General features: G+C 70.3%; 57 protein-coding genes and 1 pseudogene. 33 read left to right on the top strand and 25 right to left on the bottom strand.

The features are described 5' to 3' along the window. Positions 1-137: 137 nt before the first annotated feature. The 4 genes from ACZ4RZ_RS44220 to ACZ4RZ_RS44235 all read right to left on the bottom strand — a co-directional run bounded on the left by ACZ4RZ_RS44220 (position 138) and on the right by ACZ4RZ_RS44235 (position 4,078). A complete protein-coding gene (locus ACZ4RZ_RS44220; RefSeq protein WP_467753224.1) occupies positions 138-1,226 on the bottom strand; it encodes an acyl-CoA dehydrogenase family protein in 1,089 nt (362 codons plus the stop codon). Next, entirely contained in the window at positions 1,223-2,404 is a 1,182-nt protein-coding gene (locus ACZ4RZ_RS44225) for an acyl-CoA dehydrogenase family protein (protein ID WP_467753225.1), read from the bottom strand. The genes ACZ4RZ_RS44220 and ACZ4RZ_RS44225 overlap by 4 nt, the downstream gene beginning before the upstream one ends. Next, positions 2,401-3,378 (bottom strand): NADPH:quinone oxidoreductase family protein, encoded by a 978-nt coding sequence (locus ACZ4RZ_RS44230; protein ID WP_467753226.1) that lies wholly within the window; start codon positions 3,376-3,378, stop codon positions 2,401-2,403. The genes ACZ4RZ_RS44225 and ACZ4RZ_RS44230 overlap by 4 nt, the downstream gene beginning before the upstream one ends. Positions 3,379-3,484: 106 nt before the next feature. Beyond that, positions 3,485-4,078 carry a helix-turn-helix domain-containing protein gene (locus tag ACZ4RZ_RS44235; RefSeq protein WP_467753227.1) on the bottom strand — a complete coding sequence of 198 codons (594 nt, stop codon included), beginning with the start codon at positions 4,076-4,078 and terminating at the stop codon, positions 3,485-3,487. 77 nt (positions 4,079-4,155) lie between these two features. Here ACZ4RZ_RS44235 and ACZ4RZ_RS44240 point away from each other — a divergent pair, with 77 nt between their 5' ends. The 5 genes from ACZ4RZ_RS44240 (at position 4,156) to ACZ4RZ_RS44260 (ending at position 9,138) form a co-directional block, all read left to right on the top strand. Continuing rightward, positions 4,156-5,100 carry an NAD(P)/FAD-dependent oxidoreductase gene (locus ACZ4RZ_RS44240; RefSeq protein WP_467753228.1) on the top strand — a complete coding sequence of 315 codons (945 nt, stop codon included), beginning with the start codon at positions 4,156-4,158 and terminating at the stop codon, positions 5,098-5,100. Positions 5,101-5,352: 252 nt separating this feature from the next. Then, positions 5,353-6,891: an ATP-dependent DNA ligase gene (locus ACZ4RZ_RS44245; protein ID WP_467753229.1), complete on the top strand. Its 1,539-nt coding sequence runs from the start codon at positions 5,353-5,355 to the stop codon at positions 6,889-6,891. Continuing rightward, entirely contained in the window at positions 6,888-7,352 is a 465-nt protein-coding gene (locus tag ACZ4RZ_RS44250) for an NUDIX hydrolase (RefSeq protein ID WP_467753230.1), read from the top strand. Before ACZ4RZ_RS44245 ends, ACZ4RZ_RS44250 begins: the two co-directional genes overlap by 4 nt. A 126-nt stretch (positions 7,353-7,478) precedes the next feature. After that, entirely contained in the window at positions 7,479-8,873 is a 1,395-nt protein-coding gene (locus ACZ4RZ_RS44255) for an NADP-dependent succinic semialdehyde dehydrogenase (protein ID WP_467753231.1), read from the top strand. Positions 8,874-8,898: 25 nt separating this feature from the next. Next, positions 8,899-9,138, top strand: a complete 240-nt coding sequence (locus ACZ4RZ_RS44260) for a DUF6213 family protein (RefSeq protein WP_362014975.1) — start codon at positions 8,899-8,901, stop codon at positions 9,136-9,138. 7 nt (positions 9,139-9,145) lie between these two features. Here the strand turns inward: ACZ4RZ_RS44260 and ACZ4RZ_RS44265 are convergent, their stop codons facing one another. Then, positions 9,146-9,841: a transcriptional regulator gene (locus ACZ4RZ_RS44265; protein WP_467753232.1), complete on the bottom strand. Its 696-nt coding sequence runs from the start codon at positions 9,839-9,841 to the stop codon at positions 9,146-9,148. A gap of 172 nt (positions 9,842-10,013) precedes the next feature. Between ACZ4RZ_RS44265 and ACZ4RZ_RS44270 the strand changes: the two genes are divergently transcribed. From ACZ4RZ_RS44270 to ACZ4RZ_RS44280, 3 genes are read left to right on the top strand one after another with little or no spacing between them, the layout of a single operon-like run. After that, a complete protein-coding gene (locus ACZ4RZ_RS44270; RefSeq protein WP_467753233.1) occupies positions 10,014-11,078 on the top strand; it encodes a type III polyketide synthase in 1,065 nt (354 codons plus the stop codon). 5 nt (positions 11,079-11,083) lie between these two features. Next, positions 11,084-12,298 (top strand): cytochrome P450, encoded by a 1,215-nt coding sequence (locus tag ACZ4RZ_RS44275; protein ID WP_467753234.1) that lies wholly within the window; start codon positions 11,084-11,086, stop codon positions 12,296-12,298. A gap of 7 nt (positions 12,299-12,305) precedes the next feature. Continuing rightward, positions 12,306-12,827: a cupin domain-containing protein gene (locus tag ACZ4RZ_RS44280; protein ID WP_467753235.1), complete on the top strand. Its 522-nt coding sequence runs from the start codon at positions 12,306-12,308 to the stop codon at positions 12,825-12,827. A gap of 99 nt (positions 12,828-12,926) precedes the next feature. Here the strand turns inward: ACZ4RZ_RS44280 and ACZ4RZ_RS44285 are convergent, their stop codons facing one another. Further along, entirely contained in the window at positions 12,927-14,153 is a 1,227-nt protein-coding gene (locus tag ACZ4RZ_RS44285) for an acyl-CoA dehydrogenase family protein (RefSeq protein WP_467753236.1), read from the bottom strand. 169 nt (positions 14,154-14,322) lie between these two features. On the opposite strand from ACZ4RZ_RS44285, the gene ACZ4RZ_RS44290 reads away from it, so the two are divergent. Further along, positions 14,323-14,967: a TetR/AcrR family transcriptional regulator gene (locus ACZ4RZ_RS44290; protein ID WP_369244910.1), complete on the top strand. Its 645-nt coding sequence runs from the start codon at positions 14,323-14,325 to the stop codon at positions 14,965-14,967. A gap of 91 nt (positions 14,968-15,058) precedes the next feature. Here ACZ4RZ_RS44290 and def read toward each other — a convergent pair whose 3' ends face one another. Further along, a complete protein-coding gene (gene def, locus ACZ4RZ_RS44295; RefSeq protein WP_467753237.1) occupies positions 15,059-15,598 on the bottom strand; it encodes a peptide deformylase in 540 nt (179 codons plus the stop codon). Positions 15,599-15,752: 154 nt separating this feature from the next. On the opposite strand from def, the gene ACZ4RZ_RS44300 reads away from it, so the two are divergent. The 7 genes from ACZ4RZ_RS44300 to ACZ4RZ_RS44330 all read left to right on the top strand — a co-directional run bounded on the left by ACZ4RZ_RS44300 (position 15,753) and on the right by ACZ4RZ_RS44330 (position 24,232). Beyond that, on the top strand, positions 15,753-16,991 hold the full coding sequence (locus ACZ4RZ_RS44300) for a MurT ligase domain-containing protein (protein WP_399085654.1): 1,239 nt from the start codon (positions 15,753-15,755) through the stop codon (positions 16,989-16,991). 19 nt (positions 16,992-17,010) lie between these two features. Next, positions 17,011-17,739 (top strand): type 1 glutamine amidotransferase, encoded by a 729-nt coding sequence (locus ACZ4RZ_RS44305; RefSeq protein ID WP_467753238.1) that lies wholly within the window; start codon positions 17,011-17,013, stop codon positions 17,737-17,739. A 235-nt stretch (positions 17,740-17,974) separates the two neighbouring features. Beyond that, positions 17,975-19,000, top strand: a complete 1,026-nt coding sequence (locus tag ACZ4RZ_RS44310) for a 6-phosphofructokinase (RefSeq protein WP_399085660.1) — start codon at positions 17,975-17,977, stop codon at positions 18,998-19,000. A 215-nt stretch (positions 19,001-19,215) separates the two neighbouring features. Continuing rightward, positions 19,216-20,169 (top strand): cytochrome c oxidase assembly protein, encoded by a 954-nt coding sequence (locus ACZ4RZ_RS44315; RefSeq protein WP_467753239.1) that lies wholly within the window; start codon positions 19,216-19,218, stop codon positions 20,167-20,169. A 238-nt stretch (positions 20,170-20,407) separates the two neighbouring features. Continuing rightward, entirely contained in the window at positions 20,408-21,919 is a 1,512-nt protein-coding gene (locus ACZ4RZ_RS44320) for a DUF6777 domain-containing protein (protein ID WP_467753300.1), read from the top strand. A gap of 39 nt (positions 21,920-21,958) precedes the next feature. Next, the gene (locus tag ACZ4RZ_RS44325; RefSeq protein WP_467753240.1) at positions 21,959-23,980 is read left to right on the top strand and encodes a serine/threonine-protein kinase; all 2,022 of its coding nucleotides are present in this window, start codon (positions 21,959-21,961) and stop codon (positions 23,978-23,980) included. 93 nt (positions 23,981-24,073) lie between these two features. Beyond that, positions 24,074-24,232: a hypothetical protein gene (locus ACZ4RZ_RS44330; RefSeq protein ID WP_467753241.1), complete on the top strand. Its 159-nt coding sequence runs from the start codon at positions 24,074-24,076 to the stop codon at positions 24,230-24,232. Between the two features lie 3 nt (positions 24,233-24,235). On the opposite strand, the gene ACZ4RZ_RS44335 is transcribed toward ACZ4RZ_RS44330, so the two are convergent. From ACZ4RZ_RS44335 to ACZ4RZ_RS44350, 4 genes are read right to left on the bottom strand one after another with little or no spacing between them, the layout of a single operon-like run. Continuing rightward, the gene (locus ACZ4RZ_RS44335; protein WP_467753242.1) at positions 24,236-25,441 is read right to left on the bottom strand and encodes a sensor histidine kinase; all 1,206 of its coding nucleotides are present in this window, start codon (positions 25,439-25,441) and stop codon (positions 24,236-24,238) included. Positions 25,442-25,466: 25 nt separating this feature from the next. Beyond that, positions 25,467-27,209: a sodium/solute symporter gene (locus ACZ4RZ_RS44340; protein ID WP_467753243.1), complete on the bottom strand. Its 1,743-nt coding sequence runs from the start codon at positions 27,207-27,209 to the stop codon at positions 25,467-25,469. 3 nt (positions 27,210-27,212) lie between these two features. After that, a complete protein-coding gene (locus ACZ4RZ_RS44345) occupies positions 27,213-27,572 on the bottom strand; it encodes a hypothetical protein (protein WP_369244920.1) in 360 nt (119 codons plus the stop codon). 10 nt (positions 27,573-27,582) lie between these two features. Continuing rightward, positions 27,583-28,338: a LytR/AlgR family response regulator transcription factor gene (locus tag ACZ4RZ_RS44350; RefSeq protein ID WP_467753244.1), complete on the bottom strand. Its 756-nt coding sequence runs from the start codon at positions 28,336-28,338 to the stop codon at positions 27,583-27,585. 123 nt (positions 28,339-28,461) lie between these two features. Between ACZ4RZ_RS44350 and ACZ4RZ_RS44355 the strand changes: the two genes are divergently transcribed. The 3 genes from ACZ4RZ_RS44355 (at position 28,462) to rocD (ending at position 31,136) form a co-directional block, all read left to right on the top strand. Further along, positions 28,462-28,965 (top strand): Lrp/AsnC family transcriptional regulator, encoded by a 504-nt coding sequence (locus tag ACZ4RZ_RS44355; RefSeq protein WP_467753245.1) that lies wholly within the window; start codon positions 28,462-28,464, stop codon positions 28,963-28,965. Between the two features lie 123 nt (positions 28,966-29,088). Then, on the top strand, positions 29,089-29,901 hold the full coding sequence (ddaH, locus tag ACZ4RZ_RS44360) for a dimethylargininase (protein ID WP_467753246.1): 813 nt from the start codon (positions 29,089-29,091) through the stop codon (positions 29,899-29,901). Next, entirely contained in the window at positions 29,898-31,136 is a 1,239-nt protein-coding gene (gene rocD / locus ACZ4RZ_RS44365) for an ornithine--oxo-acid transaminase (protein WP_467753247.1), read from the top strand. The genes ddaH and rocD overlap by 4 nt, the downstream gene beginning before the upstream one ends. 25 nt (positions 31,137-31,161) lie before the next feature. Here rocD and ACZ4RZ_RS44370 read toward each other — a convergent pair whose 3' ends face one another. From ACZ4RZ_RS44370 to ACZ4RZ_RS44380, 3 genes and pseudogenes are all read right to left on the bottom strand, one after another. Then, the gene (locus ACZ4RZ_RS44370) at positions 31,162-31,647 is read right to left on the bottom strand and encodes a terpene synthase family protein (protein ID WP_467753248.1); all 486 of its coding nucleotides are present in this window, start codon (positions 31,645-31,647) and stop codon (positions 31,162-31,164) included. A 43-nt stretch (positions 31,648-31,690) separates the two neighbouring features. Further along, positions 31,691-32,082, bottom strand: a pseudogene (locus ACZ4RZ_RS44375) (SpoIIE family protein phosphatase); the annotation flags it as partial. A 15-nt stretch (positions 32,083-32,097) separates the two neighbouring features. Next, positions 32,098-32,340: a hypothetical protein gene (locus ACZ4RZ_RS44380; protein ID WP_467753305.1), complete on the bottom strand. Its 243-nt coding sequence runs from the start codon at positions 32,338-32,340 to the stop codon at positions 32,098-32,100. Between the two features lie 469 nt (positions 32,341-32,809). Here ACZ4RZ_RS44380 and ACZ4RZ_RS44385 point away from each other — a divergent pair, with 469 nt between their 5' ends. Beyond that, positions 32,810-33,268: a hypothetical protein gene (locus ACZ4RZ_RS44385; RefSeq protein WP_467753249.1), complete on the top strand. Its 459-nt coding sequence runs from the start codon at positions 32,810-32,812 to the stop codon at positions 33,266-33,268. Between the two features lie 562 nt (positions 33,269-33,830). Here the strand turns inward: ACZ4RZ_RS44385 and ACZ4RZ_RS44390 are convergent. After that, positions 33,831-34,406 (bottom strand): TetR/AcrR family transcriptional regulator, encoded by a 576-nt coding sequence (locus tag ACZ4RZ_RS44390; RefSeq protein ID WP_467753250.1) that lies wholly within the window; start codon positions 34,404-34,406, stop codon positions 33,831-33,833. A 137-nt stretch (positions 34,407-34,543) separates the two neighbouring features. Between ACZ4RZ_RS44390 and ACZ4RZ_RS44395 the strand changes: the two genes are divergently transcribed. From ACZ4RZ_RS44395 to ACZ4RZ_RS44420, 6 genes are all read left to right on the top strand, one after another. Beyond that, positions 34,544-35,161, top strand: coding sequence for a class I SAM-dependent methyltransferase (locus tag ACZ4RZ_RS44395; protein ID WP_467753251.1), 618 nt, complete (start codon positions 34,544-34,546; stop codon positions 35,159-35,161). Positions 35,162-35,191: 30 nt separating this feature from the next. Further along, a complete protein-coding gene (locus ACZ4RZ_RS44400; protein ID WP_467753252.1) occupies positions 35,192-35,836 on the top strand; it encodes a DUF2218 domain-containing protein in 645 nt (214 codons plus the stop codon). Positions 35,837-35,919: 83 nt separating this feature from the next. Further along, positions 35,920-36,180, top strand: coding sequence for a permease (locus ACZ4RZ_RS44405; RefSeq protein ID WP_467753253.1), 261 nt, complete (start codon positions 35,920-35,922; stop codon positions 36,178-36,180). Then, positions 36,180-36,455, top strand: coding sequence for a hypothetical protein (locus ACZ4RZ_RS44410; RefSeq protein ID WP_467753254.1), 276 nt, complete (start codon positions 36,180-36,182; stop codon positions 36,453-36,455). The genes ACZ4RZ_RS44405 and ACZ4RZ_RS44410 overlap by 1 nt, the downstream gene beginning before the upstream one ends. A gap of 5 nt (positions 36,456-36,460) precedes the next feature. After that, positions 36,461-36,859: a DUF6153 family protein gene (locus ACZ4RZ_RS44415; protein WP_467753255.1), complete on the top strand. Its 399-nt coding sequence runs from the start codon at positions 36,461-36,463 to the stop codon at positions 36,857-36,859. Between the two features lie 80 nt (positions 36,860-36,939). Beyond that, positions 36,940-37,569, top strand: a complete 630-nt coding sequence (locus ACZ4RZ_RS44420; RefSeq protein WP_467753256.1) for a DUF305 domain-containing protein — start codon at positions 36,940-36,942, stop codon at positions 37,567-37,569. A 244-nt stretch (positions 37,570-37,813) separates the two neighbouring features. On the opposite strand, the gene ACZ4RZ_RS44425 is transcribed toward ACZ4RZ_RS44420, so the two are convergent. Beyond that, positions 37,814-38,758 (bottom strand): hypothetical protein, encoded by a 945-nt coding sequence (locus ACZ4RZ_RS44425; RefSeq protein ID WP_467753257.1) that lies wholly within the window; start codon positions 38,756-38,758, stop codon positions 37,814-37,816. A 198-nt stretch (positions 38,759-38,956) separates the two neighbouring features. Between ACZ4RZ_RS44425 and ACZ4RZ_RS44430 the strand changes: the two genes are divergently transcribed. From ACZ4RZ_RS44430 to ACZ4RZ_RS44445, 4 genes are all read left to right on the top strand, one after another. Then, the gene (locus ACZ4RZ_RS44430; RefSeq protein WP_467753258.1) at positions 38,957-39,241 is read left to right on the top strand and encodes a heavy-metal-associated domain-containing protein; all 285 of its coding nucleotides are present in this window, start codon (positions 38,957-38,959) and stop codon (positions 39,239-39,241) included. 74 nt (positions 39,242-39,315) lie between these two features. Further along, entirely contained in the window at positions 39,316-41,574 is a 2,259-nt protein-coding gene (locus ACZ4RZ_RS44435) for a heavy metal translocating P-type ATPase (protein ID WP_467753259.1), read from the top strand. Between the two features lie 472 nt (positions 41,575-42,046). Beyond that, on the top strand, positions 42,047-42,772 hold the full coding sequence (locus ACZ4RZ_RS44440) for a lysophospholipid acyltransferase family protein (protein ID WP_467753260.1): 726 nt from the start codon (positions 42,047-42,049) through the stop codon (positions 42,770-42,772). A gap of 86 nt (positions 42,773-42,858) precedes the next feature. Further along, entirely contained in the window at positions 42,859-43,872 is a 1,014-nt protein-coding gene (locus tag ACZ4RZ_RS44445; protein WP_467753301.1) for an NAD-dependent epimerase/dehydratase family protein, read from the top strand. 49 nt (positions 43,873-43,921) lie between these two features. Here the strand turns inward: ACZ4RZ_RS44445 and ACZ4RZ_RS44450 are convergent, their stop codons facing one another. The 8 genes from ACZ4RZ_RS44450 to ACZ4RZ_RS44485 form a co-directional block, all read right to left on the bottom strand. Then, positions 43,922-45,508, bottom strand: coding sequence for an alpha/beta hydrolase (locus ACZ4RZ_RS44450; RefSeq protein ID WP_467753261.1), 1,587 nt, complete (start codon positions 45,506-45,508; stop codon positions 43,922-43,924). A 147-nt stretch (positions 45,509-45,655) separates the two neighbouring features. Continuing rightward, positions 45,656-46,414, bottom strand: coding sequence for an urease accessory protein UreD (locus tag ACZ4RZ_RS44455; RefSeq protein WP_467753302.1), 759 nt, complete (start codon positions 46,412-46,414; stop codon positions 45,656-45,658). Next, positions 46,411-47,094 (bottom strand): urease accessory protein UreG, encoded by a 684-nt coding sequence (gene ureG, locus ACZ4RZ_RS44460; RefSeq protein WP_467753303.1) that lies wholly within the window; start codon positions 47,092-47,094, stop codon positions 46,411-46,413. Before ureG ends, ACZ4RZ_RS44455 begins: the two co-directional genes overlap by 4 nt. Before the next feature lie 168 nt (positions 47,095-47,262). Beyond that, entirely contained in the window at positions 47,263-47,937 is a 675-nt protein-coding gene (locus ACZ4RZ_RS44465; protein WP_467753262.1) for an urease accessory protein UreF, read from the bottom strand. Beyond that, positions 47,937-49,658 (bottom strand): urease subunit alpha, encoded by a 1,722-nt coding sequence (locus ACZ4RZ_RS44470; protein WP_467753263.1) that lies wholly within the window; start codon positions 49,656-49,658, stop codon positions 47,937-47,939. The genes ACZ4RZ_RS44465 and ACZ4RZ_RS44470 overlap by 1 nt, the downstream gene beginning before the upstream one ends. After that, positions 49,651-49,962, bottom strand: coding sequence for an urease subunit beta (locus tag ACZ4RZ_RS44475; RefSeq protein ID WP_467753264.1), 312 nt, complete (start codon positions 49,960-49,962; stop codon positions 49,651-49,653). The genes ACZ4RZ_RS44470 and ACZ4RZ_RS44475 overlap by 8 nt, the downstream gene beginning before the upstream one ends. A gap of 16 nt (positions 49,963-49,978) precedes the next feature. Then, entirely contained in the window at positions 49,979-50,281 is a 303-nt protein-coding gene (locus tag ACZ4RZ_RS44480; RefSeq protein WP_326789136.1) for an urease subunit gamma, read from the bottom strand. A gap of 132 nt (positions 50,282-50,413) precedes the next feature. Continuing rightward, positions 50,414-51,043 (bottom strand): TetR/AcrR family transcriptional regulator, encoded by a 630-nt coding sequence (locus ACZ4RZ_RS44485; RefSeq protein ID WP_467753265.1) that lies wholly within the window; start codon positions 51,041-51,043, stop codon positions 50,414-50,416. A 137-nt stretch (positions 51,044-51,180) separates the two neighbouring features. Here ACZ4RZ_RS44485 and ACZ4RZ_RS44490 point away from each other — a divergent pair, with 137 nt between their 5' ends. Next, positions 51,181-52,209, top strand: a complete 1,029-nt coding sequence (locus ACZ4RZ_RS44490) for an ABC transporter permease (RefSeq protein WP_467753266.1) — start codon at positions 51,181-51,183, stop codon at positions 52,207-52,209. A 138-nt stretch (positions 52,210-52,347) separates the two neighbouring features. Here the strand turns inward: ACZ4RZ_RS44490 and ACZ4RZ_RS44495 are convergent, their stop codons facing one another. After that, positions 52,348-52,626, bottom strand: a complete 279-nt coding sequence (locus ACZ4RZ_RS44495) for a type II toxin-antitoxin system Phd/YefM family antitoxin (RefSeq protein ID WP_467753267.1) — start codon at positions 52,624-52,626, stop codon at positions 52,348-52,350. Between the two features lie 167 nt (positions 52,627-52,793). On the opposite strand from ACZ4RZ_RS44495, the gene ACZ4RZ_RS44500 reads away from it, so the two are divergent. Together ACZ4RZ_RS44500 and ACZ4RZ_RS44505 are read left to right on the top strand one after the other, a co-directional pair. Then, positions 52,794-53,429, top strand: coding sequence for an ATP-dependent Clp protease proteolytic subunit (locus tag ACZ4RZ_RS44500; RefSeq protein ID WP_467753268.1), 636 nt, complete (start codon positions 52,794-52,796; stop codon positions 53,427-53,429). Positions 53,430-53,436: 7 nt separating this feature from the next. After that, entirely contained in the window at positions 53,437-53,742 is a 306-nt protein-coding gene (locus tag ACZ4RZ_RS44505; RefSeq protein WP_467753269.1) for a hypothetical protein, read from the top strand. Positions 53,743-53,767 lie beyond the last annotated feature (25 nt).

Raw genomic sequence — 53,767 nt, forward strand, 5'->3', positions numbered from 1 at the left:
CGGCAGACCACTCGCCAAGACCCGCGTTTCGCCCTTCGCAGCACTCCGCCCCACTGGATGAGATCCAGCGGGGCGGAATTAACCAACAGCGTCCGGTTGGGACGGGCTTCTCACGGGTGTGCGTCAGCGGGTGTGCGTCAAGGTGCCTGGAGGTCGACCAGTGCGGCCAGCGCCTCGCGGTGGGCGCCCGCCGTGCCGTAGGCGATCGAGTCCGCCTTCGCCCGCTTGAGGTACAGATGTACGGGGTGCTCCCAGGTCATACCGATCCCGGCGTGCAACTGGAGCGCCTCCTCGGCGGCATGGACGGCGACCGGTGCCGCGAATGCCTGGGCGACGGCGACCGCCACGTCGGCGTCCTCGCTGCCGGTGGCGAGCGCGTCGGCGGCGTTGCGGGCCGCGGCGCGCGTGTTGACGACCTCCAGCCACAGCTGGGCCAGCCGGTGCTTGAGCGCCTGGAAGCCGCCGACGGGCCGGTTGAACTGCTTGCGCTCCTTCAGATAGCGGACCGTCTCCGTCAACGACCAGTCGGCCAGGCCGAGTTGCTCGGAGGCCAGGAGGCCGGCACCGGCGCGCAGGGCACGTCGTACGGCCGCCGAGGCGTCGGAGGTCACCAGCCGTGCGGGCGCTCCGTCGAAGGTGATCTTCGCGACCGGCCGGGTCAGGTCCAGGGACACCTGCGGAGAGACCGTCACCGCGTCCGCGTCCACCGCGTACAGTACGCCGTCCTCCACCGGAACCAGCAGCACATCGGCTGCCGCCGCATCCGCGATGCCGGTCAACTCGCCGTGCAGGGCGCCGCCTTCATGGCGTACGGCCTTGAACGACGCACCGGGAGCAGTCGCGAAGGAGACGGCGAGCACCCCGACCGTGCGGCCGGAGGCAAGGGCCGTCAGCAGCCGGGCGGCCTCCTCGCCCTCGCAGGCAAGCAGCGCCTCCGTCGCGACGACGGCGCTCGTCAGATACGGCACGGGTGCGACGGCCCGCCCCAACTCCTCCAGGACCACGGCGACTTCGCTGTGTGTGGCGCCCTGGCCGCCCAGCTCCTCGGGCACGAGCAGACCCGCCAGGCCCATCCCGTCCGAGAGCGCCTTCCACAGCTCGGGGTCGTGCGGTGTGCCGGACTCCGTGCGGGCGATGACGCCCGGCGCGTCGCAGTGGTCGGTGAGAAGGTCGCGGACGGCGGCGCGCAGCGCCTCTTCCTCCTCCGAGTAGAGCAGATCGGTCATCGAGCCAGGTCCTTCCAGGCGACGTCCTTGTCGGTGCGCGGCTCGGACGGCAGTCCCAGGACGCGTTCGGCGACGATGTTGAGCAGCACCTCGCTGGTCCCGCCCTCGATGCTGTTGCCCTTGGAGCGGAGGTAGCGGTAACCGGCGTCGCGGCCGGTGAAGTCGACAAGTTCCGGACGGCGCATCGTCCAGTCCTCGTACAACAGGCCCTCTTCCCCGAGGAGTTCGACCTCCAGGCCGCTGATCTCCTGGTTGAGACGGGCGAATGCGAGCTTCATGCCGGCGCCCTCGGGGCCGGGCTGGCCGACGGTGAGCTGCTGGCGCAGGCGTTCGCCGGTGAGCCGGGCGACCTCGGCCTCGACCCACAGCTTGAGCAGGCGCTGGTGCAGGTCGTGGGTGCGCAGCTCCGGGCGCTCGCGCCAGGTCTTCGAGACCGGGCCGATCATGCCGCCCTCGCGGGGCAGCCGCATGCCGCCGATGGCGACGCGTTCGTTGTTCAGCGTGGTCTGCGCGACCCGCCAGCCGTCGCCGACCTCGCCGAGGCGGCGGGAGTCGGGGATGCGGACGTCGGTGAGGAAGACCTCGTTGAACTCGGCCTCGCCGGTGATCTGCCGCAGCGGGCGGACCTCGACGCCGGGGTCGGTCATGTCGCAGATGAAGTACGTGATGCCGGCGTGCTTGGGCACGTCCGGGTCGGTGCGGGCGATGAGGATGGCCCAGCGGGCGACGTGGGCGCTGGACGTCCACACCTTCTGCCCGTTGACCACCCATTCGTCGCCCTCCCGCACGGCACGGGTGCCGAGCGCGGCCAGGTCGGAGCCGGCGCCCGGTTCGCTGAACAGCTGGCACCAGACCTCCTCGCCCGTCCACAGGGGCCTGAGGTACCGCTGCTTCTGCTCCTCGGTGCCGTAGCGCAGCACCGTCGGCGCGGCCATGCCGAGGCCGATGCCGATGCGCCGCGGATCATTGTCGGGCGCTCCAGCGGCCTCCAGCTCGGTGTCCACGACGGCCTGGAGGGTGCGCGGCGCACCGAGTCCGCCGAGGCCTTCGGGGTAGTGCACCCAGGCGAGTCCCGCGTCGAAGCGGGCCTTCAGGAAGTCCACCCGCTCGGTCGTCGCCGGCGGATGTGCCGCAAGCAACTCCTGTGTGCGGCGGCGCAGTTCAGCGGCGTCGGTCATGCTGCTGCTCCGTTCTCGAGAGCGGGCACCACGGCGACACGCCCCGTGGTGACTCCGTCGGCGACCCGCTGTACGGCCGCCGCGGCACCGCCCAGCGGCACCCGCTCGCTCACCAGCGGCTTGATCGCACCCCGCGCGGCCAGTTCGGTGAGCTGCTCGTGGCAGTGCTGGACCAGCTTCGGGTTCTTGGTGTTGTAGAGGCCCCAGTGCAGGCCGAGGATCGAGTAGTTCTTCACGAGGGCGTGGTTCAGCGCCGGGCTGGGGATCGTTCCGCTCGCGAAGCCCACGACGACGATCCGGCCCTCGAAGGCGACGACCTTGGCGGACTGGGTGTATGCCGCGCCGCCGACCGGATCGTAGATCACATCGGCGCCCCGGCCGCCGGTCGCCTCCTTCACGGCGGCGACGACGTCCTGCGTACGCCGGTCGATGACGACGTCGCAGCCCAGCTCCCGTGCCACAGCGGCCTTGTCCGCCCCGCCGACCACGCCGATGACGGTCGCGCCGGCCGCCTTCCCGAGCTGCACGGCCGCGCTGCCCACCCCTCCCGCGGCAGCGTGGACGAGCAGCGTCTCGCCGGCTTCCAGCCCGGCACGCCGGTGCAGACCGAACCACCCCGTCTGGTAGCCGATGTGCAGGGCGGCCGCCTCGGCATCGTCGAGGGCGTCGGGCGCGGGCAGCAGCGCGGCGGCGTCCGCGACGGCGTACTCGGCGAATCCGCCGTACGGCAGCGCGGGATTGGCGAGCACACGGCGCCCGTCCTCGGTCTCCCCGCAGATCTCCACGCCGGGTGTGAACGGCAGCGGGGGCCTGACCTGGTAGTGCCCCCGGCACATCAGCGCGTCCGGGAAGTTGACGTTCGCCGCGCGTACCCTGAGCAGGACCTGGCCCTCGCCGGGCTGCGGACGCTCCACTTCCTCGAGCTGCATCACCTCACTCGGCTCGCCGAGCTCGTGCACTTGCCATGCCTGCATGCGGGGCCTCCACGGGACTGCTCTGTCTGACCGGGCTCGACCGCATACTAAGCGGTCGCTTGCCCATCAGGGAACAGTCTCGTCCGTCACGCGTCGACCGGGCCGTCTATGACCGGGCGGGGCGGGCCCGCACGTGCATCCGCTCCCCCTGCGGCCCGAACAGGCTCAGGAACTCCACGGGCCCCTCCCCCGTCGACCCGAACCAGTGCGGTACACGGGTGTCGAACTCGGCAGCCTCCCCGGGACCGAGTACCACGTCGTGGTCGCCGAGCACGAGCCGCAGCCTCCCCGAGAGCACGTACAGCCATTCGTACCCCTCGTGCGTGCGCGGTTCCGGTGCCATCGACCGCTGCGGTTCGAGCACCTTGAACGCCTGGAGTCCGCCGGGCTGCCGGGTGAGGGGCCAGTGCGTACGGCCGTGCCGCACGATCGGCTTGGACCGCACCCGCGGGTCACCCACCTCAGGCGCCCCGACCAGCTCGTCGAGGGGTACCTGGTGGGCACGGGCGATCGGCAGCAGCAGCTCCAGGCTGGGCTTGCGCAACCCGGACTCCAGGCGCGACAGCGTGCTCACCGAGATGCCGGTCGCCTCGGACAAACCCGCCAGCGTGGCACCCCGCTCCTTCCGGATCCGCCGCAGCCGCGGCCCGACCTCGGCCAGCACCTCATCCATCTGATCGGTCTCCGCGTCGTCACTCATGCCCATATTGCAGAATCGGCAAAGCCATTTGTCAATTCGGCCACCGTCGGGCGACCTTGTCCGTGGAGGTGGTCACCATGACCGAGACATACGAAGCGGTAGTCATCGGCGGCGGCGCGGCGGGGCTGTCGGCCGCGCTCGTCCTGGGGCGTGCCCGGCGCCGCACGCTCGTCGTCGACGCGGGCGAACCGCGCAACGCGCCCGCCGCGCACATGCAGGGTTATCTGACCCGGGACGGCATGCCGCCCGCCGAGTTCCTCGCCAAGGCGCGGCGGGAGGTCGAGGGGTACGGGGTCGGGCTCGTCCGGGACCGTGCGGTGGACGCGGCCCGGGACGGCGCCGGGGAGTTCGACGTCACCTTGGCGACCGGGCCCACGGTGCACGCGCGCCGGCTGATCGTCACCACCGGCCTGGCCGACGAGCTGCCGCCGGTGCCGGGGGTCGCCGAGCGCTTCGGGCGGGACGTGCTGCACTGCCCGTACTGCCACGGCTGGGAGGTCCGCGACGAGGCCTTCGGCGTGCTGGCCACCACGCCGATGAGCGTGCACCAGGCGCTGATGGTCAGCCAGTGGTCGAAGAACGTGACGTTGTTCCTGCACACCGTCGACAAGGACAAGTTGCCGGACGAGGATCTGCGCAGGCTCGCCGCGGCCGGGGTCACCGTGGTGCCCGGCGAGGTCGCGGGACTGGTGATCGACGGCGACCGGCTGACCGGCGTGCGCCTCGCGGACGGCACGGCACACGACCGCTCGGTGCTGTTCGTCGCGCCGCGCGCCGTCCCGCGCACCAGTCTGGTCGAACGGCTGGGCGCCGAGCTGCGGGAGACGCCGTTCGGCAGGTATCCGGTGGTCGACGAGACGGGGCTGACGACGGTGCCCGGCGTCTGGGCGGCGGGGAACGCGATCGGCTTCGCGGAGCAGGTCGTGAACGCGGCGAGCGGCGGATACCGGGCGGCGGCCACGCTCAACGGGGAGCTGCTCTTCGCGGACCTCGACGCGGCCGTCGCGCGGGAGCGGGGCTAGGGCTGGGCCAGGGCCTGCCTTTCGGATCACGGCGACTTCGGCAGACGGCACCTCATGAGCGCCGGTGAGCGGGGTCTGGTGCGTGCAGCTGCAAGGCGGAGGAGGGAGTCGACGCGGAGCGTCGGCGACTGACGACAACGCGGCAGATGTGCGTGCCAGACCCCGCGGCCCCGGCGTGATCCGAAAGACAGGCCCCAGCCGCCTCCGTCCCATACGGGTGTGGACCCGGCGTCCGCGTTGCACCATGGCTGCATGCTGCTGAGCCGGCTCGCTCATGTGTCCCAGGAGGTCGCCGCCGCCTCGGCGCGGTCCCGGAAGATCGCGCTGCTCGCCGAGCTGTTCCGGGACGCGGAGGCGGACGACGTACCGATCGTCATCCCGTATCTGGCGGGCCGCCTGCCACAAGGGCGGCTCGGCATCGGCTGGAAGATCCTCAGCCGGCCGGTCCCCGCGGCGTCGGAGCCCTCCCTCACGGTGCGGGAGGTGGATGCCCGGCTGACGGAGCTCGGCGCGGTCACCGGCACCGGCTCCCAGGCCGAGCGTGCACGCCTGGTGGGCGAGTTGATGGCGGCGGCCACCGAGGACGAGCAGCGCTTCCTGTTCGGACTGATCAGCGGCGAGGTACGGCAGGGGGCGCTGGACGCGGTCGCCGTCGAGGGGCTCGCCGAGGCGACCGGTGCGCCCGGCGCGGATGTACGACGGGCGGTGATGCTCGCAGGTTCGCTGCAGACGGTGGCGGAGGCGCTGCTGTCCCACGGCCCCGAGGCCCTCGACGGCTTCCGGCTCACCGTGGGCCGGCCGGTGCTGCCGATGCTGGCGCACACGGCGGGGTCCGTCTCCGACGCGGTCGAAAAGCTGGGCGCGTGCGCCGTCGAGGAGAAGCTCGACGGCATCCGCGTACAGCTCCACCGCGACGGCGACGACGTACGGGTCTACACCCGCACGCTCGACGACATCACCGACCGGCTGCCCGAACTCACCTCCGCGGCATTGGAGTTGAAGGGCGAGCGGTTCATCCTGGACGGCGAGGTGATCGCGCTGGACGAGGACGGCCGGCCGCGCTCCTTCCAGGAGACGGCCGGGCGCGTGGGCTCGCGCGTGGACGTGGCGACGGCCGCGAAGACCGTGCCCGTCTCCCCCGTCTTCTTCGACGCGCTGTCCGTCGACGGCCAGGATCTGCTCGATCTGCCGTTCACCGAGCGGCACGCGGAGCTGGCGCGGCTGGTCCCCGGGCCGATGCGGGTGCGGCGCACGCTCGTGGACGGCCCCGCGGACCTCCCCGCGGCGGAGCGGTTCCTCGCCGACACACTGAAGCGTGGCCACGAAGGCGTCGTGGTGAAGGCCCTCGACGCTCCCTACAGCGCGGGCCGGCGCGGTGCCTCCTGGCTGAAGGTCAAGCCCGTGCACACCCTCGACCTGGTGGTCCTGGCGGCCGAGTGGGGCCACGGGAGGCGCACCGGCAAGCTGTCCAACCTGCACCTCGGCGCGCGCAGCGCGGACGGATCCTTCGCCATGCTCGGCAAGACGTTCAAGGGCATGACCGACGCGATGCTCACCTGGCAGACCGAGCGCCTCCAGGAGCTGGCCGTCGAGGACAACGGCTACGTGGTGACCGTACGACCGGAGCTCGTCGTCGAGATCGCGTACGACGGTCTGCAGAAGTCCAGCCGCTACCCGGCGGGTGTCACCCTCCGCTTCGCCCGTGTCGTGCGCTACCGCGAGGACAAGACCCCGGCCGAGGCCGATACCGTCGGGACACTGCTCGCCGCACACCCGGAGGTCACCCCGTGAGCGGGAAGTGGAGCGCCGGACTGTTGTTGTTCCGACACACCGACCGCGGTCTGGAGGTATTGCTCGGCCATATGGGCGGACCGTTCTTCGCGCGGCGCGACGCCGGGGCCTGGACCGTGCCCAAGGGCGAGTACGAGCCCGACGAGACCGCCTGGGACGCGGCGCGCCGCGAGTTCCAGGAGGAGCTGGGGCTGCCGCCGCCCGAGGGCGAGGCCATCCCGCTGGGCGAGATCACGCAGACCAACGGCAAGATCGTCACGGCCTGGGCGGTCGAGGCCGACCTCGACCCGGCGGCCGTGGTCCCCGGCACCTTCGAGATGGAGTGGCCGCCGAAGTCGGGACGGCGGCAGGAGTTCCCCGAGCTGGACCGGGTGGAGTGGTGCGACCTGGACCGGGCCCGTTCGGTGATCGTGAAGGCGCAGGCGGAGTTTCTCGACCGGCTCGCGGAGCACTCGGGCTGAGAGACCGGGTCACGCGTCCGGGTCACCCGCCCGAGCGTCCCGCCCCGCGAGGGACCGTCCTCCGCGTTGCGCCGCACCGCGCCGCGCGGGAGGGTCGAAGCACAGCCCGTATTCAGGAGGTCGGCCATGCCCATCGCAACGGTGAACCCGGCGAACGGCGAGACACTCAAGACGTACGACGCCCTGGGCGCCGAGGAGATCGAGCGCAGGCTCGCGGCCGCCGAAGCCGCGTTCCGTACCCATCGCACCACGTCCTTCGCCGAGCGGGCTCGGCTGCTGCACCGGGCCGCCGACCTGCTCGACAAGGAGCAGCAGGACATCGGCCGGGTGATGACCACGGAGATGGGCAAGCCGGTCAAGCAGGCGCGTGCGGAGGCCGCCAAGTGCGCGAAGTCGATGCGCTGGTACGCCGACCACGCCCAGGGGCTGCTCGCCGACGAGGAGCCGGCCGACTCCGACGTCAAGGACTCCGGCGCCTCCCGCGTCCTCGTTCGCTACCGGCCGCTGGGCCCGGTTCTGGCCGTCATGCCGTGGAACTTCCCGCTCTGGCAGGTGATCCGGTTCGCCGCGCCCGCGCTGATGGCGGGCAACGTGGGCCTGCTCAAGCACGCCTCGAACGTGCCGCAGACCGCCCTCTACCTGGAGGACCTGTTCCGCCGGGCCGGATTCCCCGAGGGCTGCTTCCAGACGCTGTTGATCGGCTCGGGCGCCGTCGAGGGCATCCTGCGCGACCCGCGCGTGAAGGCGGCCACGCTCACTGGGAGTGAGCCGGCGGGCCGGGCGGTCGCCGCGGTCGCCGGGGACGAGGTCAAGAAGACGGTCCTGGAGCTGGGCGGCAGCGACCCATACGTCGTCATGCCGTCCGCCGACCTCGACCGGGCCGCGAAGATCGCAGTGACGGCGCGTGTACAGAACAACGGGCAGTCGTGCATCGCCGCCAAGCGGTTCATCGTGCACACCGATGTGTTCGACGCCTTCGCCGAGCGGTTCACGGCGGGCATGCGGGCCCTGAAGGTGGGCGACCCGCTGGACGAGGACACGGACGTCGGTCCGCTCTCCACCGAGCAGGGCCGCAGCGACCTGGAGGAGCTGGTCGACGACGCGGTGGAGAACGGCGCGACCGTCCTGTGCGGCGGCGAACGCCCCGAAGGCTTCCGGGACCACGGCTGGTTCTACGCGCCGACCGTCCTCGCCGACATCACCCCCGAGATGCGCATCCACCAGGAGGAGGCCTTCGGGCCCGTCGCCACGCTCTACCGCGCGGCCGACCTGGACGCGGCGGTGGCCCTCGCCAACGACACTCCGTTCGGGCTGAGTTCGAACGTCTGGACGCGCGACGGCTCCGAGGTGGACCGGTTCGTCCGTGATCTGGAGGCGGGCAGCGTGTACGTCAACGGGATGACGGCCTCCCACCCGGCATTCCCGTTCGGCGGGGTGAAGCGATCCGGCTACGGGCGTGAGCTGTCCGAGCACGGAATCCGCGAGTTCTGCAACATCACCACCGTATGGCACGGAGCGTGAGCGTTCCGCAGTTACGATCCCCTGTGTGAACCGCGAAGTGACCCTGCCTCTGATCGTCGACGACCGCGGCACGTTGCAGGTGGCGGCCGCCGACGTCAGCAAGCTGCTGCGCACGGTGGGCGGCCGGTGGCTGCATCTGGTGGAGGCCGGCCAGGACGGGCTCGACGAGGACACGGTGGCGGCGCTCACGATCGAACTCGCCAAGCTCGCCGACCGCATCGACGTGGCCTGCATCGCGCACAGCAGTGGGACGACGGCCGACTGACCGTGCGTCAGGCCACCCGCTGGTCCCACTCCCACAGGGCGTGCCAGAACTTCGCCTCATAGGCCTGGAGCAGCCGCCCGTAGTGGTGCACCGCGTCTTCCGAGACCTGTCCGGTGTCGAGTCCCGCCTGCACCGCCGCCAGCGCCTTCCGCTCCAGGTCCGGAGCGGGCTCGGCGAAGAAGTCGAAGAAGCCGCAGGCCTCGTCGGCGAAGCCGTAATGGCGGCGCAGGCCCTGGGCGATCGTCGCGCAATAGCCGCCCCAAGCGGCGAAGTTGGCGCTCAGCGCGAGCACGACGTCGGCCGGTGAACCGTTCAGGGCGAGCCAGGCAACATACGCGGGATAGCTCTGACAGTCCGTGAGCGGCTCGTACGCGGCCTCCTGCGCCTCGTCGGCCCCGACCGCGGCAGCGTACGCACCGAGCCGATCCTGGGCCAGGGCTTCACCCTCCGCGAGCATTTCGAAGAAGGCGGCGCTCTCCGGCGCGGCGGCCGACGTCTCGGTGCCGGCCGCCGACCGTTCGGCCAGATGCAGGAAGGCCCGGCGGTCCGCGGCGATCACATGCCTCTGTTCGAGGGCGAGCGCGGCGAGGGTCGAGCGTCGTGCCGCACCCCGGGCGATCAGGGGCAGAAGCCGGTTGGCGTGCGGGTCCGGGGCGAGTTTCCGGGTCGTGCTCTCCTGCAGTTCCCTGGCCGTCCGTGTCATCGCTGCTCCTTCGGCTCGACGCTCCCGGGGCCTTTTCCACCAGGGTCCCACACCATCCCAAAATTACCCGGAATGGAGTAATCCGACGCGATATCCGCGCGCAGCCGGGTGATCGTGGGTGGACCACCGAGGGACGAAGAGTTCCCCGGAAGGCGGAAAGAAGGCGTGCTCCATGGCGACTTTGTGCAGACCCGCGGTCTCGGTTCCGGAACATGTCATCACGATGGAGGAGACGCTGGAGCTGTGCCGCTCCCGTCACGCCGACCACCCACAACTGCCGCTGGCACTGCGTCTGATCGAGAACACAGGCGTCGTCACCCGGCACATCGTGCAGCCCATCGAGGAGACGTTGAAGCACCCGGGCTTCGAGGACCGGAACAAGGTCTACGAGAGCGAGGCCAAGGCCCGCGTCCCCGCGGTGGTGCAGCGGGCGCTGGACGACGCCGAGCTGCTCACCACCGACATCGACGTGATCATCTACGTGTCGTGCACCGGGTTCATGATGCCCTCGCTCACGGCCTGGCTGATCAACTCGATGGACTTCGGCAGTGACACCCGGCAGATACCCATAGCCCAGCTGGGCTGTGCGGCCGGTGGTGCCGCGATCAACCGGGCGCACGACTTCTGCACGGCGTACCCGGACGCCAACGCGCTCATCGTGGCCTGCGAGTTCTGCTCGCTCTGCTACCAGCCGACCGACCTCGGCGTCGGCTCGCTGCTCTCCAACGGACTCTTCGGCGACGGCATAGCCGCCGCGGTCGTCCGCGGCAAGGGCGGCACCGGCATCAAGCTGGAGCGCAACGGCTCGTACCTGATACCCAAGACCGAAGAGTGGATCATGTACGACGTACGGGCCACGGGCTTCCACTTCCTGCTGGACAAGCGGGTGCCCGGGACGATGGAACCCCTCGCCCCCGCGCTCCACGCCCTCGCGCGCCAGCACGGCTGGGACGCCTCCGACCTGGACTTCTACATCATCCACGCGGGTGGCCCCAGGATCCTCGACGACCTCAGCAAGTACCTCGAGGTACCGCCGGAGGCCTTCCGGTTCAGCCGGGCCACCCTCACCGAGTACGGGAACATCGCCAGTGCCGTCGTCCTGGACGCGCTGCGCCGGCTGTTCGAGGAGGGCGGCGCCGAGCAGTCCGCGCGCGGACTGCTCGCGGGCTTCGGCCCCGGCATCACCGCGGAGATGGCGCTGGGCAGCTGGCACGACTCGAGCCACGAGACGGTGTGACCAGCATGAGCGAAGACACCATCACCGAAGCACTACCGCCCATCCGCCACTGGCCGGCCCTGGACCTGACCGGCGTGGAATTCGACCCGGTCCTCGCCGAGCTGATGCGGGAGGGTCCGGTCACCCGGATCCACCTGCCCAACGGTGAGGGCTGGGCGTGGCTGGTGACGCGGTACGACGACGTGCGCATGGTGGCCAACGACGCCCGGTTCAGCCGTGAGGCGGTCATGGACGGGCAGGTCACCCGGCTCGCGCCGCACTTCATCCCGGCGCGGGGCGCGGTGGGCTTCCTGGATCCGCCCGACCACACCCGGCTGCGCCGCTCGGTGGCCGCCGCCTTCACGGCGCGCGGCGTGGAGCGGGTGCGGGAGAAATCCCGGCGGATGCTCGACGAACTGGTCGACGAGCTGCTCCAGGACGGGCCGCCCGCCGACCTCACCGCGACGGTCCTGAGCCCCTTCCCCATCGCCGTCATCTGCGAGCTGATGGGCGTGCCGGCCACCGACCGGCAGGGCATGCACACCTGGACCCAGCTGATCCTGTCCTCCTCGCAGGGCGCCGAGGTCAGCGAGAAGGCCAAGGAGGAGATGAGCGCGTACTTCGCGAAACTCATCGGCGATCGGCGCGACAGCACCGGCGAGGACGTCACCTCGCTGCTGGGCGCCGCCGTGGGCAGGGACGAGATCACGCCGGACGAGGCCGTCGGGCTCGCCGTGCTCCTCCAGATCGGTGGCGAGGCGGTCACCAACAACAGCGGCCAGCTGTTCTACATCCTGATGACCCGCCCGGACCTGGCCGACCGGCTGCGGGCCGAGCCGGAGATCCGCCCCCAGGCCATCGACGAGCTGCTCCGCTACATCCCGCACCGCAATGCGGTCGGGCTGTCGCGGATCGCGATGAAGGACGTGGAGATCAGAGGCATACGGATCCGGGCGGGCGACGCGATCTACGTGTCGTACCTGGCCGCGAACCGCGACCCGGACGTCTTCCCGGACCCGGAGAGCATCGACGTCGCACGCAACCCCAACCCGCATGTGGCGTTCGGCTTCGGCCCGCACTACTGCCCGGGCGGGATGCTGGCCAGGCTGGAGTGCGAGCTCATGGTCGACGCCCTGCTCGACCGGATGCCGGGGCTGCGGCTCGCTGTGCCGCCGGATCAGGTCCCCTTCAGGAAGGGCGCCTTGATCCGTGGCCCCGAGGCCCTGCCCGTGACGTGGTGAGCTGCCGATGACAACGACCGATGGGTTGCTCGTTCCGCCGGGTCACGGCCGTGTGGTGCAGACGCCCGCGCAGCACGTGACGTTCAAGGTGACCGGCTCGCACTCGCGCACGGCGTCCACCTTCGAGGTGCTCGTGCCGCCCGGCTTCGACGTCGGCGCCCATGTGCACACGCGCAGCGAGGAGTTGTTCTACGTGCTCGAAGGCGAGTTGGACGTGCTCGCCTTCGAGCCGCGGGTACGGACCCCCGACAACTGGCAGAAGTGGGAGTCCAGCTCGGGCAGCCGGGTGGTCCGGGCGACCCCCGGCACGGTCATCGTCGTACCCCCGGGCTGCCCGCATGCCTTCTCCAACCCCACGGAGACCCGGGCGAAGATGTTCTTCCAGGCGTCACCGCCCCCGGACCACGAGCGGTACTTCGAGGAGTTGCTGGAGATCCTCGGGTCGGGGGGCCCGCCCGACCATGCGGCGATCGAGGAGCTGCGGGCAAGGTACGACATCGAGCAGCTGACACCCTTGAAGCTCCGGTGACCAGGAACGCCCCTTTCGGGGGCGCGGGCCTGTGTCACCGGGCGGCTCCGCCGCGTGGGCGCGACCAGCCGCAGAGGGCCCGCAGCCCAAGTGGGCCCTCTAGCGGATCGGCATCCCGGACAGCGTCCGGGCAATCACGAGACGCTGGACCTCGCTCGTACCCTCGAAGATCGTGTAAATGGCCGCATCCCGATGCATCCGCTCTACCGGGTACTCCCGGGTGTACCCGTTACCGCCCAGGATCTGGATCGCCTGCGCGGTCACCTTCTTCGCGGTCTCACTGGCGAACAACTTCGACATGGACCCCTCGGCCGCGGTGAACGGCTTGCCGTTGACTGCCATCCAGGAGGCACGCCACACCAGCAACCGCGCCGCGTCGATCGACGTCCGCATGTCGGCGAGCTGGAAGGCGACGCCCTGGTTGTCGATGATCGGCCGCCCGAACTGCTCACGCGTCTTCGCGTAGTCGAGGGCCACCTCGTACGCGGCCCGAGCGGTACCCACCGCCATGGCGCCGACCGCCGGGCGGCTCGCTTCGAACGTCGCCATCGCGGCGTTCTTCACGCGCTCGCCGCCCGTCCTGGCGCGCTCACGGGCACGGGCCAGGCGCTCGTCGAGCTTCTCCTTGCCGCCGAGGAGGCAGGAGCCGGGGATACGGACGTTCTCCAGGACGACCTCGGCGGTGTGCGAGGCGCGGATGCCGTGCTTCTTGAACTTCTGGCCCTGCGACAGGCCCGGCGTGTTCGGCGGGACGATGAAGGAGGCGTGCCCCTTGGAGCCCAGCTCGGGGTCGACGACCGCGACGACGACGTGGACGTTGGCGATGCCGCCGTTGGTCGCCCAGGTCTTGGTGCCGTTGAGGACCCACTCGTCCTTGGCCTCGTCGTAGACGGCGCGCGTCCGCATGGAGGCGACATCCGAGCCGGCGTCGGGCTCGGAGGAGCAGAAGGCCGCGACCTTGACATCGTTGGTATCGCCGTACATCTGGGGCATCCAGGTGCCGATCTGCTCCTCGGTGCCGTTGGCGAGGACGCCCACGGCGGCGAGGCCGGTGCCGACGATGGAGAGGGCGATGCCCGCGTCGCCCCAGAACAGCTCCTCCATGGCCATCGGTATGCCGAGGCCGGTGGGGTCGAAGTACTGCTGGGCGTAGAAGTCGAGGGAGTAGATGCCGACCTTCGCGGCCTCCTGGATGACCGGCCAGGGAGTTTCTTCGCGCTCGTCCCATTCGGCGGCCGCGGGGCGGATCACATCGGCGGCGAAGCCGTGCAGCCAGTCCCGGACCTCCTTCTGTTCGTCGTTGAGCTCCATGGTGAACTCGGCCATGTCCCCTCCAGCACTGCACTAAAGTGTTACTTGCGGTAACTGGAGTGTGTTACTGACCAGTAGGAAAAGTCAACTCCCGAGCCGCGCTCGGTAGCCCGTTCGATACCCATACGCCTGCGAGTGTTAGTTTGCGCAGGCGTCACCGAATCACCACGGGTGGGGAGAGCACATGGACACCACACAGCGGACCGATCAGCAGAGGTCCGCCGACCGCCGCCGGCGCGAGCTGCTGGAAGCCGCCGACCGGGTGGTGCTCCGCGACGGCCCCGGGGCCTCGATGAACGCCATTGCCGCCGAGGCGGGCATCACCAAGCCGATTTTGTACCGCCACTTCGGCGACAAGGGCGGACTCTACGCCGCGCTGGCCAAGCGGCACACCGACGCCCTCCTCGGAGCGCTGCGGGCCGCGCTGGACGCGCCGGCCGAGCGCCGCGAGCGGGTCGAGTCGACACTCGACACTTATTTGGCGGCCATTGAGGCACGCCCACAGGTCTACCGGTTCCTCATGCATCCGGCGGAGGGCGGCCAGCCGGGCGACCAGGGTTTCGACGTGGGCAAGCACTCCGCGCCGTTGCTGCGCCGCATGGGCGAGGAACTCGCCGAGGTCATCGAGGAGCGCGTCGACCTCGGCCCCGGCAGCCAGCAGCTCGCCCGCGTGTGGGGCCACGGGATCGTCGGCATGATGCATGCCGCCGGGGACTGGTGGCTGGGGGAACGGCCGTGTTCTCGGGCCGAGTTGGTACGGAGTCTGGCCGACCTGCTCTGGGGCCGCCTGGCGGCGGCGGGGGACAAGATCGGCGGTCCTGGGTTCTGAAGCCCGGCAAGGGGCGCGGGGCCGTGACATGGTGCGGCTCCGCCGCGTGGGCGCCACCAGCCACGGCCGCCCCGCAGCCGACAGACAGAGCTCAGCGGCTCCAAGACGCCCGCGCCGCCTGGCGCATGACCCGCCGATGCCGCCACCCGGTGAGCCGGTCCACGTACACCCCGCCGTCAAGGTGATCGCACTCGTGCTGCAGACACCGCGCGAACCAGCCGGTGCCGTGCACGCTCACCGGCTCGCCGGCCACGTCGAACCCCTCGACGACCGCGTGGTCGTACCGCTCGGTCCCCGCCTCCAGGCCCGGGAGTGACAGGCACCCCTCCGGGCCCCGGAGCACCACACCGTCCGCCTCGACAAGGCGTGGGTTCACCACATGTCCCACATGGCGGACATCCTCGTCGTCGGGGCAGTCGTACACGAAGACCCGGAGCGACTCACCGACCTGGTTGGCCGCCAGGCCAACGCCCTGCGCGGCGTACATCGTCGCGAACATGTCCTCGACGAGTTGGGCGAGTTGGGGGCCGAACTCGGTGACTTCTTCACAGGGTGTGTGCAGGACGGGGTCGCCGAGCAGAGTGAGGGGCCGGACGCGCCCGTGGGTTCCCGGGATGGAGCCGTGTCGCATGGCGGCAAGGGTACGGTCCTTGATGGCGCGCGCAGGTCGCGCGGGCACCGTGATGGTGCCGCGATTCGGGCGCGTGAGTGGATCTCGATAGGCTGAGGCCCACACGGTGCCGGGGGCAGGGGCGCGGCGCGTACGCAAGGAGGATCGAGAAACGATGTCAGGCAACTCGGACCCGCTGACGCCGCGGGCCAAGCTGGCCGTGACGGCGGGCAAGGCGGCAGCGGCCGTCTCGCGTGCCGCCGGACGCGGCAGTGGATCGGTGATCGGCGGCCGGGTGGCACTCAAGCTCGACCCCGACCTGCTGGCCCGGCTGGCCACGCACCTGGACGTGATCCTGGTCTCGGCCACCAACGGCAAGACCACCACCACCCGGCTGATCGCGGAAGCGCTGCGTGCCGCGGGCCCGGTCGTGTCGAACGCGCTGGGTGCGAACATGCCGGCCGGTATCACCTCGGCGCTCGCGGGCGGTTCGGACGCCAAGTACGCGGTCATCGAGGTCGACGAGAAGTACCTCTCCGGTGTCGCGCGCGACACCGACCCCAAGTGCATCGCGCTGCTCAACCTCTCCCGCGACCAGCTCGACCGGGCCGCCGAGACCCGGATGATGGCCGAGCACTGGCGCGAGGGCCTGGCCGGTTCCAAGGCCGTCGTGGTGGCCAACGCCGACGACCCGCTGGTCGTGTGGGCCGCGTCCTCCTCGCCGAACGTCATGTGGGTGGCGGCCGGTCAGATGTGGAAGGACGACGCCTGGTCCTGCCCGTCCTGCGGCGGTGTGATGCAGCGCCCGGGCGACGACTGGTTCTGCGGCGAGTGCGGCTTCCGCCGTCCGACGCCGACCTGGGCCCTGTCCGGCGACCACGTCCTCGACCCGCACGGCTCGGCCTGGCCGATCCACCTGCAGCTGCCGGGCCGCGCCAACAAGGCGAACGCCGCCTCGTCGGCCGCCGTCGCCGCGGTCTTCGGTGTCCCCCCGCAGGTCGCCCTGGAGCGCATGTACCAGGTGCAGGCCGTGGCCGGGCGCTACGACGTGGTGCAGTTCATGCAGCGCGACCTGCGTCTGCTGCTCGCCAAGAACCCCGCGGGCTGGCTGGAGACGTTCTCCCTGATCGACCCGCCGCCGACCCCGGTGATCCTGTCCGTGAACGCGCGCGGCGCCGACGGCACGGACACCTCGTGGCTGTGGGACGTCGACTACACGCGTCTGACCGGGCACCCGATCTTCGTTCTCGGCGACCGGAAGCTGGACCTGGCCGTGCGCCTGGAAGTCGCCAACCAGCACTTCCAGGTCTGCGAGAACCTCGACCAGGCCGTGCAGATGGCACCGCCCGGACGCATCGAGGTCATCGCGAACTACACCGCTTTCCAGGATCTGCGGCGTCGTGTCGGCAACTGAGCCACGGAGGACGAAGAAGATGAGTGACAACAGCCTGCGTCTGGTGTGGATCTACCCGGACCTGCTGAGCACCTACGGCGACCAGGGCAACGCGCTCGTCGTGGAGCGCCGAGCCCGCCAGCGCGGCCTCGACGTGGCCCGCCTCGACGTGCGCAGCGACCAGCCGATCCCGACCTCCGGCGACATCTATCTGATCGGAGGAGGCGAGGACCGGCCGCAGCGGCTCGCCGCGGAGCGTCTGCGCCGCGACGGCGGTCTGCACCGCGCGGTCGGCAACGGCGCGATCGTCTTCTCGGTCTGCGCCGGCTACCAGATCCTCGGCCACGAGTTCGTCAACGACCTCGGCCAGCGTGAGCCGGGTCTCGGCCTGCTCGACGTGGTCTCGGTGCGCGGCGAGGGCGAGCGGTGCGTCGGCGACGTCCTCGCGGACATCGACCCGCGCCTCGGCCTGCCCCAGCTGACCGGCTTCGAGAACCACCAGGGTGTGACCCATCTCGGCCCTACCGCCCGCCCGTTCGCGAACGTGCGGCTCGGCAAGGGCAACGGCACGGGCGACGGCACCGAGGGCGCGTACAACGACACGGTCTTCGGCACGTACATGCACGGGCCCGTCCTCGCCCGCAACCCGCAGATCGCCGACCTGCTGCTGAAGCTGGCGCTGGATGTGAACGCGCTGCCGCCGATCGACGACCGGTGGTACGAGGCGCTGCGCAACGAGCGCATCGCGGCTGCGCAGCAGCCTGCGTGAACACAGCCGTACAGCGGCCTGTCTGACCGGCTGGACACCCGCGCGGCCCGTTTGAGAAACGGTTCCGCAGGGCGCGGGCGGGAGCCCGTCTGACAAGGCCTGCGCTCACGTGTGCGGGCGCGTCCAGCAGGCGGACGCACGATGCGGGCCCGCCCCCTGCCGCCGGTAGGGTGGCGGGGTCCAGCCGGACAGCGTGGTCCGGTCTTCGGCCCACGTTGAGAAGGTATTTCGGGCTATGCGCATTGGTGTCCTCACGTCCGGCGGCGACTGCCCCGGCCTGAACGCCGTCATCCGGTCCGTCGTGCACCGTGCCGTCGTCGACCACGGCGACGAGGTCATCGGCTTCCGGGACGGCTGGAAGGGCCTCCTGGAGTGCGACTACCTCAAGCTCGACCTCGACGCGGTGAGCGGCATCCTGGCTCGCGGCGGCACCATGCTCGGCTCCTCCCGGGTCCAGCCGGCGCATCTGCGTGACGGCGTGGAGCGGGCCAAGGGCCATGTCGCGGAACTGGGCCTCGACGCGATCATCCCGATCGGCGGCGAGGGCACCCTCAAGGCGGCCCGTTTGCTGAGCGACAGCGGGCTGCCCATCGTCGGCGTGCCGAAGACCATCGACAACGACATCGCCGTCACGGACGTCACCTTCGGCTTCGACACGGCCGTCGGTGTCGCGACCGAGGCCCTGGACCGGCTGAAGACCACCGCCGAGTCCCACCAGCGTGTCCTGATCGTGGAGGTCATGGGCCGCCACACCGGCTGGATCGCGCTGCACTCCGGGATGGCGGCCGGCGCCCACGCCATCGTCGTACCGGAACGCCCCTTCGACATCGAGGAGTTGGCCGCCAAGGTCGGCGAGCGCTTCGAGGCGGGCAAGCGGTTCGCCATCGTCGTGGCCGCCGAGGGCGCCAAGCCTCGCGCGGGCACGATGGAGTTCGACGAGGGCGGCAAGGACATCTACGGGCACGAGCGGTTCGCCGGGATCGCCCGGCAGCTCTCGCTGGAGCTGGAGGAGCGGCTCGGCAAGGAGGCCCGTCCGGTGATCCTCGGGCACGTGCAGCGGGGCGGTACGCCGACCGCGTACGACCGTGTCCTCGCGACGCGGTTCGGCTGGCACGCGGTGGAGGCGGTGCACCGCGGGGAGTTCGGCCGGATGACCGCCCTGCGCGGGACCGACATCGTCATGGTGTCGCTCGCCGAGGCCGTGGAGACGCTCAAGACGGTTCCCGATGAGCGGTACGCCGAAGCGGAGTGCGTGCTCTAGAGGTTCGGCGGGCCGCGGGTTCGTCGTGGCTGATCGCGCCCAAGCGGCGGAGCCGCATGGACGTCACAGCCCCGCGCTCCTTTCCGGGGCCCTGGTACCGACCCCGGTCACAACAGTGACCGGGGTCGGTCCTACTCTGGTGCGGACAGACAGCACAACCCTCCCCCAGTGCCTGAAAGGGCCTGGGAGGTACCCCCAGAATCAGGAGCCGGCCGATGGATCACAGCGGGCACGGCATGACCATGGATCTGCCGCCGTTCACGCTGGGGCGGGGGCTCGAATGGTCCACGGACCCGTTCTTCCTCGTCGCCTGCCTGGTGGGGCTCGGCCTGTACGGCTGGGGGGTCGTGCGGCTCGCGCGGCGCGGCGACAAGTGGTCGTGGGGCCGGACCGCCGCCTTCGTCATCGGTGTGCTGACCGTGATGCTCGTGATGTGCACCAAGCTGAACGACTACGGCATGGTCATGTTCAGCGTGCACATGGTCCAGCACATGGTGATCAGCATGCTGTCGCCGATCCTGATCCTGCTCGGGGCGCCGATCACACTGGCGCTGCGCGCGCTGCCGGTCGCGGCGAAGCGGGGCAACAAGGGACCGCGTGAGCTGCTGCTGATGTTCCTGCACAGCCGGTACATGCGGATCATCACGCACCCCGCGTTCACCATCCCGCTGTTCATCGCGAGCCTGTACGCGCTGTACTTCTCGCCGATCTTCGACTTCCTGATGGGCTCCAGGGCGGGCCACATCACGATGATGTGCCACTTCCTCGCGGTCGGCCTGGTCTTCTTCTGGCCGATCATGGGCGTCGACCCGGGTCCGCACCGCCCCGGCTATCTGATGCGGATGCTGGAGCTGTTCGCGGGCATGCCGTTCCACGCGTTCTTCGGCATCGCACTGATGATGGCGTCCTCTCCGATGGTCGAGACGTACAAGAACCCGCCCGCCTCGCTCGGCATCGACGCGCTCGCCGACCAGAACGCGGCGGGCGGTATCGCCTGGGCGTTCAGCGAGATCCCCTCCGTCCTCGTGCTGATCGCGCTGCTGTTCCAGTGGTACGGCTCCGAGCAGCGGCAGGCCAAGCGCGCGGACCGGGCGGCGGACCGCGACGGCGACAAGGAACTCGAGGCGTACAACGCCTATCTGGCCTCACTCAACACACGCGGTCGCTGAATTAACTTTTCTCTTCACCTGGCGTGAAAGGCGTTTCCATTCAGTAGCATGGAATGTGAAGCCCCCGCGTCCGGTCTTCCAGTGCGCGGGGTCCACGGGGGAAACCGCAGGGGGAGCGGTCATGACATTTCGTGCATCCATGCAAAGGGCTGGGATATCTGCGGCCCGCAGGATCGCTCTACTGCTGGTTTCCGTGCTGATAGTCAGCGGGTGCAGTAAATCCGATCAATTGTTCGTAGTGCGTGCCGTGGCCGCGGGGATTTCGCAGGCCAATCCCTTCTTCACGGAGGACGGCAAGCTCGGAAGGGACACCCGCGTCCCCGAGGCACGACCGGCCGGCGGGGTACAGGCCAGCAACAGTCCGGGGCTGTACGGGGGCACGCCGGGCGGCGGGAACAGCCCGGGCGGTGACGGCACCGGCGGAGACGGGACGGACGGCGGCACGGGCGGAGACGGCACCGGCGGAGACGGGATGGACGGCGGCACGGGCGGGGACGGCTCGGGCGGGGACAACGGTTCGCCGGGACAGGATGATGGCGGTGGGTCCACCGGTGAGTTCGGCGGGTCGACCAAGCCCGGCACCTGCGTCGTGGCGAAGCTGAAGAAATTCCTCACCGCTCCCGAGAACTCCGCGAAGTCGCGGGAATGGGCGCGCGTCCTGCATATCAGCACCGCCGAGATCCCGAATTACATCGATCAACTCACACCTGTCGTGTTGCGCCACGACACTCTGGTGACGAATCACGAGTACAAGCACGGCAAGGCCGTCCCCTTCGACGCCTTGCTGCAGGCAGGGATCGCGATTCTGGTCGATAAGCAGGGACTTCCCGCCGTGAAGTGCTCCTGCGGAAATCCGCTGCGCCCGTCCAAGGCGAACATCAAAAAGACCTCGGTGCAGTTCAAGGACGGAAACAAGAAGTGGTCCGGATATCAGCAGGACCACATAGTGATCGTCGAGCCGCCGCCCGGGCACCCCAAGATCGACCGGCTCCAGCTCATCGACGTCAACGACCCCGATCGTGGGATCGCCCGCGAGCTGGGCGCCGACGGTGACGACACGTCCTTCGACCCGCATGCGGAACAGACCGTTCCGGCCGTCACCGGCATGACCTTCGCCCAGGCGGCGCGGAACCTCACCGACGCCGGGCTGGCCTTGGCCTACGACGGCGACTCCCTGCCGCCGGACGACGCCCAGGTCACTGCCTCCCAGCCCGTCCAGGGCAGCACGCTGGAGTGGGGCGCCTCCGTGACGCTGTTCGTGCAGTCCGACGACGACGGACAGAGCACTCCCCAGGATTCCGGTGGGGTGACCACGGGGCCGGACGAGTCGAGCACCGGACCGGGCGGGTCGAGTACCGGACCGGACGAGTCGAGCACCGGACCGGACGAGTCGAGTACCGGACCGGATGAATCCACTGCCAGTCCCGGCGAGTCGAGCACCGGACCGGGCGAGTCCAGCACCGGCCCCGGCACGACGCCGCCGACAAAGCCCACGACACCGACAACCGGCGGGACGGACTCGCCACCCGTATCGAGCGCTACTCCGCCGAACACGCCGACGAGCGATTCGGCCACCCCCTCGGAGTCCGTCTCGACCGCCCCGCCCCCCACCGAGCCCACGGACAGCGGCGCGCCGGGGTCGAGCGACTCCTCCTCGGTCGCCCCCGGCCTCGGCGACTCCGCGCCCGGTGCCCCCTCCTCCGCGACCGACGCGACCGACTCCGGTGGGCTCACCGGCGACACGTCCTGATCCGCGTACGAACCAGCGCAGAACCCGGGGGGCAACCGGATGGCACCAGGATCACCGCAATCGGGAGTGGGCCGGATCATCGCCGGCCGGTATCGGCTGCTGGACCAGGTCGGCTCGGGTGGGATGGGCCATGTGTGGCTCGCCCACGACCAGCGGCTCGACTGCGATGTCGCGCTCAAGGAGATCAGGTTCCGCAACCTGACTGAAGGCAACGAGGAGCACGAGTCGCGCATCGCGCGCGCTCGCGCCGAGGCACGGCACGCGGCGGTGCTGCGCGGGCACCCGCATGTGGTGACCGTGCACGACGTCCTGGAGCACGAGGGCCTGCCGTGGATCGTGATGGAGTACGTGGCGGGCGCGGAGGATCTGCGCGCCTGGCTCGCCCGCCGCGGTCCGCTGGCCCCCGCCGAATGTGCCCGTATCGGCCTCGCGGTCCTTGACGCCCTGACCGCCGGGCACGAGCGCGGCATCATGCACCGGGACGTCAAACCCGCCAACATCCTGCTCGCTCCGGACCGCACGGGCACGCCGGGCGCCCGGATCCTGCTCACCGACTACGGCATCTCCGTCCAGCCGGACTCCCCCGAGACCCGCTGGACCAGGACGTCCATCCTGGTGGGCACGGCCGGCTATCTGGCCCCGGAGCGGGCCACGGGCGGGCCGCCGACCGCCGCGGCCGACCTGTTCTCGTTGGGCTGCACCCTGTACTTCGGCGTGGAGTGCCACGGCCCGTTCGACCGCGACACCGATCTCGCCGCCATCACCGCCGTGGTCCTGGAGGAGCCGCCGCCGCCACGGCGGGCCGGGGCGCTGCGGCCGGTCGTCGAGGCACTCCTCATCAAGGATCCGGCCCGGAGGATCTGCGCGGAGGACACGGCGGCGGCGCTGGCCAGGATCATCACGCCCGAGCCGCATCCGCCGACCCGGGTCGACACGGGCTCGCAGCCGCCCTGGGCTGGTCTCGTCACCTCCGACGGGACTTCGGGTCCCGGCGGCGCGGTGGCAGACCAAGAGGTCGCCGCTCCGGGCGCGTACACGCCCACGGCCATGGGTTCCGACGGCCCGGCCCGCGACCAGGGCCTCGCCGCACCGGCCGCATACGCGCCCACTGCCCAGGCGCCGGGTGCGTACACGCCGACCGCACCAGGACCAGGCGCGTACTCTCCGCCGGGCCAGGGGTTCGGCCCGCCCTGGTACGGGGCGCCGCCCGCTCCCCCGCCGGGGCCCGGAGGCCGGCGTCGGCGCAAGCGCCCGCGCGCCCTGCAGGCGGTGGCGGCGGTGCTCCTCGCGCTCGGGCTGACGGCCGGCGGGGTCTGGTACGCGATGGCGCACAAGGCCGAGCTGCCGTACGGCGCCGAGGTGGGACTCTCCGAACCGCTCCGGAAGGGCGACTGCGTCCTCGGCGACCCCGCCCCCTGGAAAGTGGCGGGTGTCCCGCGTCTGACACTGGATCCGAGCTGCAAGGCCCTGCGCCCCGACGGGCAGGTGATGGCGCTGTACAAAGCCCCCTCGTTCGAGGTCGCGCGACGCCAGGGCGAGAACCAGTGCTTGGAGCGGACGAAGAAGACCGCGGGCAGGCTCGCGTGGAACGTGCGCAGCATGGCCGTCGTCCCCACCCGCGAGGGCTTCGCCGCCACCGGGGGCAACGTGGCGTGCCTGCTGGTCGGGAAGGACGGCCCGGTGTACGGCCCGCTGGGCGACCTCCGCCCCTACGGGATGACCTTCGCGGACGCCACCCAGATACAGCGGGAGGACTGCCTGGGCCATGTCGACGGCGACGCACAGGTCAACGACCACTACGAGCTGGTCGCCTGCGACAAGGAGCACGTCGGGCGCGTCGTCGACATCACGCACCTCACGACCTACGCGCCGGACGAGGACCCCTTGGACCAGGCGAACGCGCAGTGCGAGAAGGATGCCCCACCTGAGAAGTACGACTACGACCGCACCATGTACTGGAGTCATGGCCTGCGCAGCACAGGGATCTGGTCGAAGGGCACGTACCTGGTGGTCTGCAGCATCGAGCCCTTGGACAAGGCCCTCATGCCCGCGGAGCAGTAGACCGCCCGGCCCTGGCGAACCACCTCCCTCCGGGTGAAAATGGGCCCAAGGCCACGGCCCGCGTCGCGGACCCGCCTGGAGGAGGGTGCTGCGATGCCCGGTTCGACGAAGACGATGGGCGTGATCACCGTGGGCGGGCTCGTCGTGGTGACGGCCTACACGGTGGCGCTCGGCAGCAACGGCTGGCTGTGGTTCGGCTGGGTGGTCCTCGGCCTGATCACGCTGGGGATGGTGGCCTCACGCAGTACATAAGGGTCACTCCCGGGGCAGCCGTCCCGCCGAGTGCACGCCCGGCTGGTACTTGGGCAGCCGGGCGGTGATCTTCATACCCGCCCCCACTGCGGTCTCGATGACGAGGCCGTAGTCGTCCCCGTACACCTGGCGCAGGCGCTCGTCGACGTTGGACAGCCCGATGCCGCCGGAGGGGCCGACTTCTCCAGCCAGGATGCGGCGCAGCCGGTCGGGGTCCATTCCGGCGCCGTTGTCCTCGATGACGACCAGCGCCTCGGCGCCCGCGTCCTGAGCCGTGATGCTGATGTGGCTCTTGTCGGTCTTGCCCTCCAGGCCGTGTTTGACCGCGTTCTCCACGAGCGGCTGGAGACAGAGGAAGGGCAGCGCGACGGGCAGCACTTCGGGCGCGATCTGCAGGGTGACCGACAAACGCTCCCCGAAGCGGGCTCTGACCAGGGCCAAGTAGTGATCGATGGCATGCAGTTCGTCGGCGAGCGTGGTGAAGTCGCCGTGCCGACGGAACGAGTAGCGGGTGAAGTCGGCGAATTCCAGCAGCAGTTCGCGGGCGCGTTCGGGATCGGTACGGACGAACGAGGCGATCACCGCGAGCGAGTTGAAGATGAAGTGCGGTGATATCTGGGCGCGGAGTGCCTTGATCTCGGCCTCGATCAGCCGCGTACGGGACCGGTCGAGGTCGGCGAGTTCCAGTTGCACCGAGACCCAGCGGGCAACCTCGCCGGCGGCCCGTACGAGGACGGCGGACTCGCGGGGCGCGCAGGCGACAAGCGCCCCGTGCACCCGTTCGTCGACGGTGAGCGGCGCGACAACGGCCCAGCGCAGCGGGCAGTCGGGCTCGTCGCACCTCAGCCGGAAGGCCTCGCCGCGGCCGGTCTCCAGCGGTCCGCCGAGCCGCTCCATGATCTCGGCGCGGTGGTGCGCCCCCACGCCGTCCCAGGCGAGGACCGTCTCCTGGTCGGTGAGGCAGAGCGCGTCGGTGCCGAGCAGCGTGCGCAGCCGTCGCGCGGACCGGCCCGCCGTCTCCTCCGTGAGGCCCGCGCGCAGCGGGGGCGCGGCGAGCGAGGCGGTGTGCAGGGTCTGGAAGGTGGCGTGCTCGACGGGGGTGCCGAGCCCACCGAGGCTCTCGGGCCGCGCGGTGCGCCTGCCGAGCCAGAACCCGGCGGCGAGCAGCGGGAGTACGGCGACACAGAGCCCGGCGAGGAATCCGCTCATGTCCCGGCCTCGTTCGCGAAGCCCCTCACGCCCCGACCTCCTTCGTGCTCACCGCGGCGCGGACCTGAGCGCCGGCCAGTTCCTCCGGCAGATGGAACCGGGCCAGGATCGCCGCCGTCCCGGCCGGCACCCGTCCCGGCGTGGCCAGTGACACGAGCATCATCGTCACGAATCCGAGCGGCACCGACCACAGCGCGGGCCAGGCGAGGAGTGCGTGCAGGGAGCCCGTGCCCGGATAGCCCGCCATGGTCGCGCCGACCGCGACCAGCGCGGAGCCGCCGCCGATGAGCATCCCGGCGGCCGCGCCCGGCGGGGTCAGCCGCCGCCACCAGATGCCGAGCACCAGCAAGGGGCAGAAGGAGGAGGCGGAGACGGCGAACGCGAGCCCCACCGCGTCGGCCACCGGAAGCCCGCCCACCAGCACGCTCGCCCCGAGCGGCACCGCCATCGCGAGCACGGTGCCGAGCCGGAAGTGCCGTACCCCGCGTGAGGGCAGCACGTCCTGTGTCAGCACGCCCGCCACCGCCATGGTCAGCCCGGACGCGGTCGACAGGAACGCCGCGAAGGCGCCGCCCGCCACCAGTGCGCCCAACAGGTCTGCGCCGACTCCGCCGATCATCCGGTCGGGCAGCAGCAGCACCGCGGCGTCCGCGTCCCCGGTGAGGCTGAGCTCGGGGGCGTACAGCCGGCCCAACGCCCCGTAGACGGGCGGGAGGAGATAGAAGGCGCCGATCAGGCCGAGCACGGCGACCGTGGTGCGGCGGGCAGCGACGCCGTGCGGGCTGGTGTAGAAGCGGACAACCACGTGCGGCAGTCCCATTGTGCCGAGGAAGGTGGCGAGGATCAGTCCGTACGTGGCGTACAGCGGGCGTTCCTCGCGCCCGGCCGCCAGCGAGGTCGACATGCCGCCGTTGCTGCCGCGGTCGGCCACCGGGACCGGGTCGCCCTTGGTGAAGGCGAGCCGGGCGCCGCGCTCGATGTGGTGGACGCCCGCGGGGAGTTCGACGCGCTCGCCCGCGTACCGCCGTCCGTCGACGCTGCCCGTGGCCGTGACGCCCAGCGGCCGGGAGAGCTTCAGGTCGACGGTGTCGTCGACGCGTACGACCCGCTGTTCGCGGAAGGTCGCCGGTTCGTCGAACGCGTCGCGGGGAGCGCCGTGGGCCTGCCAGGCGAGGACCAGGAAGAGCGCGGGGACCAGCAGGGCGGTGAGCTTGAGCCAGTACTGGAAGGCTTGCACGAAGGTGATGCTGCGCATGCCGCCCGCGGCGACGGTGGCGACCACGACGACGGCGACGAGCACTCCTCCGAACCAGTCGGGCGCGTCGGTCAGCACGGCCAACGTCAGCCCCGCGCCCTGCAGTTGGGGCAGCAGATACAGCCAGCCGACGCCCACGACGAAGGCACCGGCCAGCCGCCGCACCGCTCCCGAGCCCAGCCGTGCCTCCGCGAAGTCCGGCAGGGTGTAAGCGCCGGAGCGGCGCAGCGGGGCCGCGACGAACAGCAGCAGCACCAGGTAGCCCGCCGTGTAGCCGACCGGATACCAGAGCATGTCCGGGCCCTGGACCAGCACGAGGCCGGCGATGCCCAGGAAGGAGGCGGCCGAGAGGTACTCGCCGCTGATCGCGGCCGCGTTGAGCCGGGGGCCCACGGTGCGCGAGGCGACGTAGAAGTCGGAGGTGGTCCGGGAGATACGCAGGCCGAAGGCGCCGACCAGGACGGTCGCGACGACGACGAGGGCGACCGCGGGGACGGCGTAACTCTGGTTCACGGCTCAGCGGTCCTCGACCAGGCGCACGAAGTCCTTCTCGTTGCGCTCCGCCCGGCGTACGTACCAGCGGGCGAGCAGCACCAGCGGCGGGTACACGCAGAATCCGAGCACGGCCCACTCCAGACTCGCGCCGTCCGGCATCGCGGCGAAGACGAGGGGAAGCGGGCCGACGAGCAGCACCAGGACGGCGAACACCACGAGAGCGACGCGTAGTTGACTGCGCATCAGGGAGCGGACGTAGGTGTGGCCGAGTGTGGTCTGTTCGTCGATCTCGGTCCTGGGCCGGTAGTAGCCGGACGTCCGGCGGGTGTGCCGGGGCACGCCGGTGACGACCACGCGGCGCTCGGTCGGGTCCTGCGGCACGCGGCCCTCCTCAGCTCGTGGTCCGGCGCAGCAGCAGGTCGCGCAGTTCGCGCGCGTGCCGGCGGCTGACCTGGAGTTCGACGGAGTCGACGAGGACGCTCACCGTACCCGCGTCCAGCCGGAGCTCGCCGATGTGGCGCAGCGCGACGAGGTGGCGCCGGTGGATGCGGACGAAGCCGCGGGAGCGCCAGCGCTCTTCGAGGGTGGACAGCGGGATGCGCACGAGGTGACTGCCCTGGGCGGTGTGCAGGCGGGCGTAGTCGCCATGCGCCTCGACATGGGTGATGTCCTCGACGGCCACGAAGCGGGTCACACCGCCGAGTTCGACGGATATGTGGTCGGGGTCGGGCTCGTGCACGGGAATCAGCGGTGCGGTGTCCCTGAGTTGGGCGGCCCGCCGGACGGCCTCGGCGAGCCGCTCCCGGCGGACGGGCTTGAGGACGTAGTCGACGGCCTTGAGGTCGAAGGCCTGCACGGCGAAGCCCTCGTGGGCGGTGACGAACACGACGAGCGGCGGTTGGGCGAAGCCCGTGAGCAGCCGGGCGAGGTCGAGCCCGTCCAGTCCCGGCATGTGGATGTCGAGGAAGACGACGTCGATCGCCTCGGGTCCGCCGGGTCCGGATTCCAGCGCCCGGTTGATCCGGCGCAGCGCCTCGGTCGCGTCGCTCGCCCCCTCGGCACTGCTGACGCGGGGATCGGCGTTCAGCAGATAGAGGAGTTCCTCGAGGGACGGTTGTTCGTCGTCGACGGCGAGCGCGCGCAGCATGAGAGTGGAGTGTAAGAGCGATTCGTACGACTGGACATGTGCGGGGCGTGGACGTTGCCGCTGGATGCGCCATGGATGTTGCGCCGGACGGGGCCTGGGCGGCGCGCTGGATACAGTGCCGCCATGAACAGCAAGCCCGCGATGTTCGACGACCTCGACCGCAAGATCATCACGGCCCTGATGGCCAATGCCCGGACGAGCTTCGCGGAGATCGGCGCGGCGATCGGCCTGTCCGCCACCGCCGTTAAGCGCCGCGTCGACCGGCTGCGCGAGACCGGCGTGATCACCGGGTTCACGGCCACGGTGAAGCCGGCGGCGCTCGGCTGGCGCACGGAGGCGTACGTGGAGGTGTACTGCGAGGGCGCGGCCCCGCCGCGGCGGCTCGCGGAGGTCGTGCGCAACCATCCGGAGATCACCGCGGCGATGACGGTGACCGGGGGCGCGGACGCCCTGCTGCATGTGCGCGCCACGGACGTGGAGCACTTCGAGGAGGTGCTGGAGCGGATTCGCGCCGAACCCTTCATCCGGAAGACGATCAGCTACCTGGTGCTGTCCCACCTGCTGCCGGAGGCCCCGGAGGCGGGCGCGACCCACGCCGCGCCAGATGACGCAGCATCCGTGCGCTGACACCCTGGTTTTCGCAGCAAAGCTGCGCACACGCGCAGCTCTCGTCGCTTGTCGCCCGTATCCCCCGTTTCCTACCGTGGAGGCACCCCCAGCCAACACCGCAGGAAGCGGAGGAACCTCTCTGTGCCTGACAGCCGTGTGCCGCGCCCCCGGCGCTTCCTCGTCTGCGAACCCAGACACTTCGCCGTGCAGTACGCGATCAATCCCTGGATGCACCCCGACACCCCGGTGGACGTCGATCTGGCCCGCGGCCAGTGGCAGGCGCTGATCCGCGCCTATCGCGCCCACGGCCACACCGTGGACTCCGTCGAGCCCGTCGCCGACCTCCCCGACATGGTGTTCGCGGCGAACTCCGCGCTCGTCCTCGCCGGCCGTGTCTTCGGCTCGCTCTTCCACGCGCCGCAGCGCCGCCCCGAGTCCACCGCGTACGAGACCTGGTTCAAGGCGGCCGGTTTCGACGTCTACCGCCCCGAGTCGGTGTGCGAGGGCGAGGGCGATCTGGTCCCGACGGGCCGGTACGTCCTGGCCGGCACCGGATTCCGTACGACCCCCGAGGCCCATCGCGAGGTCCAGGAGTTCTTCGGCGTCCCGGTGATCAGCCTCCAGCTGGTGGACCCGCGGTTCTACCACCTGGACACGGCGCTGTTCGTCCTCGACGACGACAACATCGCGTACTACCCGGAGGCGTTCTCACCGGGCAGTCGCGAGGTGCTCGCGCGGTTGTTCCCCGACGCGGTGATCGCCACGCGCGAGGACGCCATGGCCTTCGGCCTCAACTCCGTCTCGGACGGCCGCCACGTCTTCATCTCGCCGCGCGCCGAAGCCCTCGCCGACCAGCTCGTACGCCACGGCTACGTCCCCGTCCCCGTCGACCTGTCCGAGTTCCACAAGGCCGGCGGCGGCATCAAGTGCTGCACTCAGGAGATCCGATCATGACGGCACCCACCCGTATTCCTGCCCGTACGCGCACCTCCGCCGACCTGATCCGCGCCGAGGAACCCGTCCTCGCGCACAACTACCACCCGCTGCCCGTGGTCGTCGCCCGCGCCGAGGGCACCTGGGTCGAGGACGTCGAGGGACGCCGCTATCTCGACATGCTGGCCGGCTACTCGGCGCTCAACTTCGGCCACCGCAACCCGGTGCTGATCGAGGCGGCGCACCAGCAGCTCGACCGGCTGACCCTCACCTCGCGCGCCTTCCACAACGACCAGCTGGCCCAATTCGCCGAGTCGCTGGCCGAGTTGACGGGCCAGGACATGGTCCTGCCCATGAACACGGGCGCGGAGGCCGTGGAGAGCGCCATCAAGGTGGCCCGCAAATGGGCGTACGAGGTGAAGGGCGTCGCACCGGACCAGGCGACGATCGTCGTGGCCGCCGACAACTTCCACGGTCGTACGACGACCATCGTCAGCTTCTCCACGGACGAGACGGCCCGCACGGGCTTCGGTCCGTTCACGCCCGGTTTCCGTGTCGTCCCGTACAACGATCTCGCCGCGCTCGAAGCGGCGGTCGACGAGACGACCGCGGCGGTGCTGATCGAGCCCATCCAGGGCGAGGCGGGCGTCGTCATCCCCGATGACGGCTACCTCACCGGCGTACGCGAACTGACCCGGCGCACCGGCTGCCTGTTCATCGCGGACGAGATCCAGTCGGGCCTCGGCCGCACGGGCAGCACCCTCGCCGTCGACCACGAGGACGTCGTCCCGGACCTGCTGCTGCTCGGCAAGGCGCTCGGCGGCGGCATCGTGCCGGTCTCCGCGGTGGTCGGCCGCCGGGACGTGCTCGGCGTGCTGCGGCCCGGCGAGCACGGTTCGACGTTCGGCGGCAATCCGCTCGCCGCGGCGGTCGGTTCGGCCGTCGTCGGGCTCCTTGAGACCGGTGAATTCCAGCGCCGGGCGACCGAGTTGGGCGTGGTCCTGCGCGGTGGCCTGTCCGCACTCGTGGGCAGGGGCGTCGAGGGCTTCCGCTCGCGCGGGCTGTGGGCGGGCGTCGACATCGACCCGGCCATCGGCACGGGGCGCGAGATCAGCGAGGGCCTGATGCGCGAAGGGATCCTCGTCAAGGACACGCATGGTTCGACCATCCGGCTGGCACCGCCGCTGACCATCACCGGCGAGGAACTCCGGTCGGCACTCGGGGCGTTGGAGAAGGTCCTGACTCAGGGCGTCTGAAACCGGCGGCGATCGAGCAAGGGCGTCACCGCCACTGGTGCGGGGCGATCCTGGCGGCCGAGGTTCCGAGGCCGGTGGGGCTGGGCAGAAGGCGCTCCGCGGGTCCTCGTGTGTAGCGGCCGGTTCGGCGGTACCACTCGTTGTCGCCGGCCATCCGGTCCTGGAACGTTCTGACGTACCTGAAGACACTCTCGGACACGTCCGGCCCCAGTTCCGCGAGGAGCTGGGGCAGTTCGGTCTCCATGGTCTCCTCGAATTCGCGGATCCGGGCGGTGAACAGGGCGTAGGCGATGTCCACGGCCTGCCGCAGACCGCAGTCGAGGAACCGCTGGATGGTCAGGACACCGTTGTTGACCTCCTGCTCCGCGTCGATCTCCTCGCGGTACGAGTAGATGTCGTTGCGGATGCCGACGGTGTCGGCGAAGGCGTTCACCAAGGTCCGCATCGAGTCGAACCGGGGCTCGTCCCAGGCCGGGCTGCCGCCGGGGCCCGGGTGGTCGAGCATGCCCATGCCGCACGCCCACGTCCTGCTGTGCTCGCGCGCGGACTCGAGCTGGGGCGTGCACTGCGGAGCATGCCCATGACAGTCGCGGCTTCCAGGCCGTGGCCGACGACGTCGCCGACCGCGACGGCGATGCGGCCGCCGGGCAGATCGATGACGTCGTACCAGTGGCCGCACACGTTCAGGGAACCGACGGCCGGCAGGTAGCGCAACGCGACATCGCGGTGACCGGCGAGGTCCCTCCTCGCGCCTGCTCACGCTCGCGCTCGCGCCGAACAGCCGACGATGGGCCTGACGGGCGCGCACGAAGGCGGTGACGTCCTCCACCCGGTGGATGATCCAGGCAACCGTTCCGTCGGATGCCGGCACCGGGTGCTCGAAGGCGTCGCCGAACCCCAGTACGTGCCGGACAGGGCTGTCGTCCCTGACCTCGAAACTGTCCGGGCAATCAAGGCAGCCTCAATTGTCGAAAGGTTTCAGCTCGTTGTCGACCTGATGTGCGGCATGGGCCGCCGCAACCGCGAGGCGCCAGCCGTCGACGTCAGCGATCTGGTGGCCGACGACGCGTACCGCGCGCCCGAGCAGGTCAATGCCAAAACGCACCGGCTCACCACGCTCAAGCACCGCAAGCCCAGGGAGTCCCGCGAAGTTCCGATGCCGGCCAAGACGAAGGAAGCCATCGAGAGGTACACGGAGAAGCATGGCGTCATGGAGGGCCCCGCGGGCCGAGTGTTGGCGGCCTGCCGATGGTCCGACTTCAAGGAAGCTCGGTGGAGTCCTACGCGGCGGTGCGGCGAACCCAGTTGCAGCAATTCTCGAAAAGCGCAATCCGCCAAGGGATGTCTTCCGTATCCATTCACAGGAGGCAACCCCTCCAGACAAACTGATCCGCGATGCCGGGATCCAAACGGCACACCAGCGCGCGATGCCCCTGAGCGGACGTCGCAGGTACGGCCCGGTCGGCTCAGCGCGGAGCACTGATTCTCTTTGCCCGCAGCAACCTTGATGGCCAGGGCTTCGACCATGTGCGCGGCCTGGAAAGCGACAAGGCCACAGCAGTGCTCACCGCGCGACCCGGCTCATGCTGCGTCGATCAGCGTGGCGGAACACGGCCGATTGCTGTCTTCCGTAGAGCCCCTTTTGCTCCACGTACTGAACACCTGGAGTCACGATGAACTCCACCAATGCTGTCGGAGCCACCTTGAGGGGGCTGGGAGTGTGCTGCGCCGTTGGCAACACGGTGCTGCACACGCTCCTCATCCCTGATCACCTTGCGGAGAAGTTCTATATCGGCGTCCTGTTCGCGGCGGGGAGCGCCATCATGCTCGTCGTGGCAGTGGCGCTCGTCATCATGAAACGCCCCTTGGTCGCTTGGCTGACCGGGACGCTCGTCAGCCTCGGCATGATCGTCGGCTTTGTGCTGTCGCGTACTGTCGGCCTGCCGGACGGCTATTACGAACGGGGCTGGGAGCCGCCATACGGCCCCCTGTCCTTGCTCGTCGAAGGGCTCTTTGTCTTTGCATTCCTTGCCTGGCTCGGCAACCTGGTAGCGCATGGCGCCACGCCGAAGCTGCCGTCCAGGTCGGACCACGAACCGGTCGCGGTCGGGGCGGACGTTTCAAAGCGCTGATGACACTGATGACGCCGAGCCCGATGAACGTGCAGACGGCCGCGGGCGGGACCGTCAAGGTATGTATTGGCGGGGCCGTGGGCCCCGACGGGGCGTTGGGGGCTGCCGCGGGCGCCCCGACGGGGCGTTGGGGGCTGCCGCCGGGCGCCGAGGTTCGGGGTTGGAGGCCGTGGCCGTGTATGCGGCGCCGCATTCCGCCAGGCTGTCACTGACAGCCAGTCTCGTGGGAGAGACCTCCCGCGCCGTGCCCATCCGACTCGGCGACCTCGTCGACGGCAGCGCAATTCCAGCGGCCCGATACGGGTACGAAGGCGATCGAGTGCGGGTCGGCGTTCCCGGAATCTCTCAGGTCGTTGTATCTGACACGCTTACTCCGGATCTCCGATCAGGTCCCGAAGAGTGGCAAGGCCTGCGGGGTGAGGTCATCGCGGAGCCGCGGGGAAGCGGACGGGGTGTCGTAGCGGCCGTCATCGACGGCAGTGTCGGCGACGAACCCCGCCACGAGTTCGGGGCGCACCGGGTGCGCCGAACACCAACTCGCCGAACACCCCTGGCCGAAGGACTAGCCAGGTGGGCGCAGTCCCGTCATGGTGACCGCGACGAGACGCCGGACCGCCGCCTGGGAGGGCAGGCCGCCGGCTGCCGCCAGCGCGTGCAGGCAGTAACTCGCGAGCTCGTCCGGTGACACGTCGTCCCGGATGTCGCCGGCCTGCGCGCCCTCGGCCAGCAGCTCCCGAAGGAAGTGATGAAGGTGCTGCTCGGCTCCCGCGACGTGCTCGCCCCGGTGCAGCAGTGCTCCGAGTTCGGCGCCGTGGCCGTGTCGCCTCTGCTGGATGAACGCGTACGCCTCCAGCACCGCCCCGAGCCGCTCCCCGGCACCACCGGGGCCGTCCCGGAGTGCGGCAAGTTCCTGGAGGTGTCCGGCGATCTGCCGCTCATGCCACGCCGTCATGATCGACTCGACGTCCGGAAAGTACTTGTACAGCGTGGCCCGGCCGATACCGCTCTCCTCGGCGATCTTCGACATCGTCACCGAGCGCAGCCCCTGGTCCATCACCAGCGCCGCCGTGGTCTCCAGCACCGCGTCACGTACGGCGCGACGGTGCTCCTCGATGGTCTCGTTCCACAGCTTTGGCACCGCACCAGCATACGACCCGCCGATGTCGATACACATTGGATTGACAGCGACAGAGTGTATCGATAAAGCTGAAGTCGCCACGGGGAACCGGGCAACCGCGCACAGCGGACACCGCCCACAACGGGAAGGACGCCCCCATGACCGGCTCGCCCCACCAGCCAGGCGGCCCGGCGCCGCGAGAGCCCAATGACCTTTACGCCACCCCACCGCCCTGGGACATCGGACGACCCCAGCCGGCATTTCTGGCCCTCGCCGAAGCCGGTGCCATCCGCGGCCGGGTCCTTGACGTCGGCTGCGGCACTGGTGAACACGCACTCATGGCCGCCGGCCTCGGCCTTGACGCCACCGGTGTCGACCTCGCCTCCCGCGCCCTGCGCACCGCCGAGACCAAGGCGCGCGGCCGACGTCGCAAGGCCCGCTTCCTGCTCCTGGACGCCCGCCAACTCGCCGACCTGGGCGAGCAATTCGACACCGCGCTCGACTGCGGGCTCTTCCACGTCTTCAACGACGCCGACCGCGTCGCGTACGTCGACGGCCTGCGGATCGTGCTCCCACCGGGTGGCCGCTGCTTCATGCTCTGCTTCAGCGACCGGGCGCAGGGCAGCTGGGGGCGCGTGCACAAGGTGACGCGGGACGGAATCGAAGCCGCGTTCGCCGACGGCTGGCGGATCGACTCGATCGAGGCCAGCACGATCGACATCACCACCGACCCGGACGGCATCCGGGCCTGGCTGGCCGCCGTCACCAGGATCTGAACTCCCCCCGCGACCGAACCAAGGAAGTCCATGCTCACCGCCGAAGCCCACGTCGAGACCGACCGCCCCAGCCGATACCTCGTGCAACTGTGCAAGCACTTCGACAACAAAGGCCGCCATCTGGGCCATCGCCCGCGCACCCACCACGGCGAAGACGCCCAGTCACCCGCCGAAACCCACATGCCTGCCGCATTGCGGCCCGACCAGATCCAAGTCGAATGGACCGACACCCACGGAACGGTCCGGCTGCCCTGGGGTACCTGCACCCTGGAGACAGGCGCGGACGTGTTGATACTGCACGCCCAGTCCCCGGACGAAGAGAGCCTGCAGCGGCTGCAGGACCTCGTCACCACACACCTCACCAGGTTCAGCAGACGCGATCCGCTGCGGGTGGACTGGCAGCCGTCCGAGGCGAGCGCCGACGCCGGCGCAACGGCTCGTACGGCTCCGGAACAAGGCGCGGCACGGCGCCGGCCACGCGGCGGGTGGACCGGCGTCGCAGCGGTCGCCGCCGTGGCCGCGATCGTTGCCGTGCACCTGGGGCTGGGCGGAGCCGTGCTGGCGGACACGCGATGGACCGGCTGGGCCATCGCCTTGGTCGTGACGGCCGTTGTGGTGAAGGTCGGGATCGTCGGCGGTCTCGCCATTCGCCGCGGTCGCCGCCGTACCCGGTAGGAACCAGAAACCCCCGGCATGACATACCCCCCGGGGGGATACCCATCCCGTGAGCACCATCGCCTCGCGAAGGGTGCGGGTCCGTGGATGCGACCGGGCACGCGTTGTGCATGGCCGGGTCGATGACCTGGGAGGTCACCTGGGCGCTGATCCTCGGCTTCACACTCTCCGCCGTCGTGCAGGCGGTGGTGCGCCGCTCGACCGTCGTACGGCTGCTCGGCGGCGAGGCCGTGCACGCTCGCCTGCTCGCCGGGCTCGGCGCGGCCTGCCTGAGCGGCTGCCGCACAAGGCACATGAGCGGGCCGATCGCGGGCCGGCCGGGTCCATGGAGGGCCACGCGGTAATGGACATGTCCGTGCAGAGCGAGGGCAGCTCCACCCGCCGGCTGCTCTCGCGGGACGGTTACACGTCCGTGTCGCACAGCTTCGTCATGGAGTGGGCCGCGATCCTGTGCGATCTCGTGGCCGGGCTGCTGATCCCGCATTTCTGGAGTGCCGGCGGTCCGGCGATGCCGCGGATGATGGGCGCTCACCCGATCAAACTGAACACGAGCACGAGCACGCTCGTATGCACAACGGACACCAGCACAGAACCGATGTCTCACGCCTGTCTAGGATGAGCCCGATGACGAGCCCGCAGCAGCACCCTCCGCGACCGCCCGTTGGGCGGTGGCGGGCGCTGCTCGTGCTCGCGCTGCTGGCAGGGCTGCTGGGCATGCACGCCCTGGCTCCCGGCGGCGTCCTCCATGAACACGAACACGCCGAGCCGCGGCACATGACTGCCGCGGTCAGCGCCCCTCACCACTGCCCCGGAGGCGGCGACTGCGGCGGAGGGCATGTCCAGCACGCCGACTCGACCTGCGTGTCGGGCGCGGTGAACGGCGGGCCGACGCTGCCCGCGCTCGTTCCCGGCCCGGTGGCTGTCCCCGTACGCGCCGACGCCCTGTGCTCGTACACGGCCGCAGCCCCGGACGGCGCCCGCGCTCCACCGTCCTTGTCGGAACTCCAACTCCTGCGGATCTAGACACCGCCACTGCACCGCGTCTCAACCCGACGCGGCGCATCGCCATGTCGAAATCCCTTTCACTCAGCAGGAGTTCAAGCATGGGTAACACCCGTACCCTGACCCGACACGCCACCCTCGTGGTGGTGTCCGCCACCGCCGCGCTCGTCCTCGCCGCCTGCGGCAACGACAGCAGTGGCAGCGGCCACCAAGACCACAGCTCCGCGTCGTCCTCGACGAGCGCCGATGCCACCGCCGGCGCGCACAACACCCAGGACGTGTCTTTCGCCCAGGGCATGATCCCCCACCACCAGCAGGCCCTTCAGATGGCCGAGCTCGCCGCCGACCGGGCCTCGTCCGCCAAGGTCAAGGACCTCGCCCTCCGTGTCGAGAAGGCCCAGGACCCGGAGATCAAGACCATGAGCGGCTGGCTGAAGTCCTGGGGCGAGGACGTACCCGCGTCGATGCCCGGGATGGACCACTCGGCACACTCCGGCATGCCCGGAATGATGGACACCAAGGACCTGGACGATCTGAAGAAGATGTCCGGCGAGGACTTCGACACCATGTTCCTGACCATGATGATCGAGCACCACAAGGGCGCCGTCGAGATGGCCACCACCGAGAAGGACAAGGGCAAGTACGGTCCCGCCACGTCCACGGCCGACGACATCATCACCGCGCAGACGGCCGAGATCGCCGAGATGAACAAGCTCCTCGGCAAGAACTGACACTCCCCGGACGCAGGGGGCCGGTGCCCGCACCGGCCCCCTGCCACACGACCACCGTCCACGACGTACGGAACACGTCGGCTTCGCCGTCGACCCAGCTGCCCCAGCCGGCCTGGGCCTCGACGGCCTGCCACTGTCCGGGCAGCGCGGCGGCGACGTCGTCGGCGGGCAGGTACAGCGGCCCGTCTTCGCCGAGTTGGTTGATCCACAACTCCTCGGCCACCGCGGTTTCGCCGGCGCTGCCTCAGCGCTGGTGACCCTCGGAGGGCTCTTGCGTGGTTGCCGCCGCTTCGGGCCGGACTGTGAACGCCGCAGTGCGGACCGTCCCTTCGTGCTTGAAGTCGAGGAAGAGCCGGTAGGTGCCGCCGCTGGGTGCGGTGGCAGTGAACGAGATGTCCGGGCCGGGCTTGGTCGTGCCGTCGCCGGGTTCGCCGTTGGGGTGGACGTGGAGGTAGGCGAGGTCGCCGGAGCGCAACGCGACGAGGTGGCCGTACGCGCCGAGGTAGGGCTGGAGGTCGGTGACGGGCTTGCCGTTCCGGGAAACTTTCAGCCTCAGTTCCTCGGCCGCACCCGGGCGCAGCTTTCCGTCCAGCTCGACCTCGTAACCATCGGTCTTGGCCTCGGCGCTGGGCTCCGGCAGGTCCGTCGGCTCATAGGAGCCGGAAGCCCCCAGATCTGCACCGAGGGTGAGGTTCTCGGCTCCCCTCGTCGCTGGGGTGAAGTCGGCGAAGACCCGGTAGCCGCCCGGCCGGGGCAGGTTGACGGGAATGCTCCAGGTGCCGTCGGCGGCGCGGGTGGGGTGCAGATGGCGGTAGGTGACCAGGTCGCGTGAGGCGACGATGAGGTGGAGTTCCTTGTCGTGTTCGCGCTGGTACTCGGTGACGGCACGGCCTTTCCCGTCCCGTATGGCGAAGCGCAGATCGGCCTGCTGTCCGGCCGCGATGCGCGGGGTCCCGAGGTCGAGGGTGTAGCCGCTCTCGGAGATCTGCAGTCCGCCGACGGGGGCCGTTTCATGCCCCGCGTGGCCGCCGCCTCCCTCCGGTGTCGGTGATGTGTCGCTGTGGCTGTCGTGGTGCGCGGGCATGTCGTCCGCGACGACGGGGTCGATGACCTTCCCCACGCCGTAGGCGGTGCCGAACGTCGCGGCCAGCGCGGCGGCGAACGCGGTGATCTTCAGTCCAGCGTGCATGGCCATCTCCTGGAGAGCGGGCCTCCGGCTCGGAGTGCTGGGGCCCCAATGCAGCTCAAGGTACCCCCAGGGGGTATAAAGTCAAATCGCTCGAGCGGCTTGCAATGTATACCCCTAGGGGGTATACAGGACCACGGCACGGATACCCCCACCCCGTACCCGATTCGCAACTGTGACCGCACCATCCAGGAGGAACCGATGTCTTCGTCTTGCTGCTCCACCGATGGCAACTGCTCGACCGGGACCACCGGCCGGACAACCGACACGGAAGGCATCGTCACGACGTACACCGTCTCCGGGATGACCTGCGGCCACTGCAAGGCCACACTCACCAAGGTCATCGGCGAGCTGGACGGCGTGACTGAGGTCGGCGTCGACCTCGGCACCGGCCGGGTCACCGTCACCAGCGCCATCGAGCCGGACGACGCGGCGATCGCCGAGGTCGTCGACGAGGCCGGCTACGAGCTGACCGGCCGGGTCTGATCCGCATCTCCCGCGCACTGCCGGGCCCCGGAAGCACCCGGGCCTCAGGCCGCCCACCGCTACGAGGAGCAGCCATGACCACCACCACGACCGGCGCCGAGGTTGAACTCGCCATCGGCGGCATGACCTGCGCCTCGTGCGCGGCGCGCATTGAGAAGAAGCTCAACCGCATGGACGGGGTCACCGCCACGGTCAACTACGCCACCGAGAAGGCCAAGGTCACATACGCCGGTGACGTCTCCGTCCAGGCCCTGATAGCCACCGTCGAGGCGACCGGGTACACCGCGCAGGAGCCCGCGCCCCTACGCACCCAGCCCGAGAGCGGTAACGAAACGGCGGACGCGGACGACGAACTTCGGCCGCTGCGGGAGCGGTTGATCACCGCGGTGGTGCTGGCCGCTCCGGTCATCGCGATGGCGATGGTGCCGGCCCTGCAGTTCGAGTACTGGCAGTGGCTCTCCCTGACGCTGGCGGCGCCCGTCGTGACGTACGCCGGATGGCCCTTCCACAAGGCGGCGTTCACCAACGCGCGGCACGGTGCGGCCACGATGGACACACTGATCTCGGTCGGTACGGCGGCCGCGTTCCTGTGGTCATTGTGGGCGCTGTTCTTCGGGACCGCGGGCATGCCGGGCATGACGCACCCCTTCGAGCTGACCATCGCCCGCGGTGACGGCGCCGGGAACATCTATCTGGAGGCCGCCGCCGGCGTGACCGCCTTCATCCTGGCCGGGCGGTACTTCGAGGCCCGCTCCAAGCGCAAGGCGGGCGCGGCACTCAAAGCACTGCTGGAACTGGGTGCGAAGGACGTCACCGTGCTGCGCCCTGACGGCAGCGAACAGACCATCGCCACCGGCGAGTTGAAGGTCGGCGACCGCTTCCTCGTACGCCCGGGCGAGAAGATAGCCACCGACGGCACAGTCGTCGAGGGCTCCTCCGCCGTGGACGCGTCCATGCTCACCGGCGAGTCCGTACCCGTGGAGGCAGGCACTGGCGACTCGGTCACCGGCGCCACGATCAACGCGGGCGGCCGTCTCGTCGTCGAGGCCACCCGGGTCGGCGCCGACACCCAACTGGCCCGGATGGCCAAGCTGGTCGAGGACGCGCAGAACGGGAAAGCCGCCGCGCAGCGGCTCGCGGACAGGATCTCCGCCGTCTTCGTGCCCATCGTGATCGCCCTCGCCCTCGGCACGCTCGGCTTCTGGCTCGGAAACGGCGCCGGGCTGACGGCCGCCTTCACTGCCGCGGTCGCTGTACTGATCATCGCCTGCCCGTGCGCCCTCGGCCTGGCCACGCCGACCGCGCTGCTGGTCGGCACCGGACGCGGCGCCCAGCTCGGCATCCTCATCAAGGGCCCCGAGGTCCTGGAGTCCACCCGCAAGGTCGACACCATCGTCCTCGACAAGACCGGCACCGTGACCACCGGCCGCATGACCCTGCTGGCCGTCCACACCGCCGACAGCACCGACGAGACCGAAGTCCTGCGGCTGGCGGGCGCATTGGAGCACTCCTCCGAGCACCCGATCGCCCGCGCCGTCGCCGACGGGGCCCTTCAGAAGCTAGGTGCGCTGCCCGCCCCCGAGGACTTCGCCAACGTTCCCGGCCTCGGTGTGCAGGGCATCGTCGACGGCCACGCGGTCCTCGTCGGCCGCGAGCGGCTGCTCGCCGAGTGGGCCATGGAACTGCCGGAGGACCTGGCGAGGGCCAAGACCGAGGCCGAGGCAGCCGGACGCACCGCGATCGCGGTGGCCTGGGACGGCGAGGCACGGGCGGTCCTCGCGGTCGCCGACGCGGTGAAGGAGACGAGCCCGAAGGCCATCACCCGACTGCGCGCCCTCGGTCTGACCCCGATCCTGCTGACCGGCGACAACAAGGCCGTGGCCGAGTCCGTCGCCCGGGATGTCGGCATCGCACCCGAGGACGTGATCGCCGAGGTACTGCCGCAGGACAAGGTGGACGTCGTCAAGCGGCTCCAGGGCGAGGGTCGTTCGGTCGCGATGGTCGGCGACGGCGTCAACGACGCGGCCGCCCTCGCCCAGGCCGACTTGGGTCTGGCCATGGGCACGGGCACGGACGCCGCGATCGAGGCGGGCGACCTGACCCTCGTACGAGGCGACCTACGCGCCGCGGCCGACGCCATCCGCCTTGCCCGCAAGACCCTCGGCACCATCCGCTCCAACCTCTTCTGGGCCTTCGCCTACAACGTGGCCGCCCTTCCGCTGGCCGCGGCCGGACTGCTCACCCCGATGATCGCCGGAGCGGCCATGGCCTTCTCCTCGGTCTTCGTCGTCGGCAATTCCCTGCGACTGCGCACCTTCCGCGCCGCTGCCTGACCCACCGACCTCACCCAACCCACCGGGGCGGACCGCCTGGTCCGCCCCGGTCCGAACCGTAGCGAGAGGGGAACCCGATGCCCGCATGTGCCGCGAGCGATCCGGTGCGGCGCTGTCCTTCCCGTGCCGAGTAGGGCGGCCGGTGCAAACCGTCGAGCACATCAGGAGTACGCCGGGGGTTCAAGAGCCGCGTGCTTGCCAGCTTCAACCGGGATTGCGCCACACTCCGCCATCAGCTTGATCCGTACCGGTCGATAACAGCACGCTGGTCCGGCGGTCATCCAGCCCGTGTGTACGATCGCGATCACTGTACTGACGGACCATCAGAAATGTTGGCAAAGGGTCAGCATCAGTCCGATCAGACACGGTTCCGGCCGACCGCGCCTGCACATACACTGGCACCCCGCGACATGCCGGTTGACCTGCTGGAACGCGGCGGTTGAGCCGATCCGCCAGAGTGAGGAGCGACCCCATGTTCTACTACGTCCTCAAATACGTCCTTCTCGGGCCGCTGCTGAGACTCGTCTTCCGGCCCCGGATCGAGGGCCTTGAGCACATCCCGCCATCAGGCCCGGCCATCGTCGCCGGCAACCATCTGTCGTTCTCCGACCACTTCCTGATGCCCGCGATCCTCAAGCGGCGCATCACCTTCCTCGCGAAGGCCGAGTACTTCACAGGCCCCGGCCTCAAGGGCCGGCTGACCGCCGCCTTCTTCCGCAGCGCCGGGCAGATCCCGGTGGACCGCTCCGGCAAGGAGGCGGGTCAGGCCGCGATCCGCGAAGGACTCGGCGTCCTGCGCAAGAAAGAACTGCTGGGCATCTACCCGGAGGGCACCCGCTCGCACGACGGCCGCTTGTACAAGGGCAAGGTCGGCGTCGCGGTGATGGCCCTCAAGGCCCAAGTCCCGGTGATTCCCTGCGCGATGATCGGCACCTTCGAGGCCCAGCCCCCGGGCAAGGTCATCCCGAACATCCACCCCGTCGTGATCCGCTTCGGCAAGCCCCTCGACTTCTCCCGCTACGCCGGGATGGAAAACGAGAAGGCCGTGCTGCGCGCCATCACCGACGAGATCATGTACGCCATCCTCACCCTCTCCGAGCAGGAGTACGTCGACCGGTACGCGGCCGTCGTCAAGGCCGAGGAGGCCGCCGAGAGCGCGGCGAAGGCCCGCTCCTTCCCGCGGATGCCGCTCAGCTGACCCGCGGGCCCGGCCAATCTGCCGAAGGCTAAACCCTCTGGGAGACCACGTGCTCGCGGCCGTAGGGTCCCGTCATGAGACGAGCTGTGGTGATCGGGGCGACGGGACAGATCGGGCGTGCGGCCGTGGGTGCGCTCGTCCGGGACGGCTGGGACGTGACGGCCGCGTCGCGTGGCGGAGGCCGGGACGAGACCTGGCCCGAGGAGGTACGGAGCGCACGGCTCGACCGCGAGGACGACGCGGCACTGGACTCGGTGGTCGGCGACGACTGCGACGTGGTCGTCGACGTCGTCGCCTACGGAACGGGGCACGCACGGCAGTTGACGGGCCTGGCCGATCGCGTCGGCTCGGCCGTGGTGATCTCCAGCGTTTCGGTGTACGAGGACGACAAGGGGCGCGGCTTCGACACGCAGTCGCAGCCGGACGGCTTCCCGGAGTATCCGGTGCCGATCGCGGAGGGTCAGCGCACCGTGCGGCCCGGTGACGACACGTACAGCACCCGGAAGGTCGCCCTGGAGCGCGAACTTCTCGCCCTGGGCGGCCAGTTGCCCGCGACCCTGCTGCGCGCGGGTGCCGTCCACGGCCCGTACTGCCGCTCGCCCCGCGAGCTGCACTTCGTCAAGCGCAACCTCGACGGCCGCGGCAGGCGGATCCTTCCCTTCGGCGGCATGAGCCGTTTTCATCCGGCGAGCGTCCACACCATCGCCGAGCTGGTCCGCCTGGCGGCCGCGCGACCGGGATCGCGTGTCCTGAACGCCTGTGACCCCGACGCGCCCACGGTGGCGGAGATCGGCGCGGCGGTCGACGCAGTGATGGGCGTCGAGAACGAGAACATCCTGGTGGACGGTCCACCTCCAGCCCCCACGGTGGGTGACACGCCCTGGTCGGTCCCGCGTCCCGTGATCTGCGACATGACCGCGGCCGAACGGGAGTTGGGGTACCGCCCGGTGGTCCGGTACGCCGAGACCCTCCCGGAGACGGTCGCCTGGATCGAAGGCCGGCTCGCCGGGCGGGACTGGCGCGAGGCGTATCCCGAGATGTTCCGCGCGTACGGGGATCTCTTCGACTACGCGGCGGAGGACGCCTGGTTGACGAAATGAGGGAAGGGCGGCCGGAACTCCGGCCGCCCCTCCGTCACTTGATGACGAGCTACGACGTCGGCGTGGCGTGCGGCGTGCACGTCACGTCGCTGCTGTCCGTATTGCCGGTCAGCAGGTAGGCGTCCACCCGGGAGTTGATGCACGGGTTGACCAGACCGGTCACGCCGTGCGAGCCCGCGTCCTTCTCGGTGATCAGGCGGGAGCCCTTGAAGCGCTTGTGCAGTTCGACGGCGCCGGGGTACGGAGTGGCGGCGTCACGCGTGGACTGCACGATCAGGACGGCCGGCAGCCCCTTGCCGGTCTTCACGTCCACCGGGGTCTGCTGCTTGGCCGGCCAGGTGGCGCACGGCAGGTTCAGCCATGCGTTGGCCCAGGTCATGAACGGGTAGTCCTTGTGGAGCCGCGTGTTGTCCCGGTCCCACCTCTTCCAGCTGGTGGGCCACTTGGCGTCGGTGCACTCGACGGCCGTGTAGACGGCGTTGCCGTTCTCCGAGGCGATGTTGCCCGCAGTGTCCGACAGGTCCGGGGCGGCGGCGTCGACGAGCGCCTGGGTGTCACCGGCGGCGTACTTGCTGAACACCGTCGCGACCGGCACCCACGCGGAGTCGTAGTACGGGGCGCTCTGGAAGAAGGAGATGAGCTCGGCGGGGCCGACGACGCCACCCAGCGGGCTCTGCTTCGCGGTGGCGCGCAGCTTCAGCCACTGGTCCTGCACCTTGGCGCGGGTGTCGCCGAGGTGGAAGGCGGCGTCGTTCTTGGCGACCCAGTCCTCCCAGTCCTTCCAGCGGCCCTCGAAGGCGATGTCCTGCTCCAGGTTGGCCTGGTACCAGATGTTCTCGCGCGACGGGTTGACGACGCTGTCGACGACCATGCGGCGGACGTGGCCCGGGAAGAGCGTGCCGTAGACGGCACCGAGGTACGTACCGTAGGAGACGCCCAGGTAGTTGAGCTTCTTCTCGCCGAGCGCGGCCCGGATGACGTCCAGGTCGCGTGCGGTGTTCGGCGTGGTCATCTGCGGCAGCATGTCACCGCTGCGCTCGGCACAGCCGTCCGCGTACTCGGCGGCCAGCTTGCGCTGGGCGAACTTGTCGGCCTCCGTGTCCGGGACCGGGTCGGCCTTGGGCGCCTTCACGAACTCCTGCGGGTCGATGCAGGAGATGGGCGCCGAGTGGCCGACACCGCGGGGGTCGAAGCCCACGAAGTCGTACGCCTTGGCGGCGTTGGCCCAGATGGCGTTCTTGGTGGTGACGCGGCGCGGGAAGCGCATGCCCGAACCACCGGGGCCGCCCGGGTTGTAGACGAGGGCGCCCTGGCGCTCCTCCTTGGTGCCCGTGTTCCCGATACGGTCCACCGCCAGCTTGATCTGCTTGCCGTTCGGGTGGGCGTAGTTGAGCGGCACGCTGACCCAGCCGCACTGGATCGGCTTCTCCAAGCCCCAGTCCGCGGGGCAGTCCTGCCAGTCGATCCCGGCCTTGGCGGCCCGCTCCGCGGCGATGGCCGCTCCGCGCTGCTCCCGGCTCTGACCGTGGCGTGAGTCGGCGGTGGCCGACGGGGCCGCCACGGCTCCGGCTATCAGGGTCGCCGTGACGAGCGCGCCGGCCGAACCGAGCGCTGTCACCCGTCTCGACGGTCTCATGGACCTCAAGTGGGACCTCCCCGTACGTCGTTGCGATTGGTACGGGGATCCTTTCGGCTGTGAGGTCCCTGAGAACAGAGGTGACCGGCCTTCTTTACTAATCCGATAGCCGGTGTCCGCTGTTCCGTTGAGCGGAGACGCTGTCCCTCAGCCGAGCAGCCGCAGTGCCTCGTCCAACACGCGCCGCAGCCGCAGCCCGTCGGGCGCGAGTGCGGTCACCAGCACGGCCGGTCCGGCGAGCGGTGTGAGCGCCGCGTACTCCCCCAGCAGTCGCGTCTGCGGCATCTCCTTCTCGAACTCCGGTCGCACGACGACGAGTTGTCCCAGAGCCCGAAGTCCCGCGAGGACGGCGGGCCCGTCCCACCCGCCGGGCGCACCGGGCCCGCACGCCAACTCCTGCTCCAGCAACGGCCGTCCACCGAGCCGCACGGCAAGACGGCTGGTGAGCCGCCCGGGTTCCTCGCCGACCCGCCCGAGCACCTGCTCCTCCCGGAAGACGAGCCGAGCACCCTGGTCGACTTCGATGCGTGAGGAGACGTACAGATCACTACCGCCCGCCGAGATCAACTGCTCGGGCAGCCAGCACAGTTCTCCCCCGTCGGCGACGTGGAGCCGCACGCCGTACTGCGCCTCCCCCTTGTTCTGCCCCGGCAGCGCAATGGTGGCGGCGGCCGACCCGACGTGCAGCCGCGCCCTCTCTCCCACCTCCGCCTCGACGGTGAAGTGATCGCCGCCGAGCGGACCGCTCATCGCGCCGACGAGCAGGACACGCGCCTCTGAGCCGTTGGCCCGGGTACGGCGCAGGGCGAGCGGCCCGTCCCCCTCCAGCACGGGCAGCGAGGTCCCGCCGCGCCCGTCGTCCCGTGCCGAAATCCGCGCGGTGGCCCGCACTCCCGCCGTCGTCATACCGTCCACGCGGCGAGTCGCGCCCGCACCCACTCGGCGACGTCCGTGACCCCGGCCTCGGTCCGCAGCGACTGGAAGACGACCGGCAGTTCGGCCCGCTGCGCCTTGGCATCGGCCGCCATGCGCCCCAGATCGGACCCGACGTACGGCGCGAGGTCGGTCTTGTTGACGACGAGCAGATCGGCGGTCGTGACACCGGGCCCGCCCTTGCGCGGAATGTCGTCCCCGCCCGCCACATCGATGACGAAGATCTGCGCGTCGACCAGCCCCTTGGAGAAGGTCGCCGTGAGGTTGTCACCCCCGGACTCCACCAGGATCAGATCCAGCGGCCCCACCTCGTCCTCCAGATCCTCGACCGCTTCGAGGTTGGCGGAGATGTCGTCCCGGATGGCGGTGTGCGGGCAGGCCCCCGTCTCGACGGCGGTGATCCGCTCGGGCGGCAGCACGGCCTCCCGCAGCAGGAACTCGGCGTCTTCCCGCGTGTAGATGTCGTTGGTGACGACCGCCAGGGACAACTCGTCGCGCAGCGCCTTGCAGAGCGCGGCGACGGTGGCCGTCTTCCCGGAGCCCACGGGCCCGCCGAGCCCGATACGAAGAGCACGACGCGAGCCATCGGCACGATGGGCATCGGCACTGACGGCGGAGGCACCGCCGTGGGTGTGATGGTGGTCGAGGTGCATGATGTGCGGCTCCAGTTCTCGGCCGGGGCTGAGACCTTTCATCTCCGGCCGGCGTGGTCTTTCAGCCCGTCCGGCGTTTGAGGACGAGGCCGTCAAGGCCGATGCGGGGGTCTGGGGGCGGCAGCCCCCAGGTACGGGACGGGCAGGGGCGGAGGGGGCGAAGAACACCTACGAAGCGAACAGACGTACAGGCCAGGCCGCATGCGCCTCCGCGCTGATCTCCAGCAGCGGAGCCGAAGCGGCAGGCAGCACACCGACCCCGTCGTCGACCACTCTGCGCGCGGCGTCGGCAGCAGCATGGGCCACCAGATCCAGCTCCGGTGCAAGCCGAGCCAGCACCGCGGTGGCATCGAACGGGTCCAGACTCAGCAACCGCACCGTCGCCGTCGCCGGCCCACTGACCGCCTCGTACGCGGAGCAGTACGCGGCGTCGTCCGCCCCGAGCCCTGCGGCCCGCGCAGCCACCCCCAACACCACCGGCTGATGCGCCCCCTTGGGAAACTCCCGAGCCACCGCGTCGAGTTCCGCCGAAGGCCACGCCGCCCGAGCCGCCCGCATCAACTGCCGCCCGAGCCTGCGCGCGGCGACCCGCAGCGCGGGCGACGGCGTACGGGCGTCCGCGGCCGCGTCCAACGCCACCGGATCGACGCCGAGCGCGCCCGCCGCGGCGAGCGATGCCGACACGAGGCCGGTCGTGTGCAACCGCCCCCGGCAGAACTCCTCAAGACTCGGCGCCCCGGTGATCCGCCCGGCCCTGACCGCCGCCTCCGCCCCGCCGGAGTGGGCATGCCCCCCGGCGGGAAAGCGGCCGTCGGCCAGGACGAGCAGTGCTGCGCGCGACATCAGAAGAGGAAGTAGCGCTGGGCCATGGGCAGTTCGGCGGCCGGAGTCGCCTCGACGAGCTCCCCGTCGATGTGCACGGCGAAGCTGTCGGGATCGATCCGCACGTGCGGCCGCGCGTCGTTCTCTCGCATGTCGGCCTTGGTCACCCCACGCGTCGACTCGATGGCGACGAACCGCTTCCCGAGCGAGAGCCGTTCCGGCAGCCCGTCCTCGATGGCGAGCGGTGCCACAAAGTTGAACGAGTTCGCGGCCGGGGCCCGCCCGATGGCCCCGTACATCGGGCGGGGCAGAATCGGCTGCGGCGTAGGAATCGAGGCGTTGGCGTCGCCCATCTGCGCGTACGCGATCTGCCCGCCCTTGATGACGAGATGCGGCTTGACCCCGAAGAACGCGGGCTCCCACAGCACGAGGTCGGCGAGCTTGCCGGTCTCGACGGAACCGACCTCGCGGGCGAGTCCCTGCGCGAGCGCCGGGTTGATCGTGTACTTGGCGACATAGCGACGTACGCGATGGTTGTCCGCTCGCCCGTCACCGGGAAGCGCCCCTCGCCGCCGCTTCATCACATGTGCCGTCTGCCAGGTCCGCATGATGACCTCGCCGACGCGGCCCATGGCCTGGGCGTCGGACGAGATGATCGAGATGGCGCCGAGATCGTGCAGGATGTCCTCGGCCCCGATCGTGGAGGGCCGGATCCGGGACTCCGCGAAGGCCAGGTCCTCCGGGACGGCCGGGTTCAGGTGGTGGCACACCATCAGCATGTCGAGGTGTTCCTCGGCGGTGTTGACGGTGTAGGGCCGGGTCGGGTTGGTGGAGCTGGGCAGCACGTGCGGCTCGGAGACCACGGTCATGATGTCCGGGGCGTGGCCGCCGCCCGCACCCTCGGTGTGGTACGCGTGGATGCCGCGCCCGCCGATCGCGGCGAGCGTGTCACCGACGAAGCCGGCCTCGTTGAGGGTGTCCGTGTGGATGGCGACCTGAATGCCGGTCCGGTCCGCGACGGTCAGCGCCGCGTCGATCGCGGCGGGGGTGGAACCCCAGTCCTCGTGGATCTTCAGACCGAGCGCGCCGCCGCGGATCTGCGAGAACATCGCATCGTGCGAGACGGTGTTGCCCTTGCCGAGCAGGCCGAAGTTGAGGGGGTACTCCTCCATCGCCTCCAGCATCCGGGCCAGGTGCCAGGGGCCGGGCGTGACGGTGGTCGCCTTGGAGCCCTCGGCGGGACCCGTACCGCCGCCGACCAGCGTCGTGATCCCGGCGGCGAGCGCCTCGTCCGCTATCTGAGGACAGATCAGATGCACGTGAGCGTCGATGGCGCCCGCGGTCAGGATCCGCCCGTTGCCCGCGATGATCTCCGTCTCCGGACCGATCACCAGGTCGGGGTGCACACGGTCCATGGTGTCCGGGTTGCCCGCCTTGCCGATGCCGGTGATCCGGCCGTCGCGGATGCCGACATCGGCCTTGACGATCCCCCAGTGGTCGATGATCACAACACCCGTGATGACCGTGTCCGGGGTGCCTTCCGCGCGCGTGGCGCGCGCCTGGCCCATGGATTCGCGGATGACCTTGCCACCGCCGAACACCGCCTCGTCACCGGCGAGTCCGGGGCCGCCGGAACGATCCTCCTCGACCTCCACCAGCAGATCGGTGTCGGCGAGCCGGATGCGGTCGCCGGTTGTGGGGCCGAACAGATCGGCGTACGCGGCACGCGAGATCTCAGGCATCGAGGGCACCTCCCATCTCACCGCGCAGTCCGGGCACCACACGGGCACCGGCGAGCGGAACGAGTTCGACATCGACAGGGATTCCCGGCTCGAAGCGCACGGCGGTGCCGGCAGCGACATTGAGCCGCTTGCCGCGCGCGGCGGCGCGGTCGAATTCCAGACCGGGGTTGGCCTCGGCGAAGTGGTAGTGGGAGCCGACCTGGACGGGCCGGTCGGCAGCGTTGAGGACGGTCAGCCGGGTGACCTCGCGGCCTTCGTTGAAGGCGACGGGTCCGTCGGCGAACAGGATCTCTCCGGGAATCATAGCTCTCGCTCCCCCGTCAGACGATCGGGTCGTGGACGGTGACGAGCTTGGTGCCGTCGGGGAAGGTCGCCTCTACCTGGACGTCGTGGATCATCTCGGGGATGCCCGTCATGACGTCGTCCCGGGTGAGGATCTTACGTCCGGAGGACATCAGCTCGGCGACGGTACGGCCGTCACGCGCGCCTTCGAGGATGTGCGACGTGATGAGGGCGACGGCCTCGGGGTGGTTCAGTTTCAGCCCGCGGGCCCGCCGCTTCTCGGCCACGTCGGCGGCCACATGGATGAGCAGCCTCTCCTGCTCGTGCGGGGTCAGTTGCACGGCGTCCCACCTCACATCCTCGCTCCGGACCGTGCGGGGTCCGGTGGCCGCAGCCACCAAAAACCCCTGGTGGCATGGATGCGCACGGTAGTTGGCCGGAGTTTCAAGGACGTTAACCAGCCTGTGATCCATTCACGGCCGCACGGTGGACTCCCCCATGCTCATCAGGGCCCGCAGACCGTCCCGCAGGATCTCCGGCGAGGCGGCACCGAAGACAGCCATCTGCGCCGCGAACCCCTGCGCGAGCGCGATCATCGTGCGCGCCATGGCGTCCGCGTCGGCGTCCTCGGGCATCAGCCCCGCGGCCTTGTAGCTCTCGACGAGTTTCGCCCAGGCGGCGCGCACCTTGTCGTACCCCGCGGTCATCAGGGCCGACAGTTCGTCGTTGCGCAGCGTCTCGGTCCACACCTGGATCATCAGCCGGGGAAACACCCACTCGCCGTTGTCCAGCGTGCCCGGCTTCACCTCCCTCAACTGCGCCAGGACCCTGGGGATCAGCACGTCCGGCAGTGGCGGCGGGCTCTCCTGGGCCGCGCGCTCATAGGTGTCGCGCACGGTCTCCAGCACCTCGGCGACGATCGCGCCGATCAACTCCTCCTTGCCGCTGAAGTAGCGGTAGACGGCCCCCGCGGAGAGGTCGACCTCCTTGAGCACGTCCTGCATCGACGTGGCATGGAACCCGTTGCGGGCGAAGCACAGGGCCGCGCCGTTGAGGATCTGGCGGCGACGGGCGTCGAGGTGTTCCTGGGATACACGGGCCATACCTCCAAAGGTAAAACGAACATTCCTTCTTGACAAGACGGCACGGCGGCACGACAGTGAGGTCGATTCTAAAACGAACGAACCTTCTTTCTAGATCGAGAGATCGAAGCACCGAAACGCCGAAGTGAGGAAAGATCATGTCCGCCACGCCCGCCACGCCCGCCGGCACCGCCGTGCCCCCACTGCCGCACGGCCGCCGCATGGTCGCCGTGATCGTGCTCGTCCCGGCCCTGGTGGCACTGGCGCTCTGGGCCTTCGCCTGGCCCGCCGCCCGCACGGCACCCCGCGATCTGCCGCTCGGCGTGGCGGGCCCCGCGACCGCGACCGCACAGATGCAGAAACAACTCTCGCGAAACCAGGGCGCCTTCGAGATCCACCGCTACGCCGACGAGGCCGCCGCCCGGGATGCCATCGAGGGCCGGACCGTATACGGCGCCGTCGTCGCCACCGCACACGGACCCAAGCTGCTGACCGCTTCCGCCGCGAGCCCGCTCGTCGCCCAACTGCTCCAGCAGGCGGTGGCCCAGCAAGCCCCGGAGGGCACCGAGGTGACGACCATCGATGTAGTGCCCGCCTCCGCGAAGGATCCACGCGGCGCGGCCCTCGGCGCGAGCGTGCTCCCGCTCGCCCTGGTCGGCATCGCCTCCGGAGCCGTCGTGACCCTGCTCGCACTGCGCGGCGCACGCGCCGTCGCCGCGCTGGTCGGCGCCGCTGCCCTGGTCGGCGTGGTCGCGGCCGCGCTCGCGCACAGCTGGCTGGGGGTCTTCACCGGCAACTGGTGGGCGGAGGCCGCCGCGCTCGGGCTGTCGACCCTGGCCGTGGGCGCCGCGGTCGCCGGGCTCGCGGCACTGATCGGGCCTCCCGGTATCGGGCTCGGTGCGTTCGTGATCATGCTGCTCGGCAACCCGTTCTCCGGCGCGTCCTCGGCTCCGCAGATGCTGCCCGAGCCGGTCGGGACGATCGGCCAGTGGCTGCCGCCGGGCGCGGGCGCGTCACTGCTGCGCTCGGTGTCGTTCTTCGACGGCGCCGCCGCGACCGGACCGGCGCTGACCCTGACCTGGTGGGCCGTGCTCGGCCTGGGAGCGGTCCTGCTGGGCAACGCGCTCGAGCGAGGCCGGACGACCACGGAGGCGGTCGCCGGGCGGGAACCCGCCCTGGTGAGCTGACCGCCTGGCGAGACGACCGCCCACGGAACGGACCGTGCGCCCCCGCAGTAGCGGACGGGGGCGCACGGTCTCTTGGTTTCCGCCGTTCCTGGACCCGGTGTTTCCGAGCCTCTACGTCGGTGGTGAACCGCCTTGCGTCTACGAGGCGTTGGGCCCCCGGTGCTCCGCGGCGATGCCGAACCGCTGTCGCTCGCGCGGCGCGGACGCGACCTCGCGGACCCTGGAGAGGGAGCTGATCACCTGCTCGTCCGCGGGGTCCGGGAGTTCTTCGAGGCGCTCCAGGTCGGCGGCGGAGACCAGGGCGACGAGGGGCTTCCCGTGCCGCGTCACGACGACGCGCTCACCGCCGTACACCACGCGGTTGATCAGATCGGCGAGCTCAGCCCTGGCTTGCGTCACCGGAATCTCGTAGGCCATGTCGTCCAGCTTAGACCGGCCCCCGACACCCCTCCCAGAGCGGACGATCTCGTTCGGATCCCCCGCATCTCACCCTGCGGGGCATTTCGCTGTCAGCGAGGGCACCCCCACGGGGAGCGTACGTCCTGTACATTTTTTACAGATGTCGATCAGAGGAGGCACGCGCCATGGACAGCCCGTCCGCCCGCTACGTCCTGCCCGAGTTCACCGAACGGACCAGTGCGGGGCACCGGACCCTGGATCCGTACTCGAAGCTGCTCGACGAGCGGATCGTGTTCCTCGGGACACCGATCGACGACACGTCGGCGAATGATGTGATGGCGCAGTTCATGCACCTCGAGTACCTGGCCCCGGACCAGGACATCTCGCTGTACATCAACTCCCCCGGCGGCTCGTTCAGCGCGATGTCGGCGGTCTACGACACGATGCAGTTCGTCACCTGCGACGTGGAGACGGTCTGCCTGGGACAGGCGGCTTCGGCCGCCGCCGTGCTGCTGGCCGGCGGTACGCCGGGCAAGCGGTCGGCCCTGCCGGGTGCCCGCGTGCTCATCCATCAGCCGTCGATCCCCGAGCCGATCCAGGGTCAGGCGAGCGATCTCGCCATCCAGGCCGAGGAGTTGGTACGCACCCGGAAGCTGCTGGAGCAGATGCTCGTACGGCACACGGGCCAAAGTCCGGAGCAAATCGCCGCGGACATCGAGCGGGACAAGATCCTGGACGCACCGGCGGCGGTGGCGTACGGACTGGTCGACCGGATCATCCCGAGCCGCAAGACCTCGCGCACCCCGCCCGGCGCCAGGTGATCGCCCGATGATCCCCGATCTGCCCCCGCTGCCCGCGCTGACGCGTGCCGAGGCCGAGTTGATCGACCGTTACCTCGACGTGGTCGATCTGGTCGGCCGCATCAACCCCGCCCACCCCGGGGACACCTACCGCGGCCTGAGGGCCGCTCAGGCCTTGGTCGGCAAGGCGACGGCGCTGCGTGACGCCCTCGCGCTGATGCACCAGCGCGGTGAGAGCGAGGTGCACGCCCCCACCCTGGCGCAGGCCCTGCGTGTCCTCGACGGCGAGCGGCGGGCGGCCCGGGTGACCCTGCCCCCCGACTCCGGGAGTTGACGCAGGGACACCCGGGCCGCGGCAC

It is taken from the genome of Streptomyces sp. NPDC027189, from assembly GCF_055566975.1.

Excerpts from the sequence above, each read along its gene's own strand:
- ACZ4RZ_RS44230 (WP_467753226.1), bottom strand. The coding sequence starts at position 3,378 with ATGCAGGCATGGCAAGTGCACGAGCTCGGCGAGCCGAGTGAGGTGATG.
- ACZ4RZ_RS44350 (WP_467753244.1), bottom strand. The coding sequence starts at position 28,338 with ATGCTGCGCGCGCTCGCCGTCGACGACGAACAACCGTCCCTCGAGGAA.
- ACZ4RZ_RS44410 (WP_467753254.1), top strand. The coding sequence starts at position 36,180 with ATGGACATGTCCGTGCAGAGCGAGGGCAGCTCCACCCGCCGGCTGCTC.
- ACZ4RZ_RS44465 (WP_467753262.1), bottom strand. The coding sequence starts at position 47,937 with ATGTCGCGCGCAGCACTGCTCGTCCTGGCCGACGGCCGCTTTCCCGCC.
- ACZ4RZ_RS44490 (WP_467753266.1), top strand. The coding sequence starts at position 51,181 with ATGTCCGCCACGCCCGCCACGCCCGCCGGCACCGCCGTGCCCCCACTG.
- ACZ4RZ_RS44285 (WP_467753236.1), bottom strand. The coding sequence starts at position 14,153 with ATGGCCGAGTTCACCATGGAGCTCAACGACGAACAGAAGGAGGTCCGG.
- ACZ4RZ_RS44500 (WP_467753268.1), top strand. The coding sequence starts at position 52,794 with ATGGACAGCCCGTCCGCCCGCTACGTCCTGCCCGAGTTCACCGAACGG.
- ACZ4RZ_RS44505 (WP_467753269.1), top strand. The coding sequence starts at position 53,437 with ATGATCCCCGATCTGCCCCCGCTGCCCGCGCTGACGCGTGCCGAGGCC.
- ACZ4RZ_RS44335 (WP_467753242.1), bottom strand. The coding sequence starts at position 25,441 with ATGAGCGGATTCCTCGCCGGGCTCTGTGTCGCCGTACTCCCGCTGCTC.
- ACZ4RZ_RS44290 (WP_369244910.1), top strand. The coding sequence starts at position 14,323 with ATGGACACCACACAGCGGACCGATCAGCAGAGGTCCGCCGACCGCCGC.
- ACZ4RZ_RS44395 (WP_467753251.1), top strand. The coding sequence starts at position 34,544 with ATGACCGGCTCGCCCCACCAGCCAGGCGGCCCGGCGCCGCGAGAGCCC.
- ACZ4RZ_RS44415 (WP_467753255.1), top strand. The coding sequence starts at position 36,461 with ATGACGAGCCCGCAGCAGCACCCTCCGCGACCGCCCGTTGGGCGGTGG.
- ACZ4RZ_RS44275 (WP_467753234.1), top strand. The coding sequence starts at position 11,084 with ATGAGCGAAGACACCATCACCGAAGCACTACCGCCCATCCGCCACTGG.
- ACZ4RZ_RS44420 (WP_467753256.1), top strand. The coding sequence starts at position 36,940 with ATGGGTAACACCCGTACCCTGACCCGACACGCCACCCTCGTGGTGGTG.
- ACZ4RZ_RS44240 (WP_467753228.1), top strand. The coding sequence starts at position 4,156 with ATGACCGAGACATACGAAGCGGTAGTCATCGGCGGCGGCGCGGCGGGG.
- ACZ4RZ_RS44440 (WP_467753260.1), top strand. The coding sequence starts at position 42,047 with ATGTTCTACTACGTCCTCAAATACGTCCTTCTCGGGCCGCTGCTGAGA.
- ACZ4RZ_RS44450 (WP_467753261.1), bottom strand. The coding sequence starts at position 45,508 with ATGAGACCGTCGAGACGGGTGACAGCGCTCGGTTCGGCCGGCGCGCTC.
- ACZ4RZ_RS44330 (WP_467753241.1), top strand. The coding sequence starts at position 24,074 with ATGCCCGGTTCGACGAAGACGATGGGCGTGATCACCGTGGGCGGGCTC.
- ACZ4RZ_RS44220 (WP_467753224.1), bottom strand. The coding sequence starts at position 1,226 with ATGACCGATCTGCTCTACTCGGAGGAGGAAGAGGCGCTGCGCGCCGCC.
- ACZ4RZ_RS44435 (WP_467753259.1), top strand. The coding sequence starts at position 39,316 with ATGACCACCACCACGACCGGCGCCGAGGTTGAACTCGCCATCGGCGGC.
- ACZ4RZ_RS44300 (WP_399085654.1), top strand. The coding sequence starts at position 15,753 with ATGTCAGGCAACTCGGACCCGCTGACGCCGCGGGCCAAGCTGGCCGTG.
- ACZ4RZ_RS44255 (WP_467753231.1), top strand. The coding sequence starts at position 7,479 with ATGCCCATCGCAACGGTGAACCCGGCGAACGGCGAGACACTCAAGACG.
- ACZ4RZ_RS44425 (WP_467753257.1), bottom strand. The coding sequence starts at position 38,758 with ATGCACGCTGGACTGAAGATCACCGCGTTCGCCGCCGCGCTGGCCGCG.
- ACZ4RZ_RS44455 (WP_467753302.1), bottom strand. The coding sequence starts at position 46,414 with ATGACGACGGCGGGAGTGCGGGCCACCGCGCGGATTTCGGCACGGGAC.
- ACZ4RZ_RS44485 (WP_467753265.1), bottom strand. The coding sequence starts at position 51,043 with ATGGCCCGTGTATCCCAGGAACACCTCGACGCCCGTCGCCGCCAGATC.
- ACZ4RZ_RS44265 (WP_467753232.1), bottom strand. The coding sequence starts at position 9,841 with ATGACACGGACGGCCAGGGAACTGCAGGAGAGCACGACCCGGAAACTC.
- def (WP_467753237.1), bottom strand. The coding sequence starts at position 15,598 with ATGCGACACGGCTCCATCCCGGGAACCCACGGGCGCGTCCGGCCCCTC.
- ACZ4RZ_RS44495 (WP_467753267.1), bottom strand. The coding sequence starts at position 52,626 with ATGGCCTACGAGATTCCGGTGACGCAAGCCAGGGCTGAGCTCGCCGAT.
- ACZ4RZ_RS44280 (WP_467753235.1), top strand. The coding sequence starts at position 12,306 with ATGACAACGACCGATGGGTTGCTCGTTCCGCCGGGTCACGGCCGTGTG.
- ACZ4RZ_RS44245 (WP_467753229.1), top strand. The coding sequence starts at position 5,353 with ATGCTGCTGAGCCGGCTCGCTCATGTGTCCCAGGAGGTCGCCGCCGCC.
- ACZ4RZ_RS44235 (WP_467753227.1), bottom strand. The coding sequence starts at position 4,078 with ATGAGTGACGACGCGGAGACCGATCAGATGGATGAGGTGCTGGCCGAG.
- ACZ4RZ_RS44475 (WP_467753264.1), bottom strand. The coding sequence starts at position 49,962 with ATGATTCCCGGAGAGATCCTGTTCGCCGACGGACCCGTCGCCTTCAAC.
- ACZ4RZ_RS44225 (WP_467753225.1), bottom strand. The coding sequence starts at position 2,404 with ATGACCGACGCCGCTGAACTGCGCCGCCGCACACAGGAGTTGCTTGCG.
- ACZ4RZ_RS44355 (WP_467753245.1), top strand. The coding sequence starts at position 28,462 with ATGAACAGCAAGCCCGCGATGTTCGACGACCTCGACCGCAAGATCATC.
- ACZ4RZ_RS44325 (WP_467753240.1), top strand. The coding sequence starts at position 21,959 with ATGGCACCAGGATCACCGCAATCGGGAGTGGGCCGGATCATCGCCGGC.
- ACZ4RZ_RS44370 (WP_467753248.1), bottom strand. The coding sequence starts at position 31,647 with ATGGGCATGCTCGACCACCCGGGCCCCGGCGGCAGCCCGGCCTGGGAC.
- ACZ4RZ_RS44385 (WP_467753249.1), top strand. The coding sequence starts at position 32,810 with ATGAACTCCACCAATGCTGTCGGAGCCACCTTGAGGGGGCTGGGAGTG.
- ACZ4RZ_RS44470 (WP_467753263.1), bottom strand. The coding sequence starts at position 49,658 with ATGCCTGAGATCTCGCGTGCCGCGTACGCCGATCTGTTCGGCCCCACA.
- ACZ4RZ_RS44430 (WP_467753258.1), top strand. The coding sequence starts at position 38,957 with ATGTCTTCGTCTTGCTGCTCCACCGATGGCAACTGCTCGACCGGGACC.
- ACZ4RZ_RS44270 (WP_467753233.1), top strand. The coding sequence starts at position 10,014 with ATGGCGACTTTGTGCAGACCCGCGGTCTCGGTTCCGGAACATGTCATC.
- ureG (WP_467753303.1), bottom strand. The coding sequence starts at position 47,094 with ATGCACCTCGACCACCATCACACCCACGGCGGTGCCTCCGCCGTCAGT.
- ACZ4RZ_RS44305 (WP_467753238.1), top strand. The coding sequence starts at position 17,011 with ATGAGTGACAACAGCCTGCGTCTGGTGTGGATCTACCCGGACCTGCTG.
- ACZ4RZ_RS44310 (WP_399085660.1), top strand. The coding sequence starts at position 17,975 with ATGCGCATTGGTGTCCTCACGTCCGGCGGCGACTGCCCCGGCCTGAAC.
- ACZ4RZ_RS44380 (WP_467753305.1), bottom strand. The coding sequence starts at position 32,340 with ATGCTTCTCCGTGTACCTCTCGATGGCTTCCTTCGTCTTGGCCGGCAT.
- ACZ4RZ_RS44315 (WP_467753239.1), top strand. The coding sequence starts at position 19,216 with ATGGATCACAGCGGGCACGGCATGACCATGGATCTGCCGCCGTTCACG.
- rocD (WP_467753247.1), top strand. The coding sequence starts at position 29,898 with ATGACGGCACCCACCCGTATTCCTGCCCGTACGCGCACCTCCGCCGAC.
- ACZ4RZ_RS44400 (WP_467753252.1), top strand. The coding sequence starts at position 35,192 with ATGCTCACCGCCGAAGCCCACGTCGAGACCGACCGCCCCAGCCGATAC.